Below are 44,259 nucleotides of genomic sequence, written 5' to 3' on the forward strand. Positions count from 1 at the left end.
CGCTCCTCTTCATCGGCCCGGAAGGCATCTCCGCGAAACTCCGGAGCACCGTATGCGCGGCGCCGGCCTGCCTTTCATCGACGCGGGCCATCACCAGTACGACACCTTCTGCGATCTTCGGCTTGCGCGGCTTCTGGGCGAAATTGGCGAAAGTTCCGAGAAGCACGCCGGCAAAGCCGCCCCACGCCGCACCGACCAGGGCCATGCCGGTCATCCCCGCGGGATCAACGTCTTGAGCTCCAAAAGCGCTGAAGCCGGCCAACAGACCAGCCGTGGCGCCAAGTGCGGCACCAGCAATCGCACCCCGCCAGAGAGCGCTCATCTCATCGTCGTAATATCCAGCAACGCTGATCGGTTCATCATTGTCGTTGTAAGATCCGACCACGCTGATTTGCCGGCGGCGAATCCCGGCAGCCTGAAGCCTGGCCACGGCACGTGCTGCCTGGGCATGGGAATTGAACAGTCTGCTGATTGTTTGCATTTACGCCCAGGCCCGACGCCCGTTCGGAGCGTCGGGCCTCTCCTCCCTGGCTTGAACTCTTCCGCCCGGACGCATCTTCGTCGCGCCAAAGCTCACCACAACGTGAGCCAGCCGGCTACGTTCCTCAGCCGGGGCTTCGGTCCAATCCTGGAGTATCTTGCTTGGGACCTAAGTCTGACCAGCTTGGGCGCGCTGAGGCCATGCCGAGCGGGGACGGTCGCCGGCTCGAAGAGAGGGTTCAGGATGCTATCGCAGACCCAAAAAGCTCAAAATGGCGATTACGATCACGATCGCGCCGACCAGCCAGATAATGTTGTTCATCATTGCACTCCTTCGCCTCCGGGCGGGGCGCACGCCGGGGCGAAGCCCGCCACGCAAGTAGAATATTAGATACGGCTAAAGGTTCCTCGCGGGGCCTCGCTGTCGAAAGAGCCCACCGCACCAGTCGGCACGGCGGGCGACGCAGCGTTTCACCCCGGTGGGGGCAGAAGACGGCGTTGCGTCCAAGGCTCAGCTGATGCTTCTGGACCAGTTATCAACCTGGCGCTCTGCCTCTTCCTTGGCGATGCCATATCGCTCCTGGATACGCCCCAAGAGCTGGTCCCGGTTGCCCTCGATCCGATCAAGATCATCGTCGGTGAGGTCACCCCACTGCTCTTTCGCCTTGCCTTTGAACTGCGTCCATTTTCCCTTGATTTGATCCCAGTTCATATGTTCCTCCTTGCTTGCGCGCCAGCTCGCGTTGTTGAAAGCCACCTTTCAGGAGAAACCGCTCAGGCGATAGGCTCGGTTGATGCCAACAAAAACTGGGTTGCCAATGCCCTTGCTACAAGCCCGGAAGCCTACGCAACGCATCGAGGAGATCGGGAGGACAGCCCGGGGGCTTTGGAACTCGCCTTAATCCGGCAACAGAATCTGAAGCTTTACGTCCGCCGGCCGGGCTTCGACTGCGCGGTCGAAGGCGTTGATGGAATCTTCGAAGGGGAAGGTCGCCGAAATGAGTGGCTTTAGGTCGACCCGGCCCGACCCCATCAGCGCGATTGCCCGCTCATATTGGTGGGCATATCGGAACACAGTCTCGATGCGGACTTCCTTGGTCGAGGCGGTGGCGACATCGAATGCGATCGGCGCCACCGGCAGGCCGACCACCACTACCGCGCCACCGGGCCGCGGCAGATCGAGCAGGGTCTCCCATGCCTTGGACGAGCCCGAGCATTCAAACACCACGTCGGCGCCCCAGCCATCGGTCAGGCGCTTTACCTCCGCCGCCAGGTTCTTGTCGCGGACGTTGACCGGGATAACGCCTTGATAGCCGCCGGCGATGTCGAGCTTGGGTTGGGCGAGATCTGCAACAAGGGCGCGGGCGCAGCCGCCGGCGAGCGCCGCGATCGCCACCATCGTGCCGATCGGCCCTGCGCCAATCACCACCGCCGTGTCGCCCGGCGCGATCTTTGCTTTGGCAGCCGCCTGCATGCCGACGGCGAAGGGCTCCACCATGGCGCCTTCGGCGAAGCTGACATTGTCGGGCAGTTTGAAAGTGTAGTTGGCGGGGTGGACGACATAGGGCGTCAGCACGCCGTGGATCGGCGGCGTTGCCCAGAACCTGACCGCTGGATCGATGTTGTAGAGGCCGAGCCGGCTCGCCCGCGAACTGGGATCGGGGATACCCGGCTCCATGCAGACGCGGTCGCCGACCTTCAGATGCTCGACGCGTTCCCCCGTTTCGACGACGGTGCCGGCGGCTTCATGGCCCAAGACCATCGGCGCTTCGACCACGAATGGGCCGATGCGGCCATGCGTATAGTAGTGCACGTCGGAGCCGCAGATGCCCACCGTATGGATCTTGATGCGAACTTCGCCCGGGCCGACGGTCTGTGGCAGATCGATGTCACGCAGCTTGAGTTCGTGCTGGCGTTCAAGGACAAGGGCGCGCACGTTCGTCATCGACGTAGTCTCCTCTAAAGCTTATTGTAGGGGCCTTCGTGACCTTACTTGCACTCGGCGCGTTCATCATAGCCGCTCATTCACAGCTTCAAAATCCAGCTCGGAAAACAGGGGGATTGCCTGATTCCGACTATTCGTACGAACTTCCCGGCCAAAGGACTTTGAAGGCCGGCCATGCCGCTGCCGAATGCCCTCGGCGGAATGAAATAGTCGTTCGCCCCGAGACTCCCCACTCCCCAGCCTCCAAGCCAGAAGACCGGCATCGGCCAGTCATCAACAGGGGTCCAGCAGGTGCGCGACACCCGACGTTACATGCCATGGAACGCTTGCCCAATCCGCTTCTGGTCGATGCGGCCCACCAGGTGAACGCAAGAAGTTCCCGGTTCGCTTCCCGCCCATAATGCTGCCGGCGGCTATGCGCTTCATTAACGTCATTCTTCATTCGAAGCGCTCAGGCCGGAAGCTGCCGTGCGTAAGACGCCAGGTCATTGCCCGCCGGGGATAAGTTTGCAGCTGGACAATATTGGCCAGCCGGGCGATCCCGGCATTTGGCGTTGCTTCGGCGAGTCAATACTGAGCCTGCGCTTACGCGCCATCCTTCTCGACGGCTGGACCCGATCGAGTGCAAACGGGTTCAGTTGGTGCTGGTTGTGGCGGTGAACCCGCACTGCTTCTGTTCCATATCGATCTGCTTCGTGATGCGGACGGCGTTCTGTGCGTAGGCCTCCGTCACGGAGCCACTATTCACAGTCTTGTCCTTCAGCGGGCTCACGCCTGCGCAGAGGTGGAAAACATGCGGCTCGGTGGACTTCGCGGCTCCGTTCTCGGGCGCGATCCAGTAGACGACATCCTGACCGGCGGGGTGGCTCGCGTCCCGCGTCGCCGCCGCCACGGCGGCGGTGTCCGTCGCGATCGCCTGCGCCTGAGCGGCGACATCGGGCGAACAGGCGGTGGTGGGCTGCCCCGACTTGATCTGGGCTGCGCATGCGTTCATATCCTGGGTGTACTGTTCGACCGACGGGGGTTTGAAACTGATCCCCATGACTGTCGCGAGCACGGCCAGCGCGGCGCCGACGCCGCCGGCAACCTTCTTGGTCCGCGGATCCATGTTTTTGTCGGTGAGGATCAGGAAAACCAGCGGGAGGAAGGCAATCAGTGTGATGATTGCGCCGAGCTGGTTTTGGAAGAAGAACCTGGCTGCGTCGGATGCACGAGCCGGATCGTGCCTGTTGGCCGCCTTCCATAGCAAGTTGCCGGCGATTGCGAAAATCGCGATGCCGACCAGAAGGCCGATGACCAGCGGCAGGTGTCCCTGGTCGAACTTGTTCTGGCGAAGCAGCATAATTCCGTAGATCTCGCCGCCAATGGCGACGATCCACGAGAGTGCGGCGAAAAGGCGAAGACGCGTGGCAGAGGACTTCTGGCCCTGCGTCGCTTGCCAATCCTTGGTAACGTCTGGCTTGTTGTCGGTCATTGACCAGATCCCCTGATATCGACACTTCTGCGGGCGGCGTTAGACCAGAAGGCCAATCCGCCCTGCGCAGCGTCATTGAACGAGCGTCACCTGCCTTAGCGACACGGCGAAAATGTGAGCGCCAGGGCAGGCCTCATCTCCATTCATGATTCATATTGCGCATGAGTGAATCCGTCCATACCCACGCAGGCAGACGCCTATGCGGCGATGGCTTGTTCTTGTTGATCTCTGGTTAATCGAACTTGACGCTGTCTTCCCTCGCTTCCCGGCGGCGGTCGCGCCATTCCCGACACCAGCCGAAGCGAATTGACGAGCCATTTTGAACGAGACAGCTCTAACGAGACAAACATTGAGGCAAGATCGACGCGGATAGCGGCCGCGGTGTTGGCTTGCATGCTGACCTCCAGGTGATGTTTGGCGACTTCACTCTGGCAGAGCGCTGGTCGCGATTCAGTCGCCGCATGGACGCCAAGCTTGGCCCCGACCATCTGCATTGGTAATAATGCAGATTTGCATTGTCTTATCGCGATGAACAGGAATGTTTAACATGACAACGTTGACAGTGACGACAAGGGGACAGGTGACGTTCCGCAAGGACGTGCTGCAACATCTGGGCATCAAACCGGGCGAGAAAATCGAGCTTGATCTGCTGCCCGACGGTCGGGCGGAATTGAGGGCTGCACGGGCGAAGGGGTCGTTCCGGGACCTCCAGGGCTTCCTCAGAGGCAAGACGAACGGCCGGGTGCTCAGCATCGAGGAGATCAACGAGGCGATGGCGGAAGCGGGTGCTGTGGCCGGGTCCGGCGAGGAATGAGGGTTACGGCCGACACGAATGTGCTGCTGCGCGCCTATGTCGCCGATGATGAGGGGCAGGCGGCCATTGCTGTCGACCTGCTGGCCAAAGCGGACATCGTGGCCGTGAGCGTGAAGGCCTTGTGCGAGTTCCCAGGGTTCTGGCCCGGCAGTACCAGACAGAGCGCGAAAATTTGCCGCGGCGATCCGGGCGTTGCTGAACACCGCGAATGGTTGTCGTCAACCGGCCGGCAGTTTCCGCGGGGCAAAAGTCGATCGGTGGGTTGCGAAACCGCCGCTGACCAGGTTTGGCAAGTACTGGACGTCAAGCCGCATTTGCGCAGGGCTCGGCGTCCCGGAAGCATCGCCGATGCCTGCGCAGTGACTGCGTCCTTGTTATAGCCAGCATCGCCAACAATCGCCCAGCCTGGCCCGTATGGCTTGCTGGCAACGCTGCGCCAGCGAGCGGCCTCTCGCGCCTTGCTGCGCCAAGACGGTCGGCGAAGGCAGGCCATCCCGGCTCCGATCAAGAGCCCCGCGCGCCAGCCAGCCCACCAAGGTTGCCGCGATCACCCTTGATGTCGTAGAGCCTACGGTCGGCGGTTAAAATTGGTGGAGAAGAATATATGCCAGAGCACCTGAAACTCGTCTCGACTGCCAAGTCGCATGGCGGCGCCCAGCATGTTTACTCGCATCTCTCCACGAACTGCTCGTGCGAAATGACGTTTGCCATTTTCGTGCCTCCGCAGGCACGGGAAAGCCGTTGTCCCGTGGTCTGGTACCTCTCCGGGCTCACCTGCACCCATGCAAATGTGATGGAAAAAGGTGAATACAGACGTATTGCCGCCGAACTTGGCGTGATCGTTGTCTGTCCCGACACCAGCCCGCGTGGTGCCGACATTCCGGATGAAAAGGACAATTGGCAGTTCGGCAGCGGCGCCGGTTTCTACCTTGACGCGACGCAAGAGCCGTATGCCAAGAACTATCGCATGTATTCCTATATCGTCGAGGAGCTGCCAGCCGTGATCGGGCGCGAATTTCCCGCCGATATGGCGCGCCAGTCGATCTTCGGCCATTCGATGGGCGGGCATGGCGCGCTGACGATCGCACTGAACAATCCCGGGCGTTTCAGAAGTTGCTCGGCCTTTGCGCCGATCGTGCAGCCAAGCACAGCCGGCTGGTCGAAGCCGGCTTTCGAAAAATATCTCGGCCTGGATGAGGCCTCGTGGCGGCGCTACGATGCAACTTCGCTCATCGAGGATGGGCACCGTTTCCCGGAATTCCTGGTCGATCAGGGAACGTCAGACGGTTTCCTCCAGGAGGGCCTCAGGCCTTGGCTGCTCGAAGACGCCTGCTCCAAGGCAGGCATTCCGTTGAAATTGCGGATGCAGGACGAATACGATCACTCCTATTTTTTCATTTCGACATTCATGCATGACCATATGACGTGGCATGCCGAACGGCTTTCACGAGGCTAGGCCGTAGGAATAGGTCGGCAGTCAGGCGGGCTCGGTGACGACGCCGATGCGCCGGTAGACGAATGGTTCGTCCTTCGAAGGAACCGTCGCAGCGCGCTGGGCCTCGTCGATCAGCATTGCCATGCGCGCATGGATCGGCGATTTCGCGCAAGCTGGGTCCGTCGCGGCGGCATCGCCGGCGATTGCCATCGCCTGGCAGCGACAGCCGCCCCAGTCGATCTCGCGCCGCTCACAGTTGCGGCAGGGCTCCTGCATCCAGTCCGTGCCTCGAAAGGCATTAAATGCCGGGGAATCGGTCCAGATCGCGGCCAGGCTGCGTGTTCCAAAACGCTCGAAACTGAGCGACGGGATGCTCTGGGCGGCATGGCATGGCAGTACGGTGCCGTCCGGCGTCACCATGAAGGCGTCGCGCGCCCAGCCGCCCATGCACGGTTTGGGATAGATGGCGAAATAATCCGGCGTGACGAAATCGATGTTCATGATGCCGGTGAGCCGTTCGCGTGCCGCCGCGACGATCTCCGCCTGGCGGTCGACGGCAGCACGCTCGGGCATGAGTTGATCGCGATTGGTCAGCGCCCAGCCGGCGTACTGCACGTTGGCGATCTCGAGACGCTCCGCACCCAGCGAAAGGGCCAGATCGATGAATTCCGGTACCTCCTCGATATTGTGGCGATGGATTGGCGCGTTGATGGTAAGCGGCAAGCCGGCCGCGCGAGTGCGGCGTGCCGTTTCCAGCTTCTTTTCGTGGCTGCCCCTGTGATTGCCGATGCGCTCGGTGGTCGCCGGCCGTGCGCCTTGAAAGCTCAGTTGCAGATGGTCGAGCCCGGCTTCGGCAAATGCCTCGATGCGGCCATCCGCAATGCCGACGCCGGCGGTGATCAGGTTGGTGTAGACGCCGCGCGCCGAAAGCCCGGCGATCAATTGCTCGAGATCGCGACGCAGCGTCGGTTCACCGCCGGACAGATGCACCTGGAGAACGCCAAGGTCGGCCGCCTGCGAGAACAAGTCGAGCCAGCTCTGCGTGTCGAGTTCGCGATTGGCCTTCAGCAATTCGAGCGGATTGGAGCAATAGGGGCATTGCAGCGGGCAGCGATGCGTCAGTTCCGCCAGCATGCCGATCGGGGGGAGAGGGGGCTCGCTCATAGCTTCACCAGCAGCTTGTCCGACCATTCCTGCAGGAAGGCGACGACATCGGCCGCCACAGCCTCCCGTTCGGCATCATAATCTGCGGCAAGGCCGGCAATGATGTGGCCGACCGTGGACCGTCCGTCGCAGCGGCGCAATATGTCGAGGCTGATGTCGTTTGGCCAGAACACCTTTTCGGGCGACAGCACGGCGAACGCCTGGCGCACGGGGTCATGCTGTATGCGCACGTGCTTCGGCAGCGATGGAACCGACTGCAGCGACACTACGGCTCTTTCGCGCAGTGCCATCATTGGGCTGCCTCCGGACGGAAGGCGCCGGGCGGGATATTGCCCGGCTCGCCATAGGCGTGTTGAAGCGCGTCGAGCATGGCCCAGAGTATATCGCATTTGAACACCAGTGCATCGATCGCCTGCTGCTGGCGCTCCGCCGTGTCGGCATGTTCGAGCACATAGGCGAGGGCGAAGTCGGCGTCGCGCGAGGCCTGTTCGGGCCGCCGGGTGAAATAGGCCAGCGTGTCCTCGGTGATATAATCGTATCTGGCCAGCATCGCGGGTACCCGCTCGCCGATGATGAGCGGCGAGAACATCTCGGTCAGCGACGACGCGACCGCCTCCAGCAGGGTCCGGTTCGTGCAAAAGGAGAGGTAAGCGCCAACCGCAAAACGCGTCGCCGGCAGGGCCAGCCTCTCGCTCTTCACCGCGTCGGCATCGAGACCGAGCGAGGTCGCCAGGTGCAACCAGCGCGCAATACCGCCGCTCCAGCCGTCCTCGCCGTCATGATCCTCGATGCGTTTGCGCCAGGCGGCGCGAAACGCCGGATCCTCGGCATGCGCGAGGATCATGGCGTCCTTGCGCGGAATGACCGCCTGATAGCAATAGCGGTTCAGCGCCCAGGCCTGCATCTCGGTCCTCGACAGCGCACCGCTGGTCATCCTGTGATGGAAAGGATGGCGGTTGTGATAGCGCTCGGCACCGACCTGCCGCAGCACGGCTTCGAGCTCTCTGGAGGACAGGCCGTTGCTGGCCGCGTCGTGGAAATCACTCAAAGCTCTATCTCCATCCCGTCGCAGGCCACTTCCCAGCCAGCCGCTTCGACGGCTGCATGCTCGGCAGAATTCTCGTCCAGAACAGGATTGGTGTTGTTGATGTGGACGAAGACACGGCGGCCGATCCTCACATCGGCCAAGCCGGCGATCGACCCCGCGTTTCCCGACATTGCCAGATGCCCCATGCGTGCACCGGTCTTTTGGCCGACGCCGGCAGCAATCATCTCGTCGTCAGTGAAGACCGTGCCGTCGAACAGAAGGCATGCGGCATCGGCCAGACGCGTGCGCAGGGTCGCATCGATGCGGGCGCAGCCGGGGATGTAGAAGCCGGAGCCGCGACTGCCGGCACCGGCGATACGGACGCCGATCGTGTCGCCGGCATCGGAGCTGAAATTGGCATCCGGCTGGCCTCTTTCTTCGAGATAGAGGGCTATCTTCCCGGGCACGGGAAAGCTCTCGACAGCCACCCCGGTGTCGTGGCCGCCTGCGTCGCAGATCGACAGCTCTTGCGCCGGCGGCAAGATGCGTCGCGGCACGAGCGCCGGATCGAGGACATTGAAAATCGAATTCGCCTTCAGCGTCGCCAGAACCTGTGTCGTTGCATAAATAGCGAAAGGCTGCCGCTCACGCAGGCTGAGCAGGCCGGCGACATGATCGACATCGGCATTGGTCAGCACCACCGCGCGAATAGGCGTCGAGCGCAGCGGCGCATCGTGCGCGGGCTGCAATTCAGGCGTTGCCGCGATCTGCTGGGGAATGTCGGGCGAAGCGTTGAACAGAACCCAGCCGAGTCCATCCGCCGACGCGGCGACACTCGATTGGGTTCGTGAATGCACACCAGCTACCCCGGTGCGAGCCGCACGGCTCAGACGATAATTGCAGTTCCATTGCGGAAAGCCGCCGCCGGCCGCCGATCCGATGATTCTCAAGCGCATGAAAACGCCCGCCCCGCGGCTTCTCTGACCAGCAGCCAATTTGCAGCCGCAAAAAACGGCCCGCCCGCTTTGCGCGCCTCAAACTCTTTCACGAAAATCCCATACGGCAAGGGGATGCGTGCCCCTGTTGCCAGGGACACGCACCTCTGCGGCCTACTTCTTGGGAGTAATTTCAGCAGGCAGATAGCGCGAAATTTCAAAGCCCGCAGCAACCTGGCACATGGTCGGTTTTGTCCAGCTCTTCTTCATAACATTTCTCCTCTTCTACCAGCCCGAAGGGGCCGATCCGGTGGTTAGCCAACCATTGCAGGGCACCGAAGCAATGGCTCGTCCATCACGTTCTCAAAATGGACAAATGAACACAAGGTTTTGAAAGCCCGAAAAACAAAAAAGTATCGAAAGTAGCTGTAGTCTTCTCTTCAACTGTTCATCGCGTAGGTTTTTCCTCCTCCTGACCCATCCCAACTATTGCGTAATCGGATTGTCGTGCTCGTCGATCAGCGGCACATTGTAACCCAGCAGGAGCTTGGTGATCTCCGCCTGGTTTTCCCTGATCACCCGGTTTAGCGTCCGTTTCCATTCCTGGTCGGACGGACGTACACCCATGGTAATGCGGTAGGACATGCGCGAGCCGGTTTTTTCCTTCAACAGCGGAACAATGGTGACATCGGCTCCGAGTTCCCTGGCATAGTAGCCAGCCATCGGCCCCCACAGGACCGCCGCGTCGATCTTGCCGGCGAGCATGTCCTTGATCATGACCTCCCCCATGGAAGGCGTGACGCGCGTATCCACCGCCAGCGGGTAGATCTTGGCGGTCCGCAGAAGCTTGTTGGCGGCCATGTTGGCGGTTGGCGGCGTGCTTTCGACGACGCCGATTCTCTTGCCGGAAAGTTTCGGGTCTTCGATCGTCTCGATGCCTTCCATGCCGTTGCCTTTGGGGTATACGAGCACATAGGCGGAGCGGTAGTAGGCGTTGGTGTTCTGCACCAGTTCATCGCCTTGGGCGTAGCCCATGATGATGTCGCATCGATTGGCCCCCAGCGTATTGCGCACAAAGCCGGTGACAGTGGGAAACCACGTGTAAGCGACTGATTTCCGCCCCGTCTTCTTGGCAACCAGTTCAGCCAGCTTGTTTTCGAAGCCTTGGCCGTTCTTGTCGGTAAAGGGCATGTTCGAGGGATCTGCGCAGACGCGCAGAATGTCGGGATCGACCAGTTCGCCCGCAGCGCCAAGCCCGGCATTTTGCGCCAGAACATTCGACGGCAGCAAGGCGAGCGCGCCGAGGATCGGCAGAACGACACGCAGCTTCGATGCAGTGCAGCCGGTCATATCATCCACCCATGCAGGATGCTTCGGCATCCTTGGCTGCCTGAGCCTTGTTTTCGTGCTTCGGCGGCCTGCCGCGGGGTGCCGCGCCATCGGCGCGCGCGCGCAGATAGACGTAGAGATCGTCCAGGTAACAATAGACGTTCTTGTTGTCGCCAAAGGCGGGCATGACGTTTTCCTTGCCGCCGCCGACATTCTTGCGGCCCTCGGCGACGATCGACAGGAACGTGGCGTAATCCATGGTCTTCAGGCTATTAGCCAGGGCAGGCGCATAGCTCGAACCTGTGGCGTCCTGTCCGTGACAGACATGGCAATCTGAGTGATACCGGCGGTACCCGCTGAAGGTGTACCAATCGACGGTTCCGTTTTCGATCTTGTAGGTCGGATTTCCGTCCGCATCTAAATATTTGCCTCCTTCTTGCTTCACCGCCTTGGCTTTCTCCATGCTGTCTTCGGCCCGTACCAGACTTGAGCTGGCCAGAGGCAGCAGGACCAGGGCGAGAGCGGAAACTGCAATGCGAACGATCATTCAGGCTCTTCCTTCGTTTGCCAGAAATCCTGGCTGCCGTCGTGCAGCGGCATTGATCGGAGTTGGGTGCGCGGCGCAATCGAGAGCCCGGTTCCCGGCTTCGGGGTGACCCGGGCTCTCGTTTTCGAACCTAGCCGTGAGGCTCTTCCCGGTTATCAGTCCGGGAGGCCGAAGACGGTGAGCTGGCCGCCCAGCGTCGTATAGTCGGCAAGTGCCGCATAACCGCCGACGGCACCCAGACCGGCGGTTCCAACGACCGCGGCCTGATCGCCCTGCGCACGGCCCTGATCAACGGCGCCATGCCAGGCGGCGGCGTTATCGGGCGAAAGCAGCCCACCTGCCAGACCGATACCGGCCCATCCACCGACGCCGGACAGAACGGCGACGTACTGCTTGCCGTCATGCTCGTAGGTCGTGATGTTGCCGATGATGCCGGACGGGGTCTTGAACTTGTAGAGTTCCTTGCCGTCCTTATCGACCGCCTTGATGTAGCCTTCGAGGGTACCGTAGAAGACGACGTCGCCATCTGTCGCCAATGCGCCCGACCACACCGAGAACTGCTCGGGCTTCGACCAGACGATCTCACCCTTGGCTGCATCCCAGGCAATGAAGTTGCCCATGTTACCGTCACCGCCGGGCGCCGCATACATCGACACGGTGGCGCCCACATAGGGCTGACCGGCGGTGTAGCTCACTTTGTAAGGCTCATAGTCCATGCAGACATGGTTGGTCGGCACGTAGAACAACCCGGTCTTCGGCGAGTAGGCGGCCGGCTGCTGGTCCTTGGTTCCAAGCGCGGCCGGGCAGATACCGGTCGAGTTGTTGTCTTCGCCGTTCTGCTGGGTCGAATACTTGGCCACGACCTGCGGGCGGCCATACTGGTCGCTCTTGGGATCCATGTTGACTTCCGTCGCCCAGTTCACTGCCGGATCGTATTTTTTGGCGACGAGAAGTTCGCCGGTGGCGCGATCCATTGTGTAGGCAAAGCCGTTGCGGTCGAAATGCACCAGCACGTCGTGCTTGGCGCCGTTGACCTCCATGCCATCGACGAGAATCATCTCGTTGATGCCGTCATAGTCCCACTCATCATGCGGGGTCATTTGGTAGAGCCATTTGGCAACACCGGTATCCGCATCGCGAGCCATGATTGTCATGGACCAGCGATTGTCGCCGGGGCGCTGGACCGGGTTCCAGGTCGAGGGATTGCCGGTGCCGTAATAGACCAGGTTCAGCTTGGGATCATAGGAATACCATCCCCATGTCGTGCCGCCGCCAGTCTTCCACTGTTCGCCTTCCCAGGTGTTCGTGCCGGAATCCTTTCCGACAGGCTTGCCGAGATGGGTCGTCTTCTCGGGATCGAGAAGGGTGTCTGCGTCAGGACCTTCCGAATAGGCTTTCCAGGCGAGCTTGCCGTCTTTCAGATTGTAGGCGGCCAGCCAGCCGCGAACACCGAATTCAGCACCGGAGACGCCCACGAGCACCTTGTCCTTGATGACTACGGGTGCCGACGTGCCGGATTCGCCCTTTCCGCCGTCGGTCTGGTCTCCGTTCTTGACAGACCAGACGACCTTGCCGGTCTTGGCATCGAGCGCGACGACGGTGGTGTCGGCCTGGTTGAGAATGATCTTGCCGTCGCCATAGGCAACACCGCGATTGACCGTGTCGCAGCACATGATCGGAATGACGTTCGTGTCCTGCTTGGGCTCGTATTTCCACAGGATCTTGCCGTCATTCTTGAGGTCCAGAGCATAGACGTTGTTTGGGAAAGGCGTGTGGACATACATCACGTCGCCGATGACCAGCGGCCCGCCTTCGTGACCGCGCAGCACGCCGGTGGAAAAGCTCCATTTGACCTGCAGGTTCTTCACATTGTCGGCAGTGATCTGGTTGAGTTTGGAATAGCGGGTGTTGGCGTAGTCACCCGTCTGCATCGCCCAGTTCTTCGCATCCGATGCGAGCTTTGCAAGGTCTTCATTGGCCGAAGCCGTATAGGCAGCGCCGAGCGATAAAAACGCCGCGGTCGTCAGAATGTAAGTAGTTTTCGCAAGTACACGCATCCAAAATCCTCCCGGGTTCGCAGTGAAGAATCGACCGTCAAGCCCCACAAGGGCTTGCCCAAGCAATTCATGTTGGGAAGTTATTTTCCGGCAGCTGTCACGACCTACCCCGAAGCAGAGGGCACCGTTACCGCCCGCCCCCCTTGGTCTTCGAAAGACTGCCGCCGCTCCCTGATGACGGTGGCGCTCTTGAAGCCGGAAACAGGAAAAAGCTATGTCATCGTAAAAGTCCAGGCAAGCAAAAACCTACAATGGGTCGCTGCGCTGCAATATCGATATGGTGCGATGCAATATTTAGAAACAATTAAAATAAGGACCGTATGAAAAACTAATAAGAGAATGACCGCCAGCCGTGATATATATAGCCAACATATTGTTCGGGTATTCTCGAGGTGATATACATTTGACTTTATTTCGGTATATTCTGCGGGGCACTTACGAGTAAGTATGCGGGCGTCTCGCTCGTTGCCGATAGTGAGCGAAGCATGAAATGAACGCATGAAGGAGGGTGCGCAGCGGGTCATGAAGCGGGCTCTTGTCGGTCGATAGGGCATTCCTCCTTTGGTCCTATACGCAGGCCATGGGAGCTTGACTGGCTTTGCGGCACGTCGCCAATTGGAGCGATGACCCCGTCTGGATGCATGGTGTCCAGGCCAACTGGAGGTTCCTCATGATAAGGTCTGTTGGATCTCTCACCTTGCCGATGGCCTTTGCGGCGACGCTGGCTTTTGCCAACTTGGCCAACGCCGCGGGAGACTACCCGACGGCAACGATTGCCGACTACGTGCTCGGCTGCATGCAAACGAATGGCCAGACACGTCAGGCGCTTGAAAGCTGTTCCTGCTCGATCGATGTTATCGCCTCGATCCTTCCTTACGATCACTATGAGAGGGCGGAGACCTTTAAAAGCATGTCGCTGACGACAGGGGAGGCGGCAGGGTTGTTTCGCGAAAGCGCGCCAGCGAAGGCGGCGCGCACGGAACTGAAACGCGCGCAGGCTGAAGCCGACGTACGTTGCTTTTAGTCAGGCGGAACAGGCACGCGTGGCCGTGCGCCTCACAGTCCCGCCGTTTCTATTGGCCATTGGCTGCGAAATACCTTGCAATCCGCGTTCGAGCCGTAAGGCGATCAGGCCACACCCGGAAATTTTTGCTGGAATGACCGCAAAAGGTCGCTCATCACCTGTGGATTGCGATGTTGTCGCGGCAGTCTTACGTCGAACGTGCCGAGCACGTGGGCTGGGCGCTGCGCAAGCACGATGATGCGGTCCGACAGCATCAGTGCCTCGCGCAGATTGTGCGTGACCATCAAGGCGGTCGTAGGCCGCGCTGACCAGACGGTCAAAAGCAATTGCCGAAGCCGCTCGGCGGTCTGTTCGTCGAGGGAGGCAAAGGGTTCGTCCAGGAAAAGCACCGCCGGTTCGGTGGCGAAAGCCCTGGCAAGCGCTGCCCTGCGCGCAAGGCCGAGCGAAAGCTCCGCCGGATAGAGCGAGCGCATGCTGGCGAGGCCGAGAGTGTCAAACAGCTCGTCGAGACTCTTTGCTCTTAGGCTTTTCGGCAGCGCCAGCCTGACATTCTGCTCCACCGTCCGCCATGGCAGCAAAGTAGGCTCCTGGAACACGGCGGCGATGCGGTTCGAGCCGCCTTGCGGCAGTTGGAAAGAGCCGGAAAAGTCTTTGTCCAGTCCAAGCAGGATGCGCAACGTCGTGGTCTTGCCGCAGCCCGACGGCCCAAGCAGGCAAGCGAATTCGCCCTGCCGGACCTCGAAGGACAGACCCTGAAGCGCCGTGATCGAGACGCCTTGCGCGGACCTGAAGGTCTTTTCGGCGATATCGACCCTAAGCGGGACGGCGGCGCCAACGGGTTGCATGTCGTTCAATGGGCTGCACCAGGAGAAGTTCGATGACAAGCATCACCGCCACGAAAGCCAGCGTGTAGGCGAGAATGGCGGCGACGTCGAAGAGCTGGAAATAGAGATAGATCTGGAAACCGACGCCATTGGAGCGGCCGAGCAGTTCGACCACCAGGACGATCTTCCAGATGAGGGCGATGCCGGACCGCGAGGCCGCGGCAAAATAGGGCTGCAGTTGCGGCAGCAGGACATGGCGGATGCGCTCGAGTGGGGCGAAGCGGTAGACGGCGGCCATTTCGGCATAACGCGGATCAAACGCCCTGGCGCCTTCGCGCATCGTCACCACGACATTCGGGATCTTGTTCACGGCAACTGCGCCAATCGCCGCCGCCTCGTTGAGGCCGAACCAGATATAGGCGAGCACGATGACCACCAGCGCGGGAATGTTGAGAAACAGGACCACCCATGGACTGAAGAACCGGTCCGCACCGCGGTAGCTGCCGAGGATGACGCCGATGACCGAGCCGATAATCATTGCGACCACGTACGCCGCAGCAACCCGTCCGAGCGTCGCGCCAAGGTGATAAAAAAGGTCACCGCTCGCCGCTTCCCTGAGCAGCACCTGCCAGACCTGCCCTGGTGAGGGGAAAGCTCGGCTTTGCCACAGATTTGCCGCGAGGCTCCACAGCAGGCAAAGTCCCAGCAGGGAAACCGCTACCGTCAGCACCGGTGTCAGCGCCGTCGCAAAGCCGGATCGACGCGACTTGTCTTCCGTTGCGGTCATTTCGCGAGTTCCGGCCAGAACGTGCCGGGCGCCATCTCGGGCGCCCTGCCAACCAGCTTCTCGCCGCCTATCGCGGCCAGCACGTGATAGAGTTTGCCCGCATCGACCGCTTCTTCGGCGACCGGCCGTCTGGGGATGCCCTGGCGATAGCGGTCGCGCAGTTTTTCCAGCTCCTTGCCTGCTGCGCGAATGAGCGGCGCCAGGCGCAGCCATTCATCATCGGATCTGGCCAGCAAGTCCTTGGCCTGCTTGGATGCCTTCAAGAAGCCCCGGGCGGCATCCGGATTGTCGCTCGCCCATTGGTCGTGGAAGACGTAGCCGAGTGCCGACACGGGGCCCGAGGCACCAAGCGCTTTCGTCGCGTCATCCGCACCGATCAACCGACGAAAGCCATTGGCCTCGAGCCGGGCGCAGAAATGCCAGAAATTGAGCACGGCATCGAGTTCGCCTTGCATCGCCTTTTCAGAAATCAGCGGCGGCGCGCCAAAGACGACGTCACAGGCTGTCGGCAGCTCGAGGCCGTGCTCGCGTCTGGCCAGCGCCTGGACCAGCAGCCAGCTCTTGTCGAGCGGGCCGCCGGCGACACCGATTTTCTTTCCCTTGAGGTCGGCGAGCGTCCGGATCGGCGATTCCTGCTTCACCATGATTGCCCCCGCGGCGGTCGAATAAGGGGCCAATGTAAGGTCGCCGCCCTCGGAGCGCTGGCGCGAGACCCACAGCCAGTCGGTCACGATCATGTCGATCGCGCCGGCCAGCAGCGCGACGTTGGTCGCATCCTCCCCGGCGAAGTAGACAATCTCCAGATCGATCCTGTTGGCCTCGTCGAGCTTGTGGCGTTTCAGCGTATCGAGTTCCCAGCTCACGGTGCCGAACTTCAGGACACCAATTCGGACCTTGGCGGCCGCAAAGACGGCAACCGGCCTTGAGGCGAGGATGGCCGCCAGAGCCGCCAAGCGCAGCGTCGTACGCCGCGAAATCATCATGGCGTCTCCTCTTTCAGGGCCGTCGACGAACCAGGAATGTCGATCAAATCGCTCGTTCCTTGCTCGGAACGGCACATTTCCAGCGCACGACCTTGAGACTCGGATGTTCCTGAGACCATTTTGCGATCTCGGCGGGCGCCAGGAACATGCATTGGAACAGAGAGCCGCGGCTCTCGAAATAGAGATGTTCATCTCGGCAATTGCCCGGATTGGCGCTAAGGCACACCGTTAATACGAGATCGACCATGTCCATTTGGCACTTATCATCGCCTGCGCGGCGAACTCTCCAGAGTTCGTGCTTTGGAGTTGCGCGGATTCCTGAAGGTGCCCAAACAGCAAACCGGTTGGAGTGAGGCTACGCGTTCGGCCAACATGCGTCAATGATGTGGACCGCATGTCGCTACACACTTCCCGTCGCGCAGTCGGGAAACGAAACAGGACCTTTGTACGATTGACTTCCCTCATCGGCAGTCTAGCTTTTCGAGGTGTGCAGGTGCTGCCAGTCCGGGGAGGAAGGACGAATGGTTCGCTCTCCCGCTTTAAAACGAATGCCGGCGATCAAGGCATCGACACGCGTAAAGTGTCCCGGGCACTCACACCATCAATGAGGAAATGCCATGCGCGCAGTCGCTTTTTTCGCCGCCGTGTCCGTCGCCACCTTTGTCACTACCCAGTCTCAGGCACAGGATGCCGCGGCGGGTGAGAAGGTCTTCGCCAAATGCAAGGTCTGCCACGTCGCAGACAAGGACCAGAACAAGGTCGGCCCGTCCTTGAACGGCGTCATCGGCCGAACGGCCGGGACGCATCCGGGGTTCAGCTATTCCAAGGCCATGACCGAGGCCGGCAAGTCCGGCGTCAAATGGGACGAAGCCACGCTGACGACCTACCTTCGCGATCCCAGGGCGATGGTCAAAGGAACCAAGATGGCGTTTGTCGGTCTCAAGAAAGACGAGGACATCGCCAACGTCATTGCTTATCTGAAACAATTCTCAAAATAACGCGGTACTGCCGGCCGTTGGACTGCGCTCGGCCGGCGTTGGCTAGGCTTTGCGCATGGGGTCACGCAGCGTCTTGCAGCCTCTGCATCGCGGACGGCAGATCGAACAGGCTGTCGCAAACGAGGTCGGCGCCAAGCTCTTCAACGGGAATTTGGCTGTATCCGCCACGCAGCAGAATGACTGCCATGCCGGCGGCGCGGGCGGCGGCCACGTCGGCGCTGCTGTCTCCGACCATCAGCGTGTCACGAGGTTCGACCTGAAGCAGGTCGAGCGCCAGCAACAGCGCGTCTGGCGCCGGTTTCAAGTATGTCACCGCGTCTCCGCCGACGATCGCGCCGAGATATTCCGTCAGCCGAAAATGCAGCAGGATTTCGCGCGCCGCCAGCTGCGGCTTGTTGGTCACCACGGCCATGGCTATTCCGCTCAAATGCAAGTGCGTGAGAACCTCCCTGACGCCAGGCATCAGCCTCGTGCGGCCGGTCAGATGCCTGCGATAGATCGGCGCCATGACGCGGTTGGCCTCATCGAGCGCGCTGCCGAGGAGCGGCGTGCCGGAAGCCGCGAAGGCGCGTTCGACCAGTTTCCTGATGCCGCCGCCGATCATGGCCTTGACCTGATCCAGCCGCAGCGGCGGCAGATCGTGGCCGGCCAGCAATTCGTTGACGGCGGCCGCTATATCAGGTGCCGAATCGACCAGTGTGCCGTCGAGGTCGAACAGGATCGCCTTGGACGAGCGAAACGGCCTGCCTGCGCCGACGTTCATGCAGCATCCTTCCACTTGATCGAACAGCCGATCGAAGCGATCTGGTCAAGCGGTCCGTCGCCGGTTCGGGCAACCTGCTTCATCGCCTCGAACAGGTCGCGCCTCAGCCTGGGCGATTCGGCGTCGCGTCGCGACGCGTCCAGCCGGCCGCGGTATTGCAGCGTCAACTCGCTGTTGAGCCCGAAGAAATCCGGGGTGCAAACGGCTCCGTAGGCACGCGCCACCGTCTGGTGCTCGTCGTGGAGATAGGGGAAAGTGAAGCCGTTCGTCCTGGCAAAGAGCTTCATGTTGTCGAAGGAATCATCTGGATAGGCGTCGCTGTCGTTGGAGTTGATCGCGACAAAGCCGATGCCTTCGGCCTTGAGGTCATTGGCGTCGCGCACCATGCGTGAAATCACCGCCTTCACATAGGGGCAGTGGTTGCAGATGAAGGCCACCACCAGCCCGTTCGGGCCGGCGTGGCTTAAGATCGAATGCGACGTGCCGTCGACGCCTGGCAAAACGGCGTCGATGGCTCGCCAGCCGAAATCGCAGACAGGTGGGATTGCCGCCAAGTTTTCCTCCGATGAAATGTTTGCCCTCCGATGAAACGGTTTACGCCGCTTTCCGGATCGCCCCGTCGGCCGCCTGCCTGATGGCGCCGATATTGGCGCGATAGGCCGCCTCGGTGCCGCCCTTAAAGATGGCCGAGCCGGCGACCAGCACATTGGCGCCGGCCGCGGTGACCAGCGGAGCGGTTTCGGGCGTGACGCCGCCGTCGATCTCTATGTCGATCGGACGATGGCCGACCAGCGCCTTGACCCGCCTGACCTTGTCGACGACCGCCGCAATGAAGGCCTGGCCGCCGAAGCCCGGATTGACCGTCATCAGAAGCACCAGATCGAGCCGGTCAAGTACATATTCGATGACGCTTTCCGGCGTTGACGGGTTCAGCGACACGCCGGCCTTCTTGCCGAGATTTCTGATTGCCTGCAGCGAACGGTCGAGATGCGGTCCGGCCTCGGCATGCACCGTAATGATGTCGCAGCCGGCATCGGCGAAGGCGCCGAGATAGGCGTCGGCCGGCGCGATCATCAGGTGGCAGTCGAAGACCTTGTCCGTTCGATTACGGATCGCCTTGACCACCGGCGGACCGAAGGTGATGTTGGGCACGAAATGGCCATCCATCACGTCGAGATGGATCCAGTCGGCACCCGCCCGGACGACCGCTTCGACCTCGTCGCCGAGCCGCGAGAAGTCCGCGGAAAGCACCGAGGGCGCGATGATTGTCTTGCTATCCATGGTCGTCGGCTCCCATTCTGTCGTCCGTTTCCGGTCGCTGCACACCAACCGCCGTCATCTTGTCAGCGCGCCTTCGTCTCCGGTTCGCCTTCGAGCTTACCTTCCGCGAACACGCGGCTGCCGCGAATATCGGATTCCTCGATGGTGATAAGATCGATTTTCGTCAACGCCCGGTCGCGCGATGCGAAAAGCCGGCCGGCCTGGCGAAGCCGCGCCCGGTCGAGGCTATTGCGAACGGAGCGGGCGTTGGAGAAATGCGGCAGCCGCATGCGGATCGGGAGATACTCTTCGAGCGCCTTGGCCGCCGCTTCGCTGAGGCGGTAATTCTGTTCCGCCAGCATGATCTCGGCGATTGATTTGAGTTCGCTGACGCCGTAGTCCGGAAAATCGAGGTGATGGGCGATGCGCGAGCGCATGCCGGGATTGCTGTCGAAGAAGCGGTCCATCTTGTCCTTGTAGCCGGCAAGAATCACAACCAGATCGTCACGGTTGTTTTCCATGCATTGCAGCAGGATTTCGATCGATTCCTGGCCGTAGTCGCGTTCGTTCTCGGGCTTGTAGAGATAGTAGGCCTCGTCGATGAAAAGCACCCCGCCCATGGCGCGCTTGATCACTTCGCGGGTTTTGGGCGCGGTGTGGCCCACATACTGGCCGACGAGATCGTCGCGCGTCACCGCGACCATGTGGCCTTCGCGGACATAGCCGAGACGATGCAGGATTTCGGCCATTCTGAGCGCCACGGTGGTCTTTCCGGTACCGGGATTTCCCGTAAAGTTCATGTGCAGCGTCGGCGCGCCAGAGATCAGCCCGAACTTGCGGCGAAGCCGGTCGACCAGAAGCAGCGCCGCGATCTCGCGGATGCGGGTCTTGACGGGCTTCAGGCCGACGAGTTCGCGGTCGAGCTTGTCCATCACCTCGTCGATGTTGGACGCCTCGAACTCGGCCTGTAGATCAACCGATTCGCCCTGCGCGGCAGCGCTCTTAGCTATCGCGTCCAGCATGGTTCGCCTAGCTCCGTTCGCCTTCGGGCCTGTCGGTCGCATAAGGCACGATCGAATAGCCCTGACTGCGGCCGTCACGCTCTTGGCGCAGCAGCCGGAACCCGGGTTCATTGGGTGGCCGGTTGACGATGAATGACATGCGCGGTGCTTCCCAGCCCTTGGTCGAATCGAAGGCGGTGACCCGGACATACATGTTGGGCATAGCTTTCCGGCAATTGTCGACTTCAAGCAGGATGCCCGCCGGGTCCCTCAGGTCGAACATCGGGTTGCCGTACATTTCCCAATAGGTGTTTCGCGGATGTGGATCGTCCGTGTACTCGACGCTGACCGCCCAGTGGTTTTTCAGGGCGTATTTGATCTGCCCCGAAATCTGCTCATCGGTTAGCTCGGGCAGGAACGAAAACTGTCCCTGCGTGACCTTGTTTCCGGGATTGGTCATCATGGCGACGGTTCCTTTCGTCTAGAAGCTCGGCGTTGCGGTTGGCACGAAGTCGGCCGTGTCGGTCGATTCGTAGTTGAAGGTGACGTCCTTCCACGTCTCCAGGGCGGCCTTGAGCGGCGTGCACCATCTGGCCGCCTGTTCGAGGATTTTGGTCCCTTCGCGCAGATAGTCGCGGCCCTCGTTGCGGGCGAGGATCATCGCCTCCAACGCGACGCGATTGGCCGTCGCGCCGGCCTGGATGCCGTCCGGATGGCCGATCGTGCCGCCGCCGAACTGCAGGATGACGTCCTCGCCGAGATAATGGATCAACTGGTGCATCTGGCCGGCATGGATGCCGCCGGAGGCGACGGGCATCACCTTGTTGAGCGAGGCCCAGTCCTGATCGAAGAACAGCCCGGTTTCGAGGTTCTGCGGCGTGCGCTCCTCGCGCAGCGTGTCATAAAACCCCTTGATCATAAGCGGGTCGCCTTCCAGCTTGCCGACCACCGTGCCGGCATGGATGTGATCGACGCCGGCCATCCGCATCCATTTGCAGATGACGCGAAAATTCATGCCGTGGTTCTTCTGGCGCGAATAGGTCGAGTTGCCGGCCCGGTGGAGGTGCAGGATCATGTCGTTGCGGCGTGCCCACTTGGCCATCGACTGGATCGCCGTGTAGCCAATGACGAGGTCGATCATGACGATGCAGGAGCCAAGCTGTTTTGCAAATTCGGCGCGCTCGTACATGTCCTCCATCGTGCCGGCGGTGACGTTGAGATAATGGCCCTTGACTTCGCCGGTGGCGGCCGACGCCTTGTTCACAGCCTCCATGCAGTAGAGAAAGCGGTCGCGCCAATGCATGAAGGGCTGTGAGTTGATGTTCTCGTCATCCTTGACGAAGTCGAGGCCACCTTTCAGCGCCTCGTAGACGACGCGGCCGTAGTTGCGGCCGGACAGGCCAAGCTTCGGCTTCGTTGTCGCGCCGAGCAGCGGCCGGCCGAACTTGTCGAGCCGCTCGCGTTCCACCACGATGCCGGTCGCCGGGCCCTGGAAGGTCTTGAGGTAAGCCACCGGGATGCGCATGTCCTCGAGCCGCAGGGCCTTGACGGCCTTGAAGCCGAACACGTTGCCGATGATCGATGCAGTCAGGTTGGCGATGGAGCCGGGCTCGAACAGGTCGAGGTCGTAGGCGATATAGGCGAAGTACTGTTGCTCGATCCTGGTGCCTGGACCTGTGTTCGGCACCGGCTCGGATTTGAATGCCTTGGCGCGGTAGAGCTCGCAGGCGGTCAGCCTGTCGGTCCACACCACGGTCCATGTCGCGGTAGAGGATTCACCGGCGATGGCGGCGGCCGCCTCCTCGTGGTCGACGCCGGGCTGCGGCGTGATCCGAAACATGGCGATCAGGTCGGTCTCCTTGGGCCGGTAGTCCGGCTCCCAGTAGCCCATCTTCTTGTAGGGGATGACGCCCGACCTGTAGCGTTCCTTGCCTTCCTTGAGCGTGCCTGCTGAGGGCATGTCGATCTTGTTCATGGCAGGTCTCCTGTTTGCCGCTCAGGCGGCTTTCGCGGTTGCGATTTGGGGGTCGAGCTTTCCTGCGGCGTAACGTTTCGCCATCTCATCCATGGCGATCACCCTGATCTTCGACGCGTGGCCTGCGGTGCCGAAGCGTTCGAAGCGATCGCGGCAAAGGTCGCGCAGCGCGTCCATGGCGGGTTTCAGGAACTTACGCGGATCGAATTCGCGCGGGTCCTCCGTCGCAACGCGGCGGAACTGCCCGGCCATGGCCATTCGGCAATCGGTGTCGATGTTGACCTTGCGCACGCCGTAGCGGATGCCGCGCTCGATTTCCTCGACCGGGACGCCAAAGGTCTGGGGCATCTCGCCGCCATAGTTGTTGATGATATCCTGCAGTTCCTGCGGCACGGAGGAAGACCCGTGCATGACCAGATGCGTGTTGGGCAGCTTTTCGTGAATCGCCTCGATCACCTGCATGGCCAGGATGCCGCCGTCAGGCTTGCGGCTGAATTTATAGGCGCCGTGCGAGGTACCGCAGGCGATCGCCAGCGCGTCGACCCGGGTGGCGGTCACGAAGTCGACCGCCTGATCGGGATCGGTCAAAAGCTGGTCATGGGAAAGCGCACCTTCGGCGCCGTGCCCGTCCTCGGCCTCGCCCTGGCCGGTCTCCAGCGAGCCGAGCACGCCGAGCTCGCCTTCGACCGAAGCGCCGACCCAATGCGCCATGCGTGCGACACGTTCGGTGATGGCGACGTTGTAATCGTAGCTCGCCGGTGTCTTGGCATCCGCCATCAGCGATCCGTCCATCATCACCGAGGTGAAGCCGTGGCGGATCGCCGACAGGCAGGTGGCTTCGTTGTTGCCGTGATCCTGATGGATGCAGAGCGGAATGGCCGGATGGATTTCGGTCAACGCCTCCATCATTTTGGCCAGCATGATGTCATTGGCATAGAAACGGGCGCCGCGTGAGGCCTGGATGATAACCGGCGCATCGCAGGCCCTGGCGGCCTCCATGATGGCGAGGCCCTGTTCCATGTTGTTGATGTTGAATGCCGGCACCCCGTACCCGTGCTCGGCGGCATGGTCGAGAAGCTGGCGAAGGGTGATGCGGGCCATTGTCGGTTTCTCCTAGATGATGAGCTTCAGCGCCGCTGCCGCGACGGCTTCGGGCGTGATGTCGAAATGCCGGTAGAGATCCGGGGCAGGGGCGCTGGCGCCGAAACCGGCCATGCCGACGAAAGTGCCGGTGTCGCCGATCCAGCGGTCCCAGCCGAGCCGTGCTGCGGCTTCGATGGCAATGCGGGGCGCCGAGCCGAGGACTGCCTTGCGGGTGCCGGCGTCCTGCTCCTCGAAAAGCTCCCAGCACGGCATCGAGACAACCGCGGCGGCGACGCCGTGCTCGGTCTCCAGCCGTTCGGCGGCGGCAACCGCGATCTCGACCTCCGAGCCGGTGGCGATCAGCGTCAACGCGCGCTGCCCGACTGGCTCGCGCAGGATGTAGGCGCCCCGGCTCGACCGGTTCTCGTCGCTGTGTGGCTCGTCGCAAGGTGCTTGGCGCAGCATCGGCAGGTTCTGGCGCGAGAGCACCAGCACGCTCGGCCGCTTCTCGCTTCTCAGCGCCAGTTCCCAGCACTCCGCCGTTTCGACGATGTCGGCCGGGCGGAAGACGTTGAGGTTTGGCGTCGCCCGCAGCATCGCCAGGTGCTCGACCGGCTGGTGGGTCGGGCCGTCCTCGCCGAGACCAATGGAATCATGCGTCATCACATAGATGACGCGCTGGCCCATGAGCGCCGAGAGCCGCATCGCGCCGCGCGCGTAGTCGGCGAAGCACAGGAACGTGCCGCCATAAGGCACGAAGCCGCCATGCAGTGCGATGCCGTTCATGGCTGCGGCCATGCCGTGCTCGCGGATTCCATAGTGGATGTAGCGGCCGGCGTAGTCGCCCGGCGCGATGCGGTTCATACCCTTGGTGATCGTCAGGTTCGAATGCGTCAGATCGGCGGAGCCGCCGACGGTCAGTTCGGTTGCGCCATTGATCGCAGCGAGTGCCATTTCCGAGGCTTTTCGCGTTGCAACCTTGGTCGCCTTCCCGACATGCTCCTTGCGGAAAGCGTCGAGTGCTTCGAAGACCGCGTCGGGCAGGACGCCGGCGACCGCGCTCTCGAAGGCCTGCCGCCGTGGTGAGGCGGCAAGCCGATTCTCCCAGGCGCGGCGTGCCGCTTGACCGCGGCCGGCAATCTCGCGCCAGGCGAAAAGGATATCGTCCGGCACCTCGAACGGCGCGAAGGCCCAGCCGATGTTTTCGCGCGTCGCGGCGATCTCCGCATCGCCCAGCGGCGCGCCATGCGTCTTTTCCGAACCACCCAGATTTGGGGCGCCCTTGCCGATCACCGTGCGGCAGGCGATCAGAGACGGCTGGTCCGATTGCTGCGCCGCTTCGATTGCCGCCGCAACGGCTTCCGTGTCGTGGCCGTTCACCGACTGGACATGCCATCCAGCGGCTTTGAACCGCGCCGGCTGGTCCATCGATGTCGACAGGGAAGTGGGCCCGTCGATCGAGATCGCATTGTCGTCCCAAAAGACGATCAGCCGGGAGAGCTTCAGGTGACCGGCAAGATCGATCGCCTCGTGGCTGATGCCTTCCTGCAGGCAGCCGTCGCCGGCGATTGCGTAGGTGAAATGGTCGACGAGATCGGCGCCGTGGCGGGCCGCAAGCATGCGCTCCGCCAGCGCCATGCCGACAGCGGTCGAAATGCCTTGTCCAAGCGGGCCGGTCGTCGTCTCGATGCCAAGCGCATGGCCATATTCCGGATGCCCGGCGGTGCGGCTGCCCAGCTGGCGAAACCGCTGCAACTCCTCGATCGGCATGTCTTCAAAGCCTAGCAGGTAATGCAGCGCATACTGCAGCATCGAGCCGTGCCCGGCCGACAGCACGAAGCGGTCACGATCGGGCCAGTTGGGGGCCGACGGATCGATGTTGATGAAGCGGCTGAACAGCACCGTCGCGACATCGGCCATGCCCATCGGCATGCCCGGATGACCGGAATTGGCCTTTTGGACGCTGTCCATCGCCAGTGCGCGAATGGCGTTGGCCATGTCGCGCTCCGAGACGGCGGCGACGGGCTTCAGTGCTGCTGCCTGGCTGTTCATGGCGTCCTCCTCACGACACACGGTTCTTGCGTTCGATCAATTGCAGGATGAGCGGCGTCAGGATCAGCTGCATGGCAAGGTCGAGCTTGTTGCCGGGCACCACTATGGAATTCGGCCGCGACATGAACGAGTCGTGGATCATCGAAAGCAGGTAGGGGAAATCGATGCCGCGGGGATTGGCGAAGCGGATAACCAGCATCGATTCGTCGGGCGTCGGAATCCAGCGCGCAATGAATGGATTGGACGTGTCGACGATCGGCACGCGCTGGAAGTTGATGGCCGTCTGCGAAAACTGCGGGACGATGTAGCGGACATAGTCCGGCATACGACGCAGGATCACGTCCATCACTGCCTCGGTGGAATAGCCGCGCGTTGCGCGGTCGCGATGGATCTTCTGGATCCATTCGAGATTTATGACCGGCACCACGCCGATCTTGAGATCCGCGTGCCTGGCCAGGTTGATCTTGTCGGTGACGACGCAGCCATGCAGGCCCTCGTAGAAGAGCAGGTCGCTCGGCGGAAATTCGCGCCATTCGGTGAAATGTCCCGGCGGCGTGCCGTACTGCTTCTCCTCATCCTCATCATGGATGTATGTGCGGGTCTTTCCGGTTCCCCGTCGGCCATATTCCTCGAATACCTCTTCGAGGATTGCCAGTTCATTGGCCTCGGCGTGGAAGTGGGTGAAGTTCGGATTGCCCGCCTTTTCCTCCTCGGCCACCTTCGCCTTCATCGTGGCCCGGTCATAGCGATGGAAAGCATCGCCTTCGATGAAGGCGGCCCCGATGTTCTCGCGCCGGAAGATCAGTTCGAAGATGCGCTTGACAGAGGTGGTGCCTGCGCCCGACGACCCGGTGATGGTAATGATGGGGTGCTTTGCCGACATGGTCTTCAGGCCCTGAAAAGGCCGCGGCGGCTGAACAGCGGCGCGCGCTCGCCGATGGCGCTCGGCTCGGTGTGGTAGCGGGTGATGCGCGCGACTTCCCGCGCCGATCCGAAAACCATGGGCACGCGCTGGTGCAGGCTCTCGGGTTCGATTTCGAGGATGCGGGTCATCGTATCGGTGGCCGCACCGCCCGCCTGTTCGACGAGATAGGCGATCGGGTTTGCCTCATAGACGAGGCGAAGTCGCCCCTGCATGTAGCCCTTGCGCTTGTCGCCTGGATACAGGAATACGCCGCCGCGCATCAATATGCGGTAGCAGTCCGCAACCAGAGAGGCGATCCAGCGCATGTTGAAGTCCTTCTCGCGTGGGCCTTCGGTGCCTTCAAGGCAGTCGTCGATGTAGAGCCGCACCGCCTCGTCCCAATGCCGGTAGTTGGCGGCGTTGATGGCGAACTCCTGGGTTCGCTGCGGGATGATCCGGCTCTCATAGGCCTGGACGAAGGTGCCGAGCCTGGTCGAGAGAACGAAGACATGGGTGCCGCTGCCGAGCGACAGAACCAGCGCCAGCTGCGGGCCGTAGATGAAGAAACCGGCGCCCAGCTGGTTCACGCCCGCTTGCAAAAACGAGGCGGCCGGATTCCTATCCGGCGCGCCAGTTGCAGGGAGGAGCGAGAAGACCGTTCCGATCGACACGTTGGTGTCGATGTTGGATGAGCCATCGAGCGGGTCGATGGCGATGGCAAGAGGCGCTTGCCTGTCGAGCAGCACCGGCTGCTCCAGTTCCTCGGAAGCGTAGAGCGCGACCGGAGCGTGGCGCATGGCGTCGAGGAAGATGTCATCGGCGAAGACATCGAGATCCTTCTGGATGTCTCCGTCAGCATTGGCGCCGCGGGTTCCCGCAAAGGCGGTGCCGAGCACCCCTTGATTGATGGTGTTGCGGATCGTGGTGGCCGCCTGCGTCAGCTGACGGATGGTCGCTACGACGGCGGAGCGCAGTTCGTCCGGCTCGCCAAGATAGGAGTTCAGAAAAGCGTCGAGCGTTGCCGCTGGCATCGTAACCTCCCGATCCAGCCGCCTCTCCTCGGGGCCGGCCGGATTGGGAAAGGAGAACAAACGACGCTGGATAAGTAAAATTCAATAACTTTACTCAGGCAGTAAAAAAATTTTAGTATGCCGTATGAGAAACCTCACGCTCAAGCAGTTCAAGACCGTTCAGGCAATCATCAGCCACGGAAAAATCGTCAGCGCGGCCAAGGTGTTAGGGCTGTCTCCTCCAGCGGTGACGATCCAGTTGCGGCAAGTGGAGGAGGAGTTCCAACTGGCCTTGTTCGACCGGACGTCGGACGGCATGCGTCCCACTGCCGCAGGTCTGGCCTTCGTCGAGACGGCACAGGCCATCGAGGAGCGGCTTCGTCTGCTCGAAGACAAGATGGATGCAATCAAGGGCGTGCGCGCCGGCAGCTTGCGGCTCGGCGTCGTTTCCACGGCCAAATATTTCGCGCCGCGGCTGATGGCCGCCTTCATGAAGGAACATCCAGATATCGACATGCGCCTTGCCATCGGCAACCGCGCCGAGACGATCGACAATCTGAAGAACCACGATATCGATATCGCGCTGATGGGACGCCCGGCCAAGGAAGTCCCGGTGCGTGCTTCGGTCTTCGGCGATCATCCGCTGGTCATCATCGCACCGCCCGACCACCCGCTGGCGTCGGCACGCGACATTTCCAAGGAGCGGATCGCCGAGGAGCATTTCCTCATTCGCGAGCCCGGCTCCGGAACGCGCATCTCACTGGAAATATTCCTGAGCGACGTGCCCGGCCGCATCGACGATCTCGGCGTCGAGATGGACTCGAACGAGACCATCAAGCAGGCGGTGATGGCCGGGCTCGGCATCGCCTTCATCTCTGCCCACACCATCGCTGCCGAAACCGAAGCCGGCCGGCTGGTTATCCTCGACGTTGTCGGCATGCCGATCCGCCGGCAATGGTTTTCGGTGATGCGCAGCGACCACGCGATCTCGCCGGCGATGGCGACCTTCCACGATTTTCTGATGCGCAAGGGCGCGATGTACCTGCCCCTGTTCGGCAAGCTCTATCCGCACGAGGAACTGAACAGTAGAGGTCGCGCGAGTTAGCCTAGTTCAACAAGTTTCGGTCGTAGTAGGGACGTGGCGTGCAAATACAGGAGAACGGCGGTGGCGCTGAGCGGCAGCTTCGACTCGACTAACCCCTAAGGCTCGAATCATTTAGGATGGAAGTCCGAATGGAGCGACGCAACCGCTTGTCCGTATGGCTTAGCTGCGCGTGAGCGGTCGCTAAAGCGATCAAGGCCGAGCGGCCGGAGTCGACCCCTAAGCCGACCGTCGGAAGGCGGGCTGCAAGGTCCGCATCCGGCTGGTCAGCGGGCATCGCCCGAAATGGCTGCCTTTGGAGAGCTGTCTCGGACGAGGGACGGCTTTGCACCTCTTCCGGCACATGGTTCGGCAACCGTTGCTGTTCGTGTGTCAAGTTCCTCCGTCGAGTCCTCGTGGATGTCATCAGCGGCGGCTTGATCCTGCATACGGCAGGCTGGTCAATCCGACTTGCCGAGAGCTTTCAGGATGAATCGGATCTGCTCGCGCAGGCCCGCTTCGGTGTCTTCGCCGTATTGGACGCAGTGCTCGATCAGGATCGGATGGAGGAACTGCGTGAACGCGGTGTGGACGGCACGCGCCGCCGTAGCGGAATCGTCGACATTGAATTCGCCCGATTCGATGCCCTCGCGGATAATGACCCCTAAGGTAGTTACCACGTGCTCGATATGCGCCTTGATGGTCGCCCAGTTCTCCTGCATGGCGGCGACAATCAGGTCGTGCATGCGCCTTTCCTTGACCAGCGTCATCTTCTTGTGATGGTGAACGGCGGTCAGTAGCTGACCCAATTTCTCCCCGGCCGACGCGTTCGTGCGCGCGATTGCGAGGGCGATGTCAGCTACCTCGTTCAAAGCTTTCCCGCAGATGGATTCTTTGATTGCGTCCCTTGAGGGGAAGAAGCGGTAGATGTTTGCCGTGCTCATGCTGAGTTCGGAGGCGATGTCGGCCACCGACGTTTTGTTGTAGCCGATGCGGCGAAAGTGCCCCTCCGCCACCTCCAGGATGCGCGCGCGCACCTCGTCGGGATCAGTTCGCATTCGGAGCGGACGATTCATGGATGTCTCCAGGACTGATGAAACGGATCTGGCGGGCTCGCCCTGGGCGATCATCTGTAAGCGGCAAGATCGTCCGGCTGGCCCTGCATATGTTCAGGCAAAACCGGCGGGCGAGAACTTGAACCGTCTTTTCCGACAACAGTGCCCTATTCGGCAGCCATCGCTGTTTGCAATTCCGGTTCCTCGGTCGAAGCCTCATGGGCCACATCTGCGGTCGGCTTGATCCGGAACCACGCGGCATAGAGAGCGGGAAGGAAGAGCAGGATCAGCACCGTGCCGGCCGCCGTGCCGCCGATCAGCGTATAGGCCATCGATCCCCAGAACACGGAGTGCGTAAGGGGGATGAAAGCCAGCACGGCGGCAAGCGCCGTCAGGATCACCGGCCTCGTGCGTTGCACGGTGGCCTCAATGACGGCGTGATAGTCGTCAAGGCCGGCAGCACGGTTCTCCTTGATTTGTTCGGTCAGGATCAGGGTGTTGCGCATCAGGATGCCGGCCAGCCCTATCAGGCCCAGAATGGCGTTGAACCGAAGGGCTGGTTGAAGGTGAGCAACATCGGCACGACGCCGACGAGCCCAAGCGGTGCGGTCAGCACGACCATGGCCATCGTCGAGAAGGATCGTACCTGCAGCATGATGACGATCAGCATGGCGGCGATCATGGCCGGGAAGATCTTGCCCAAAGCAGTGTTGGCCTTCTCAGCCTCCTCGATCGATCCCCCCATTTCAATGTTATAGCCGGCCGGAAGGGACGCGATCAGCGGCTGAAGGGCTTTCATGATCTGCTTTGAGACCTCCGGAGGCTGAGTCGCTTCGTTGATATCCGACCGGATCGTGACGACGGGCGTCCGGTCGCGGCGCTTCAGGATCGGCTCTTCAAGACGGATCTCCGAATGACCGATCTGGTCGAGCGGAATCTGGCGGCCGTCCCGGCTCATCAGCGAGAAATCCGCCAGACGCGCCGGATCCAGCCGCTCAGCCCCAGCGCTGCGCGCCACGATGGGGACATTGCGAATGTCCTCGCGGACCTGCGTGACAGGGATGCCGGTGAGGAGGAACTGGAGCTGCTGGCCTACTTCCGCCGGCGAGAGGCCGATGAGGTTCAGTCGATCCTGGTCAGGGATGAAGCGCAGTACGGGCGTGCGGTTGCCCCAGTCGCGGTTGGCCTGCCGCACGTCCGGGACGCCCCGCATGATATCGAGGGCCTTCTCGGAAATGCTATAGAGTTGCGCGGGATCAGGCCCCGTGACCCGGAACTCGACAGGGAACGGCGTATAGGGTCCGAACACAAGCTGCGTGACGCGGACATCGGCTTCCGGCGCGAGCCCCTGCGATACCGCCTCCCGGAGCCGGTGCTTCAGCGCCTCGCGCGCCTCCGCGTCCGGTGTCAGCACGACGATCTTGGCAAAGGCAGGATCAGGCAGTTCCGGTGCCATCGCGAAGAAGAAGCGCGGAGCGCCCTGACCGACGTAGCTCGTCACGATCTTGGCTTCGGGCTGGCCGTCCAGCCAGTGCTCCAGCTTCTCCACTGTGGCGGTCGTCGTCTCGATGCTGGTGCCTTCCGGCAGACGAACCTCGACCAGCACTTCGGGGCGATCGGATGTCGGGAAGAACTGCTGTTTCAGGCTGCCCATGCCGACAACCGAAAGTGCGAAGACGATGCCGACGACACCGCAGGTTACGAACTTGTGGCGCACGGCAAAGATGATGAGCCGGCGAAGGCGCCGATAGTTCGGTGTGTCGTATATGGCGTGAACGCCGCCTTCGACCGGTTTGATCGCGGGCAGCATCTTGACGCCAAGGTAGGGCGTGAAAACCACGGCGACGATCCAGGAGACGACGAGAGCGAACCCTACGACCCAGAAGATATTGCCGGCGTACTCGCCGGCCGTCGAGCGTGCGAAGCCCACGGGCAGGAATCCAGCGATCGTCACGAGCGTTCCCGACAGCATCGGCGCCGCGGTATGGCTCCAGGCATAGGCCGCCGCCTTGATGCGATCCATGCCCTCTTCCATCTTCACCACCATCACCTCGATGGCGATGATGGCGTCGTCCACGAGAAGACCGAGCGCCAGGATGAGGGCGCCGAGCGTGATGCGATCGAAGAACCGGCCGGTCTCCAGCATGATGAGGAACACGGCGGCAAGCGTCAGCGGGACGGCGGCCGCCACGACGATGCCGACGCGCCAGCCCATGCTGAGCAGGCTGATCAGCAGCACGACACCGAGCGCCATCGCGAACTTCAACATGAACTCGTCGACCGCCGAGGTGATGTTGACGGCCTGGTCGGACACCTTGTCGAGCGTTATCCCAAGCGGCAATGTTCGTGCGATGGCCGCCGTCCGGTCCTCCAGCGCCTTGCCGAGCGCGCGACCGTCCCAACCCTCCTGCATAACGGCCGCGAGCATGATGGTGGGCTCGCCCTGGCGTCGGATGAGATAGGTGGGAGGGTCCTCGTAGCCGCGGCGGACCTCGGCAAGGTCGGAAAGCTTCAGCGTCCGCCCCCCGGCAACGATCGGCGTGTCGGCGATAGCCTGGACACTGTCATAAGCGCCGTTGAGCCTGATGAAGACCTGCGGCCCCTGAGTATCGATCGAGCCCGCCGGTGTGACGGTGTTCTGCCGCTGCAATGCCACGATGATATCCTGTGCCGACACGCCCAGCGTTGCCAGCTTGGCATAGGAGAACTCGACGAATATCTGTTCGGGGCGCTCACCGAGGATGTTGATCTTCTTGACGCCGGGCACGTGCAGGAGGTCCTGTCGAATTGCCTCGGCCTGCCTGGCCAGCTCACGCATCGGCATGCCTCTGGCCTTCAGCGCATAAAGGGCGAAGCTCACATCCGAATATTCGTCGTTGACGAAGGGGCCGTAGACGCCGGGCGGCAGGTTGCGGGCTTCATCCCCCAGCTTCTTGCGGGCCTGGTAAAACTCTTCCTGCACGACGGATGGCGGCGTGCTGTCCTTCAGCGTGACCGTCATATAGGCGTAGCCCGGCCGCGTGGTGGTCTCGACCCGATCGTACCAGGTGAGCTCCTGAAGCCGCTTCTCCAACGGCTCGGCGACAAGGTCCTGCATCTCGCGGGCCGTCGCGCCCGGCCATGCCGTCGTGACCGTCAGGGTCTTAATGGTGAAGTTGGGATCCTCCGCCCGCCCGAGCATAAGGAACGCGTAGGCGCCAGCCGCCACGAGCAGGAGGATGAAGAAGAGGGTGACGGCCCGTTCGCGAACGGCGATCGCTGAAAAATTGAGGTTCATCGTCAGTTGCTCCCGCTTTCGGAAGCAGACCTGACGCGAGCGCCCTCCTGCAGAAGATGAGCGCCGAGCGAAACGACCGGATCTCCCATGTTCAGCCCGGAGACCACGGCGCTTTCGCTTGTCACACGAACAAGGCCGACAGGTCGGAAGTGTACGGTCGAGGTGGCGCGATCCAGGGCCCAAACGCCTGTTTTGCCGCCATCATCGAGCACGGCTCCGAGCGGCACCTGGACTTCCGGCTGGCTCGCCTGGCTTGTGATCCGGATAGTCACGGTCGCGCCAAGCGGTGCTGCCGCGGCCTCCCCGTCGAGCACATAGCGGGCCTCATAGGTACGGGTCTGGGGATCGGCGGCATCCGACAACTGCCGCAGATGCGCCGTATGGCGCCCATCGGCTGCATAAACGGCGGCCTCGGCCACAGAGCCGATCGCCGGCCGGATCGTTTCGGGAAGCGCGACCACCGCTTCACGAGGGCCGGCCTGGGCGATCCGAACCACTGTCTGACCGGCGGAGACGACCTGTCCCGGCTCGCCGATGGTTTCGACCACAGTTCCATCCGCGTCCGCCACCAGGACGGAATAGGCCGCTTCGTTTTCCGCGACTTTCGCTTCCGCTTCGGCGGCGGCGAGTTGTGCGGTCGCGGTGTCCAACGCGGCCTTCGCCTGCTCGTAGCGCTGCGGAGTTGCTGCCAATTCCTTCTTGACCAGAACGGCATAGCGCTTTTCGTCCGCGCTCGCCTGAACCAGCACAGCGCGTGCCGCGGCGACCGCATTGCGCTTGGCGGTGAGCGCGAGAGCCAGATCGGTGTCGTCGATCCGTAGAAGCGGTTGGCCCGCCTTGACCCGTTCACCGACGTTCACCAGGCGCTCGATGATCTTGCCGGGTACGCGAAAACCAAGATTGCTCTGCACCCGCGCGGCAATCGTGCCCGTGAAACCGCGTTCGGATCCAGCCACTGGCGCCGCCGTCACCAATCTGACGATCGGCGCTTCCTGCCTCGGATCCGCCACTGCGGTTGCCTGCGTGCGAATGGGCAGCGTGACGAATGCGGCCATCCCTAACCCCGCGGCCAGGACGCTGCCCAGCCCAATGACAAGTCGCTTTTTCATGCCCATCGCCTCATGCCGAAATAGATTGCGTTCATTCTCTATGCTGTGTCCTGCGTCGACGGGCAGCGGCCGGCTGCGACCTGCGCGGCGAGTCAGTCCGGTAGCGCGTCGGCGCGCGGATGCTTGTCGGTCCCAGTCGCGACTGTCACCTCCTCGCCGGACCTCGAGAACGCGTAGAGAGAGCCCCGGTAGCCCGGCATGGAGAAGGCAACGGAGTCGCGGTCGGCGAGGCCCATGACGACGCGCAGCGGATCGCCTCCGCCCTTGGGCGCGAAGGTGGCGGTGACCTCCAGGAGGTCGCCGTCGATTGGGACGTAATAGACCACCATGTCGAGGCGTCCGTTGTGCAGGCTGCCGGCTTCGATTGGGCGTCCGACGGTAGCTTCCTCGGCAAACGCTGGGGTCGCCAGAAACAGCGCGGTCAGGAGCGAAGCGCTCAGGATCTTGCGGATCATTTCGTGTCTCCTTTTTTAGATTGCATTCGCCATCTATATAGCAGATAGATTACGAATGCAATCTAAAAAAGAGATCGCCGATGCGTGTGAGTCGCGTACAGGCCGCGGAAAACCGCGAAACCGCAATCAACGTGGCAAGCCGCCTTTTGCGGAAGCGTGGCTTTGACGGCATCGGCCTCAAGGATCTGATGAAGGGTGCCGGGCTGACCCAAGGCGCCTTTTACAAGCATCGCATCAAAGGAGGACTTGGTGGCACAGGCGTCCAAGCGGGCGATGGAGAGTGCCAACCACCGATGGTCGGCCGCGACCGCGGCAAAATCCGAGGATCCGCTTGGCGCGGTGATCGCGTTCTACCGGGTAGATTCTGACATCTCGATCCGGTGAAACCTTAGTGGTTTTCTGTCCGCTGGTCGGATCCGTGGCGCTGTCGGGAAGACCACCGAGCAGGACGCCCGCCAGCACAACGCGGGTCTCGTTTTCATGCCCATCTCAGTGCGGCCAAGAGCGGAGCGGTCGGGGTTCTGCGGATCATCTCTCATCTTCTCTTGATAGATTGCGTTCGCTCTCTATATAAGATATAGATTACGAACACACGCTAAAGGGGAGATTACCGATGCGCGTAAGTCGCATTCAGGCTGCGGAAAACCGTGAAACCGTTATCAATGTGGCAAGCCGCCTTTTTCGGGAGCGCGGTTTTGACGGCATTGGCCTTAAGGATCTGATGAAGGGTGCCGGGCTGACCCAAGGCGCTTTTTACAAGCAGTTCGCGTCAAAGGAGGACCTGGCGGCGCAGGCGTCTAGACGGGCGATGGAGAGCGCCACCCACCGATGGTCGGCCGCGACTACGGCAAAACCCGAGGATCCGCTTGGCGCGGTGATCGCGTTCTACCTCAGCATGGACCATCGCGAAGAAAGGATGGACGGCTGCCCGATCGTGGCGCTCGGTTCGGATGCCGCCAGACAGGGCGTGGACGTGAGAGCGTCGTTCGAAGCCGGGATCAGGGAATATCTTGAGATGTTTGGTAGTTGGATTGACGAGGCCGACGGCGAGCGGCCCGGCGACAAGGCCATGGCCATTCTCTCGACAATGGTCGGTGCGGTGCTCCTTTCGCGCGTCGTCAACGACCCCGACCTCGCGGAGGCATTTCTGGATGCGGCGACAGAACAGGTTCGCAAAGCAGCCGGCGCTTGAACGGCGTGCGCAGCGCTGGCGGCGCACCCAAATTGATAGGAAAATAGATGCGACGGATTGTTGTCACAGGCATGGGAGCGGTCACGCCCCTTGCTGCCGATGTCGAAGCGTCCTGGTCGCGTCTCCTGGCCGGCCGCTCGGGCATCCGGAGGCTTGCGGATGATGTGGTATGCGACCTGCCGGCGAAGGTCGGCGGGGTGGTGCCCTCCACAGAAGAAGATCCGGACGCTGGTTTCGATCCGGAAGCCATCCTTCCGCCGAAGGATCAGCGCAAGGTAGACCGGTTCATTCTCTTTGCGCTGGCGGCGGCACGAGAAGCGCTCGCCCAAGCAAGATGGGCCCCCGTCTCGGAAGCGGATCGCTTGCGCACCGCCACGATCATCGCCTCGGGCGTCGGCGGGTTCCCGGCCATAACCGAGGCGGTGCGCACGGTCGACCGGCGCGGCGTCCGCCGTCTATCACCTTTTACGGTGCCGTCCTTCCTGGTGAACCTCGCGGCAGGCCACGTCTCGATCCGCTATGGCTTCAAAGGTCCGCTCGGTGCACCCGTGACGGCGTGCGCGGCCGGCATTCAGGCGATCGGCGATGCGGCTCGCCTGATCCGCGCCGACGAGGCCGATATTGCCGTGTGCGGCGGGACGGAAGCATGCATGAATCTTGTCAGCCTCGGTGGGTTTGCCGCGGCACGCTCTCTTTCGACGTCCTTCAATCACCGTCCTGATGAGGCCTCCCGACCGTTCGACAAGTCGCGGGACGGCTTCGTCATGGGCGAAGGAGCCGGCATGCTGGTCATCGAGGAATTGAGCCACGCGCTGGCGCGCGGCGCAAGACCGCTGGCCGAGCTTGTCGGCTACGGCACGACGGCGGATGCTCATCACGTCACCTCCGGTCCCGAGGACGGCGACGGTGCGCGCCGGGCCATGGAGGTCGCAATCGCCCAAGCAGGGATTTCGCCCCGCGAGGTTCGTCATCTCAATGCCCATGCGACCTCCACGCCGGTGGGCGACCTGGGTGAGATCGAAGCGATCAAGAGCGTGTTCGGGCGCGATTTCGCGATAGCTGTCAGTGCAACGAAATCGGCGACCGGACACCTGCTCGGAGCCGCCGGCGGGCTCGGAGCAATCTTCGCAATCCTGGCGCTCAGGGATCAGATGGCACCGCCGACCCTCAATCTGAGCGCTCCCGATCCGGCCGGCGACGGGATCGACTTCGTCGCAAACCGGGCCCGGCCGATGGCGACGGGCTACGCAATCGCCAATGGCTTCGGCTTCGGAGGCGTTAATGCCAGCGCGCTGTTCCGGCGCTGGACGGATGATCTGGCCGGCGCGAGTACCGGAGGCGCTCATGATTGACGCCTTTCGCTCCGACCTGTCGTGCTTCTCCCACGCCAATCCAAAACGAAGAAAGAAGTGACCTCCATGAACAAGACCAATCTAGGCGTCGCCCTGGTGACGGGGGCATCCAGCGGTATCGGGCACACAACGGCCAAAGCCCTGCAGAACGCGGGCTTTCGCGTGTTCGGAACCAGCCGTCGCGCGGTCGTCGACCGATCCGATGGCGTTACCATGCTGGCCTGTGACGTGACCGATGAGGCGTCCGTGGCGAAACTTGTCCAGGACGTGCTGGCCGAGACCGGGCGCATCGACCTGCTTGTCAACAATGCCGGCGTTGGCCTGCTTGGTGGCGCGGAGGAATCCTCGATGGCCCAGGCCAAGTCGTTGTTTGACGTGAACGTCTTTGGCGTTATGCGAGTAACCAAAGCGGTGTTGCCGACAATGCGCCGCCAAGGCAAGGGCAGAATCGTCAATTTGAGCTCGGTGCAGGGCTTCATTCCAGCTCCCTATTTCGCGCTTTATTCGTCGACCAAGCATGCCGTTGAGGGCTACTCCGAATCGCTCGACCACGAACTGCGTCCTTTCGGAATTCGCGTCGTGTTGGTGGAGCCCGCCTATACCCGCACCTCATTTGAAGAAAATCTCGCCAGGCCGGATCAGTTGCTCGATATCTATGACACTGCGCGCGCCGGCATGAATGCAGCTGTGCGGAAAGCGATGGAAAAAGGCGATGCGCCGGAAGTGGTGGCCAGGACCGTTTTGGCGGCTGCGACCGATCCCGCTCCGAAGGGGCGCTATGCGGCTGGAAAAATGGCGCGCCAGGTCAGTTTCCTGCGCCGTTTCGTCCCCGCATCCGCATTCGACAAAAGCCTGCGAAAGCAACTCGGGCTCCCGGTTTGATGACATCGACGAACACCCGTGAAGATCGGAATCATCGACGCTGGAAACGTCGGCACCACATTGGCGCGGCGCAACCTGACGCGATTGCTCTGCAGAACGCCCTGCGGTCGTTGGCGTTAGATTAGCGCCATGTTATGTTGCGGCGCGAAAGAGCGGGGGCCACGTCCTTTCACACCCGTAAGCGATCTGTATGTGCGACCCCTGCAGACTGGTCGGTATCACAGAAACCTCCCGGGCATGGGATTCGGGAATCGAGGGGGACAAGGGGTAATGCTCTACACGCTCGTTATGATGGTCTGCCTGACGGCTGTGCCGCAGACCTGTGAACAACGCGAACAGATGGTGGACGGCCTGGCGATGAATCCCGGGACCGCCTTCATGCAGGCGCAATCGCTGGTAGCCCAGTGGATCGAGACGCATCCCGGTTATTTCGTTCAGCGCTGGCGCGTGCTGCCCGGCCGTGGATCGTGATATCCGCCGCGAAGATCGAATGAGGTTCTATTTCTTCGCGGCGAGCGTTTCCGAGACGGCCTTGGACAATTGATAAAGCCGCTGCTCGATTATCGTCGGCACTTCACAGACGTAGGTCAGTGATTGAACGCGTTCACCGAAAATTCGCGTTGCGAATTTCAGCTGTTCGGTTCGCCGATCGATCTCTTCGGGATCTGCATCCGGCTTTGTCCGCAATGCATCGACCTCGGACGCTTCCTTGCGCAACGCGGCGGCCATTTCGAGCTGCTTGTGGGCGTAGCGGGAAATACCGGAGATCACCTGCGAGCGCTCGGCGTCCAGGTGGTCGAACATGCCTTGCACCATCATCGCCATTTTGGGTGCACGTTGCTCGGCCGGCAAGGAGGCGGCGAAATCCCTGATCTTCTTTTGAGCTTCCGCAATCGGCATCCGGCGAGCTGCCACTTCCTCGATCAGGGCGGAGATGGTGGGGTCCTTCGACCAGTCCTTCGCGGCTGAAGGAAGATCCGGTCCGCTCCAGATCTGGCCGAGCGAGAGCTGCGGCACCTTGCGCTGCATGCAGGGCCAGTCCGGTTCAGTGTTTGCCGCCATGGCGTTGACGCCCGGCGCGAGCATGGCAATCACAGCCAGGCTCCGAACATGGATCATTCGCGCCATCAGGCATTTCCTCCCGTGTCCTGTTTGCGGGTCATCAGGCCGCGCGAAGGGTCGTAGGCGATGATGGCGGCGGCAAGGAACAGCAGCGTGCAGCCGGCAACGACGCCCAGCGACAGCCAGTCAACCTGGCCGTAGAAGGCGAAGCGGATCAGTTCGACGGCGTAAGTAAATGGATTGGCGAGGCAGATTTTGTAGAGCAGGGGGCTAGCCTCCTGGATACGCCACAAGGGATAGAGTGCCGGAGAAGCGAAATAGCCGGGAAAGATGACGAAGTTCATGATGCCAGCGAAGTTTTCGAGCTGCTTGATCATTGAGGACAGAAGCATGCCGAGCGCGCACAGCATCATGCCTGACAGGAACAGCGCCGGCAGCACGGTGAGATAGCCAAGCGGCGGCGCCTTGACGCCCCAGAACCAGGCAACGATCAGGAACGCGTAAACCTGCGCGATCGACACGGCGACACCGGCGAGCATCTTCGAGATCAGTAAAAACCATCGCGGGAAGGGGCTGACCAGCAGGGTGCGCATGTTGCCCATTTCGCGGTCATAGACCATCGACAGCGAAGACTGCATGCCCGAAAACAGCAGAATCATGCCACACAGGCCGGGCGTGATGTAGACCTCGTAGAGCACGTAGGTCTTGTAGGGCGGGATGATCGATACGCCGAGCACCTGCCGGAATCCGGCGGCAAAAATGAACAGCCAGACGAGCGGCCGAACCAGCGAGGACATAAAGCGCTCGCGCTGATGCAGGAAGCGCAGGCACTCCCGCACGACGATCCCTTTGAGGCAAATGAGGTAGTGGTGGAGCCCAAACTGTTCGAACTTCACCGGCGTGAGGGCTGCGACTTTTGCGGGCATTGCGGGAGCGCTCATGGCGACATCTCCGCGATGCCGCTTGTTTCGATGCGGTTGAGCCTGGAAAAGGCGTCGCGGATCGAACTGGCACCGCTCGTCGCAACGACATCGGCCACCTTACCCTTGGCAACCAGGTCGCCCTGCCGCAGCACGACGACATGGTCGCCGTCTTCGACCTCATCGATCAGATGCGTCGCCCACAGCACACCGATGCCCTCGGTTTCGACGAGTTTGCGGATGGTGGCCAGAATGCCCGCACGCGACTGGATGTCGAGACCGACCGTCGCCTCGTCGAGCAGCAGCAGGGAAGGGCGGTGGAGCAGCGCCCGCGCGATCTCGATGCGCCGCATTTGGCCGCCGGAAAGACTGCGTGCCTTGTCATGCTGACGGCCCTGCATGTTGACTGTCTCGAGCAGCGCGGCAATGCGCTGCCGGACTTGGTGGCCGCCAATGCCATGCAGCGAGGCGTGGTAGGAGAGGTTCTGGTGGACGCTGAGGTCGAGGTCGAGCGTGCGTGCCTGGAATACGATGCCGACACGCCTGAGCGCTTCGCCCGAAGCGCGGCTGACATCATAGCCGAAGATGCGAATCGATCCGCGGCGGGTGCCGTAAAGATGGCTGATCAGTGAGAACAAAGTTGTCTTGCCGGCCCCATTGAGGCCGAGCAGAACGGTGAAAGTTCCCGGCGCGATCGAGAATGAGACGTCCTGGAGCGCTCGCTTCGGACCATAGGAATGGCTGACGCCGGCAACATCGAGCGCTGCCACCTCCTCTCCAGCTCCGCTTGTCCTCACATGCTGCATGCCGCTGGCTCCTTCGGGGCGCGCTGGTCATCTAGTGCACTTGCAACATCCCCGCGGCAAATATTCATCACGTCGGTCTCCCTGATCATTGCTGCGGTCTAGTGGGGCGATATGGCCACGCCCCAAGGCTGCTGGCCCACCGTAACCGATTGAACCGGCTCGTCCGTCGCCGTGTCGATGAAGGTGATGTCGTTGGAATTGCCGTTGGTGGTGATCAGCGTCTTCTGATCGGGGGTGAAGTCGAGATGCCAGACGCGCTGGCCGACCAGGATGTATTTTTCCACCTCGTAGGTTTCGGTGTTGATGACGGCGACGTGGTTCGCTGGGCCGAGCGCGACATAGGCTTTCTTGCCGTCCGCGCTGATTGCGATGCCGACCGGCTGGATGGTTTCGGGCCGCAGTCCCGCAATCGCGAACTGGATCTTCTTCACCACCTCGCGTTTGAGACTGTCGATGACGCTCACGGTGCCGCCGATTTCGGCACTGACCCAAATCTGGGATCCGTCGGGCTTGAATTGCGCAAAGCGCGGACGCGTATCGACCAGGACGTTGTCGGTCACCTCATGGCTGTCGGTGTCGATGAAATGCGCCATGCTGGTGGTTTCGGAGGTGTTGACCATGGTTTTGCCATCGGGACTGACGGCCATGCCTTCAGGCTCCACCCCAACGGGAATCTCGGTCATGACCTGCTTGCTCTCGACGTTGATCGCGGTGACGAGATTGTCGTCCTCGTTGGCGACGTAGAGCGTCTTGCCGTCGGGCGAAAGCACGAACAGTTCGGGATCGGGGCCTGATGGCAGCGTGCCAACGATCTGCAGCGTCGCGGTATCGATGATTTCGATCGTATCGTCATCGCTGGCGCACAAATAGATGAACTTGCCGTCATGCGAGATGGTGATACCGCGCGGCCTCTGGCCGACTTCGACGGTCTTCACCACTTGCATCGTCGCCGTGTCGACGACCGTTATCGTATTGTCTTTCTCGTTGGAGACATACACGGTGTAAGCCCACGCCGGATTGGCCATGAAGCCGAGAATGGCGAGTGCGCAAGCTCGTCTCTGCACGAAAATTCCTCCCGATTGGTTCTACTTAAGGACGCATTTCGTTTCCGGCTGATCGACGCCGAGCGTATCGAGCTCGGAGATCTGGTGGAGATAACCCTCCTGTGGCGATGTCGAGACCACGGATTTGGTGTCGCCGAGCAGGATTGGCTGGCGAAGCTGATGGTTCCACTGGCGGAAGGTCAGCTTCTGTCCCTTGAAGGCGGCGACCGAGAAATCGTCCGAGCGGATGTAGTCGCTGATCTTCTTCGGATCGTCGCCATTGGTCCGCGTGCTGGCTTCGCCCACCGCCCGCACCGCCGTCCAGGCCGACATATCCTTGGACAGCATTCGCCGGCCGGTCGTCCTCAGGAAACGGCTTTGCATTTGAATGCCACCCCATTGCTCGCTCGCGGGATGCCAGGACGATGCGACAAGACCGGCCGTGCCAGCGACCAGCCGCGGTGTCCAGGTGCGGTAGGGCACATATGTTCCGAACACCTCGCTCTCATCGGCGACAAGCACCACGTCATGCTCCGGCAGATCCTGCGTGAACACGGCAATCTGCTGCTGTATCTGCGTGGCGCCGGTGTCGGTTCGGCGCGCTGTGCCAGTGTCTTTGAACTCCTTCTCGGCGACGATCTGACCGCCGAAGCGAGCCGCCGCGCGGCGCAACGCGGCCGCATAGAGATGATCCCGCTCATGCGAACCATAGAGCAGCACCCAATTCGGCCATTTCTTTATCACGAGATACTGCGCCAGCGCGTCAGCCAGCATGCTTCGTGTCGGCGCCACATGGAAAATGTTTATGCGGCAGTCTTCCTCGCGCAGGCTGTCGTCTGTGGCACCGACATTGAAGACCAGAACGCCCTTGTCGCGGGCGATGTCGGCGATCGACAGCAATTGCCTGGCCGAGAGGTCAGCGACAACATAGCGGTCACCTTTGGCAATCAGATCGTTGAACGCCTGAACCGCGTCGGCGTCCGACTTGACCTCGGCTATGTCGAGGCTGAATTTCTGGCTGAGGAACTTTCCTGTCGTGTTGTTGTCGCCGATCGCCACATTGGCGCCGGCGACACCTTCGTCGCGTGGCGGCAGGTCCAGCAGGGAAAGCGCCAGTTGCGGCGCGTAGGCCCGCAAATAACCTATTCTGATTTCGGTTATCTTTCTTTCCGGCCTGTCGGCCGCGACCGGTTGCTTGCCCGTCACTTCCTGGGCCATCACGCCTGTAACGTTGGCGGTCTGGAAAAAAAAGCACAAAAAGGCCGCGAGAGTGCCTGGCACCGCGCTCGTCATCGATAAAACTGCCCATTCTTGCACTAAAGTCCGATTGTTCCCGGACCAGCGCGAATTCAAGGTGCCCACAATGAGCTTAGCGGACGCCACAAGATTTATCAAAGCCCCGCAAGTGGACTTACGTGTCTGCTTTAGTCCTATTCCTTTTCGCGGGGATACGGCGATGAATGAGCGTATTGCGGTCTCATCCGCAGCAATGGCGGAATGAGAAACTCTATGGGTCGTCATGGGAGGATTGCCTGATGAAAACGCGCGCCGCTGTCGCCGTTGCCGCCGGAAAGCCGCTGCAGATCATGGAGGTCGACCTCGAAGGTCCCCGCGATGGCGAGGTGCTGGTCGAGATCAAGGCAACCGGCATCTGCCACACTGACGAGTTCACGCTGTCGGGCGCCGACCCGGAAGGCCTGTTTCCGGCGATCCTCGGCCATGAAGGCGCCGGCATCGTCGTCGACGTCGGCAAGGGCGTCTCCTCGGTCAGGAAGGGCGACCATGTCATCCCGCTCTATACGCCGGAATGCCGGCAGTGCCCGTCCTGCCTGTCGCGCAAGACCAATCTGTGCACCGCCATCCGCGCCACGCAGGGACAGGGTTTGATGCCGGACGGCACCTCGCGCTTCTCGATTGGCAAGGACAAGCTGTTCCACTACATGGGCTGCTCGACCTTCTCCAACTTCACCGTGCTGCCCGAGATCGCGGTGGCCAAGGTCAATGCCGACGCCCCGTTCGACAAGATCTGCTACATCGGCTGCGGCGTCACCACCGGCATCGGCGCTGTCATCAACACGGCCAAGGTCGAGCAAGGCGCGACGGCGGTCGTCTTCGGCCTCGGCGGCATCGGCCTCAACGTCATCCAGGGCCTGC

At 61.7% G+C, this 44,259-nt stretch carries 47 protein-coding genes and 2 pseudogenes; 13 read left to right on the forward strand and 36 right to left on the reverse strand.

Annotated elements, in window-relative coordinates; all coding sequences use genetic code 11:
- The 5 genes from NKH99_RS29645 to NKH99_RS29665 form a co-directional block, all read right to left on the reverse strand.
- Positions 1–214, reverse strand: a 214-nt coding sequence (locus NKH99_RS29645; RefSeq protein WP_353017353.1) for a hypothetical protein, incomplete at its 3' end; no start/stop codon positions are given.
- Between the two features lie 777 nt (positions 215–991).
- A complete protein-coding gene (locus NKH99_RS29650; protein WP_023719429.1) occupies positions 992–1,192 on the reverse strand; it encodes a CsbD family protein in 201 nt (66 codons plus the stop codon).
- A 186-nt stretch (positions 1,193–1,378) separates the two neighbouring features.
- Positions 1,379–2,425, reverse strand: coding sequence for an NAD(P)-dependent alcohol dehydrogenase (locus NKH99_RS29655; protein WP_353017355.1), 1,047 nt, complete (start codon positions 2,423–2,425; stop codon positions 1,379–1,381).
- Positions 2,426–3,059: 634 nt separating this feature from the next.
- Positions 3,060–3,899 (reverse strand): succinate dehydrogenase/fumarate reductase transmembrane subunit, encoded by an 840-nt coding sequence (locus NKH99_RS29660; protein WP_023678783.1) that lies wholly within the window; start codon positions 3,897–3,899, stop codon positions 3,060–3,062.
- A 197-nt stretch (positions 3,900–4,096) separates the two neighbouring features.
- Positions 4,097–4,393 carry a hypothetical protein gene (locus tag NKH99_RS29665; RefSeq protein ID WP_353017408.1) on the reverse strand — a complete coding sequence of 99 codons (297 nt, stop codon included), beginning with the start codon at positions 4,391–4,393 and terminating at the stop codon, positions 4,097–4,099.
- A 53-nt stretch (positions 4,394–4,446) separates the two neighbouring features.
- Here NKH99_RS29665 and NKH99_RS29670 point away from each other — a divergent pair, with 53 nt between their 5' ends.
- The 3 genes from NKH99_RS29670 to fghA all read left to right on the forward strand — a co-directional run bounded on the left by NKH99_RS29670 (position 4,447) and on the right by fghA (position 6,169).
- Positions 4,447–4,713: an AbrB/MazE/SpoVT family DNA-binding domain-containing protein gene (locus NKH99_RS29670; protein ID WP_353017357.1), complete on the forward strand. Its 267-nt coding sequence runs from the start codon at positions 4,447–4,449 to the stop codon at positions 4,711–4,713.
- On the forward strand, positions 4,710–5,093 hold the full coding sequence (locus NKH99_RS29675; RefSeq protein WP_352503270.1) for a PIN domain-containing protein: 384 nt from the start codon (positions 4,710–4,712) through the stop codon (positions 5,091–5,093). The genes NKH99_RS29670 and NKH99_RS29675 overlap by 4 nt, the downstream gene beginning before the upstream one ends.
- A gap of 224 nt (positions 5,094–5,317) precedes the next feature.
- Entirely contained in the window at positions 5,318–6,169 is an 852-nt protein-coding gene (fghA, locus tag NKH99_RS29680) for an S-formylglutathione hydrolase (protein WP_352775548.1), read from the forward strand.
- A gap of 21 nt (positions 6,170–6,190) precedes the next feature.
- On the opposite strand, the gene pqqE is transcribed toward fghA, so the two are convergent.
- The 8 genes from pqqE to NKH99_RS29720 all read right to left on the reverse strand — a co-directional run bounded on the left by pqqE (position 6,191) and on the right by NKH99_RS29720 (position 13,207).
- Complete coding sequence (pqqE, locus tag NKH99_RS29685; protein ID WP_353017358.1) at positions 6,191–7,312, reverse strand: pyrroloquinoline quinone biosynthesis protein PqqE; 1,122 nt, start codon at positions 7,310–7,312, stop codon at positions 6,191–6,193.
- Positions 7,309–7,605, reverse strand: a complete 297-nt coding sequence (gene pqqD / locus NKH99_RS29690) for a pyrroloquinoline quinone biosynthesis peptide chaperone PqqD (protein WP_353017360.1) — start codon at positions 7,603–7,605, stop codon at positions 7,309–7,311. Before pqqD ends, pqqE begins: the two co-directional genes overlap by 4 nt.
- A complete protein-coding gene (gene pqqC, locus NKH99_RS29695) occupies positions 7,602–8,360 on the reverse strand; it encodes a pyrroloquinoline-quinone synthase PqqC (protein ID WP_353017363.1) in 759 nt (252 codons plus the stop codon). The genes pqqD and pqqC overlap by 4 nt, the downstream gene beginning before the upstream one ends.
- Positions 8,357–9,295 carry a pyrroloquinoline quinone biosynthesis protein PqqB gene (pqqB, locus tag NKH99_RS29700; protein ID WP_353017366.1) on the reverse strand — a complete coding sequence of 313 codons (939 nt, stop codon included), beginning with the start codon at positions 9,293–9,295 and terminating at the stop codon, positions 8,357–8,359. Before pqqB ends, pqqC begins: the two co-directional genes overlap by 4 nt.
- 153 nt (positions 9,296–9,448) lie before the next feature.
- A complete protein-coding gene (locus NKH99_RS29705) occupies positions 9,449–9,544 on the reverse strand; it encodes a pyrroloquinoline quinone precursor peptide PqqA (protein WP_101918690.1) in 96 nt (31 codons plus the stop codon).
- Between the two features lie 216 nt (positions 9,545–9,760).
- Positions 9,761–10,624, reverse strand: coding sequence for a substrate-binding domain-containing protein (locus tag NKH99_RS29710; RefSeq protein WP_352450664.1), 864 nt, complete (start codon positions 10,622–10,624; stop codon positions 9,761–9,763).
- A gap of 1 nt (position 10,625) precedes the next feature.
- Positions 10,626–11,150: a c-type cytochrome, methanol metabolism-related gene (locus NKH99_RS29715; protein ID WP_352474919.1), complete on the reverse strand. Its 525-nt coding sequence runs from the start codon at positions 11,148–11,150 to the stop codon at positions 10,626–10,628.
- A 155-nt stretch (positions 11,151–11,305) separates the two neighbouring features.
- On the reverse strand, positions 11,306–13,207 hold the full coding sequence (locus NKH99_RS29720) for a methanol/ethanol family PQQ-dependent dehydrogenase (protein ID WP_352617352.1): 1,902 nt from the start codon (positions 13,205–13,207) through the stop codon (positions 11,306–11,308).
- A gap of 69 nt (positions 13,208–13,276) precedes the next feature.
- Between NKH99_RS29720 and NKH99_RS29725 the strand changes: the two genes are divergently transcribed.
- On the forward strand, positions 13,277–13,531 hold the full coding sequence (locus tag NKH99_RS29725; RefSeq protein WP_352771221.1) for a hypothetical protein: 255 nt from the start codon (positions 13,277–13,279) through the stop codon (positions 13,529–13,531).
- Positions 13,532–13,910: 379 nt separating this feature from the next.
- On the forward strand, positions 13,911–14,231 hold the full coding sequence (locus NKH99_RS29730; RefSeq protein ID WP_353017369.1) for a hypothetical protein: 321 nt from the start codon (positions 13,911–13,913) through the stop codon (positions 14,229–14,231).
- Positions 14,232–14,335: 104 nt separating this feature from the next.
- On the opposite strand, the gene NKH99_RS29735 is transcribed toward NKH99_RS29730, so the two are convergent.
- The 4 genes from NKH99_RS29735 to NKH99_RS29750 are packed head-to-tail and all read right to left on the reverse strand — an operon-like array spanning position 14,336 to position 17,078.
- Positions 14,336–15,076 carry an ABC transporter ATP-binding protein gene (locus NKH99_RS29735; RefSeq protein ID WP_353017403.1) on the reverse strand — a complete coding sequence of 247 codons (741 nt, stop codon included), beginning with the start codon at positions 15,074–15,076 and terminating at the stop codon, positions 14,336–14,338.
- Positions 15,045–15,842, reverse strand: a complete 798-nt coding sequence (locus tag NKH99_RS29740; protein ID WP_353017372.1) for an ABC transporter permease — start codon at positions 15,840–15,842, stop codon at positions 15,045–15,047. The genes NKH99_RS29735 and NKH99_RS29740 overlap by 32 nt, the downstream gene beginning before the upstream one ends.
- Positions 15,839–16,825 (reverse strand): ABC transporter substrate-binding protein, encoded by a 987-nt coding sequence (locus tag NKH99_RS29745; RefSeq protein ID WP_353017375.1) that lies wholly within the window; start codon positions 16,823–16,825, stop codon positions 15,839–15,841. Before NKH99_RS29745 ends, NKH99_RS29740 begins: the two co-directional genes overlap by 4 nt.
- 43 nt (positions 16,826–16,868) lie before the next feature.
- Positions 16,869–17,078, reverse strand: coding sequence for a hypothetical protein (locus NKH99_RS29750; RefSeq protein ID WP_352474627.1), 210 nt, complete (start codon positions 17,076–17,078; stop codon positions 16,869–16,871).
- Between the two features lie 364 nt (positions 17,079–17,442).
- On the opposite strand from NKH99_RS29750, the gene NKH99_RS29755 reads away from it, so the two are divergent.
- A complete protein-coding gene (locus NKH99_RS29755) occupies positions 17,443–17,823 on the forward strand; it encodes a c-type cytochrome (protein ID WP_352503280.1) in 381 nt (126 codons plus the stop codon).
- A 61-nt stretch (positions 17,824–17,884) separates the two neighbouring features.
- Here NKH99_RS29755 and gph read toward each other — a convergent pair whose 3' ends face one another.
- From gph to NKH99_RS29805, 10 genes are all read right to left on the reverse strand, one after another.
- A complete protein-coding gene (gph, locus tag NKH99_RS29760) occupies positions 17,885–18,586 on the reverse strand; it encodes a phosphoglycolate phosphatase (protein ID WP_353017377.1) in 702 nt (233 codons plus the stop codon).
- Positions 18,583–19,140 carry a thioredoxin family protein gene (locus tag NKH99_RS29765; protein ID WP_352474623.1) on the reverse strand — a complete coding sequence of 186 codons (558 nt, stop codon included), beginning with the start codon at positions 19,138–19,140 and terminating at the stop codon, positions 18,583–18,585. Before NKH99_RS29765 ends, gph begins: the two co-directional genes overlap by 4 nt.
- Before the next feature lie 40 nt (positions 19,141–19,180).
- Complete coding sequence (gene rpe / locus NKH99_RS29770; protein WP_352541879.1) at positions 19,181–19,867, reverse strand: ribulose-phosphate 3-epimerase; 687 nt, start codon at positions 19,865–19,867, stop codon at positions 19,181–19,183.
- 62 nt (positions 19,868–19,929) lie between these two features.
- Entirely contained in the window at positions 19,930–20,868 is a 939-nt protein-coding gene (cbbX, locus tag NKH99_RS29775) for a CbbX protein (protein ID WP_353017381.1), read from the reverse strand.
- 7 nt (positions 20,869–20,875) lie between these two features.
- Positions 20,876–21,310, reverse strand: coding sequence for a ribulose bisphosphate carboxylase small subunit (locus NKH99_RS29780; protein ID WP_352503285.1), 435 nt, complete (start codon positions 21,308–21,310; stop codon positions 20,876–20,878).
- 18 nt (positions 21,311–21,328) lie between these two features.
- Positions 21,329–22,822, reverse strand: a complete 1,494-nt coding sequence (locus tag NKH99_RS29785; RefSeq protein WP_084641467.1) for a ribulose-bisphosphate carboxylase large subunit — start codon at positions 22,820–22,822, stop codon at positions 21,329–21,331.
- Positions 22,823–22,843: 21 nt separating this feature from the next.
- A complete protein-coding gene (gene fba / locus NKH99_RS29790; RefSeq protein WP_353017384.1) occupies positions 22,844–23,923 on the reverse strand; it encodes a class II fructose-bisphosphate aldolase in 1,080 nt (359 codons plus the stop codon).
- 12 nt (positions 23,924–23,935) lie between these two features.
- Positions 23,936–25,957, reverse strand: a complete 2,022-nt coding sequence (gene tkt / locus NKH99_RS29795; RefSeq protein ID WP_353017387.1) for a transketolase — start codon at positions 25,955–25,957, stop codon at positions 23,936–23,938.
- Positions 25,958–25,967: 10 nt separating this feature from the next.
- Positions 25,968–26,840, reverse strand: coding sequence for a phosphoribulokinase (locus NKH99_RS29800; protein WP_023678839.1), 873 nt, complete (start codon positions 26,838–26,840; stop codon positions 25,968–25,970).
- A 5-nt stretch (positions 26,841–26,845) separates the two neighbouring features.
- Positions 26,846–27,892 carry a class 1 fructose-bisphosphatase gene (locus tag NKH99_RS29805; protein WP_352981071.1) on the reverse strand — a complete coding sequence of 349 codons (1,047 nt, stop codon included), beginning with the start codon at positions 27,890–27,892 and terminating at the stop codon, positions 26,846–26,848.
- A 124-nt stretch (positions 27,893–28,016) separates the two neighbouring features.
- Between NKH99_RS29805 and NKH99_RS29810 the strand changes: the two genes are divergently transcribed.
- Complete coding sequence (locus NKH99_RS29810) at positions 28,017–28,976, forward strand: LysR family transcriptional regulator (protein ID WP_352795826.1); 960 nt, start codon at positions 28,017–28,019, stop codon at positions 28,974–28,976.
- Between the two features lie 437 nt (positions 28,977–29,413).
- Here NKH99_RS29810 and NKH99_RS29815 read toward each other — a convergent pair whose 3' ends face one another.
- The 4 genes and pseudogenes from NKH99_RS29815 to NKH99_RS29830 form a co-directional block, all read right to left on the reverse strand.
- Positions 29,414–30,028: a TetR/AcrR family transcriptional regulator gene (locus NKH99_RS29815; protein ID WP_352981072.1), complete on the reverse strand. Its 615-nt coding sequence runs from the start codon at positions 30,026–30,028 to the stop codon at positions 29,414–29,416.
- 146 nt (positions 30,029–30,174) lie between these two features.
- Positions 30,175–33,284, reverse strand: a pseudogene (locus NKH99_RS29820) (efflux RND transporter permease subunit).
- Positions 33,285–33,286: 2 nt separating this feature from the next.
- Entirely contained in the window at positions 33,287–34,393 is a 1,107-nt protein-coding gene (locus NKH99_RS29825; protein WP_352541887.1) for an efflux RND transporter periplasmic adaptor subunit, read from the reverse strand.
- Positions 34,394–34,485: 92 nt separating this feature from the next.
- Positions 34,486–34,848: a hypothetical protein gene (locus NKH99_RS29830; RefSeq protein WP_352503292.1), complete on the reverse strand. Its 363-nt coding sequence runs from the start codon at positions 34,846–34,848 to the stop codon at positions 34,486–34,488.
- 80 nt (positions 34,849–34,928) lie between these two features.
- On the opposite strand from NKH99_RS29830, the pseudogene NKH99_RS29835 reads away from it, so the two are divergent.
- The 5 genes and pseudogenes from NKH99_RS29835 to NKH99_RS29855 form a co-directional block, all read left to right on the forward strand.
- Positions 34,929–35,202, forward strand: a pseudogene (locus NKH99_RS29835) (TetR/AcrR family transcriptional regulator); the annotation flags it as partial.
- 259 nt (positions 35,203–35,461) lie between these two features.
- Entirely contained in the window at positions 35,462–36,040 is a 579-nt protein-coding gene (locus NKH99_RS29840) for a TetR/AcrR family transcriptional regulator (protein ID WP_353017392.1), read from the forward strand.
- A gap of 47 nt (positions 36,041–36,087) precedes the next feature.
- Complete coding sequence (fabF, locus tag NKH99_RS29845) at positions 36,088–37,392, forward strand: beta-ketoacyl-ACP synthase II (RefSeq protein ID WP_352779698.1); 1,305 nt, start codon at positions 36,088–36,090, stop codon at positions 37,390–37,392.
- A gap of 66 nt (positions 37,393–37,458) precedes the next feature.
- Positions 37,459–38,274, forward strand: coding sequence for an oxidoreductase (locus NKH99_RS29850; protein ID WP_352929001.1), 816 nt, complete (start codon positions 37,459–37,461; stop codon positions 38,272–38,274).
- 270 nt (positions 38,275–38,544) lie between these two features.
- Positions 38,545–38,745 carry a hypothetical protein gene (locus NKH99_RS29855; RefSeq protein WP_352474601.1) on the forward strand — a complete coding sequence of 67 codons (201 nt, stop codon included), beginning with the start codon at positions 38,545–38,547 and terminating at the stop codon, positions 38,743–38,745.
- A 27-nt stretch (positions 38,746–38,772) separates the two neighbouring features.
- On the opposite strand, the gene NKH99_RS29860 is transcribed toward NKH99_RS29855, so the two are convergent.
- From NKH99_RS29860 to NKH99_RS29880, 5 genes are all read right to left on the reverse strand, one after another.
- A complete protein-coding gene (locus tag NKH99_RS29860) occupies positions 38,773–39,303 on the reverse strand; it encodes a hypothetical protein (RefSeq protein ID WP_353017395.1) in 531 nt (176 codons plus the stop codon).
- A 98-nt stretch (positions 39,304–39,401) separates the two neighbouring features.
- Positions 39,402–40,262 carry a lanthanide ABC transporter permease protein PedC gene (locus tag NKH99_RS29865; RefSeq protein WP_353017406.1) on the reverse strand — a complete coding sequence of 287 codons (861 nt, stop codon included), beginning with the start codon at positions 40,260–40,262 and terminating at the stop codon, positions 39,402–39,404.
- 11 nt (positions 40,263–40,273) lie between these two features.
- Positions 40,274–41,062 carry a lanthanide ABC transporter ATP-binding protein PedB/LutE gene (locus tag NKH99_RS29870; RefSeq protein ID WP_352779705.1) on the reverse strand — a complete coding sequence of 263 codons (789 nt, stop codon included), beginning with the start codon at positions 41,060–41,062 and terminating at the stop codon, positions 40,274–40,276.
- A 98-nt stretch (positions 41,063–41,160) separates the two neighbouring features.
- On the reverse strand, positions 41,161–42,126 hold the full coding sequence (locus tag NKH99_RS29875) for a YVTN family beta-propeller repeat protein (protein ID WP_352541893.1): 966 nt from the start codon (positions 42,124–42,126) through the stop codon (positions 41,161–41,163).
- A 21-nt stretch (positions 42,127–42,147) separates the two neighbouring features.
- The gene (locus tag NKH99_RS29880) at positions 42,148–43,323 is read right to left on the reverse strand and encodes a lanthanide ABC transporter ABC transporter substrate-binding protein PedA1 (protein WP_353017398.1); all 1,176 of its coding nucleotides are present in this window, start codon (positions 43,321–43,323) and stop codon (positions 42,148–42,150) included.
- A 317-nt stretch (positions 43,324–43,640) separates the two neighbouring features.
- Between NKH99_RS29880 and NKH99_RS29885 the strand changes: the two genes are divergently transcribed.
- Positions 43,641–44,259: alcohol dehydrogenase catalytic domain-containing protein (locus NKH99_RS29885; RefSeq protein WP_353017400.1), on the forward strand; the 619-nt coding region annotated here is incomplete at its 3' end.

Source organism: Mesorhizobium sp. M0854, from assembly GCF_040319815.1.
Classification (GTDB): domain Bacteria; phylum Pseudomonadota; class Alphaproteobacteria; order Rhizobiales; family Rhizobiaceae; genus Mesorhizobium.

What these genes read in the sequence shown, in the direction of transcription:
- NKH99_RS29865 (WP_353017406.1), bottom strand. Translation starts at nt 40,262, where the DNA reads ATGCCCGCAAAAGTCGCAGCCCTCACGCCGGTGAAGTTCGAACAGTTT.
- NKH99_RS29725 (WP_352771221.1), top strand. Translation starts at nt 13,277, where the DNA reads ATGTTGGGAAGTTATTTTCCGGCAGCTGTCACGACCTACCCCGAAGCA.
- NKH99_RS29815 (WP_352981072.1), bottom strand. Translation starts at nt 30,028, where the DNA reads ATGAATCGTCCGCTCCGAATGCGAACTGATCCCGACGAGGTGCGCGCG.
- NKH99_RS29750 (WP_352474627.1), bottom strand. Translation starts at nt 17,078, where the DNA reads ATGGACATGGTCGATCTCGTATTAACGGTGTGCCTTAGCGCCAATCCG.
- NKH99_RS29825 (WP_352541887.1), bottom strand. Translation starts at nt 34,393, where the DNA reads ATGAAAAAGCGACTTGTCATTGGGCTGGGCAGCGTCCTGGCCGCGGGG.
- gph (WP_353017377.1), bottom strand. Translation starts at nt 18,586, where the DNA reads ATGAACGTCGGCGCAGGCAGGCCGTTTCGCTCGTCCAAGGCGATCCTG.
- NKH99_RS29660 (WP_023678783.1), bottom strand. Translation starts at nt 3,899, where the DNA reads ATGACCGACAACAAGCCAGACGTTACCAAGGATTGGCAAGCGACGCAG.
- fba (WP_353017384.1), bottom strand. Translation starts at nt 23,923, where the DNA reads ATGGCCCGCATCACCCTTCGCCAGCTTCTCGACCATGCCGCCGAGCAC.
- NKH99_RS29805 (WP_352981071.1), bottom strand. Translation starts at nt 27,892, where the DNA reads ATGCCAGCGGCAACGCTCGACGCTTTTCTGAACTCCTATCTTGGCGAG.
- NKH99_RS29740 (WP_353017372.1), bottom strand. Translation starts at nt 15,842, where the DNA reads ATGACCGCAACGGAAGACAAGTCGCGTCGATCCGGCTTTGCGACGGCG.
- NKH99_RS29655 (WP_353017355.1), bottom strand. Translation starts at nt 2,425, where the DNA reads ATGACGAACGTGCGCGCCCTTGTCCTTGAACGCCAGCACGAACTCAAG.
- NKH99_RS29735 (WP_353017403.1), bottom strand. Translation starts at nt 15,076, where the DNA reads ATGCAACCCGTTGGCGCCGCCGTCCCGCTTAGGGTCGATATCGCCGAA.
- NKH99_RS29800 (WP_023678839.1), bottom strand. Translation starts at nt 26,840, where the DNA reads ATGTCGGCAAAGCACCCCATCATTACCATCACCGGGTCGTCGGGCGCA.
- NKH99_RS29880 (WP_353017398.1), bottom strand. Translation starts at nt 43,323, where the DNA reads ATGGCCCAGGAAGTGACGGGCAAGCAACCGGTCGCGGCCGACAGGCCG.
- NKH99_RS29720 (WP_352617352.1), bottom strand. Translation starts at nt 13,207, where the DNA reads ATGCGTGTACTTGCGAAAACTACTTACATTCTGACGACCGCGGCGTTT.
- NKH99_RS29730 (WP_353017369.1), top strand. Translation starts at nt 13,911, where the DNA reads ATGGCCTTTGCGGCGACGCTGGCTTTTGCCAACTTGGCCAACGCCGCG.
- NKH99_RS29785 (WP_084641467.1), bottom strand. Translation starts at nt 22,822, where the DNA reads ATGAACAAGATCGACATGCCCTCAGCAGGCACGCTCAAGGAAGGCAAG.
- NKH99_RS29675 (WP_352503270.1), top strand. Translation starts at nt 4,710, where the DNA reads ATGAGGGTTACGGCCGACACGAATGTGCTGCTGCGCGCCTATGTCGCC.
- pqqE (WP_353017358.1), bottom strand. Translation starts at nt 7,312, where the DNA reads ATGAGCGAGCCCCCTCTCCCCCCGATCGGCATGCTGGCGGAACTGACG.
- NKH99_RS29705 (WP_101918690.1), bottom strand. Translation starts at nt 9,544, where the DNA reads ATGAAGAAGAGCTGGACAAAACCGACCATGTGCCAGGTTGCTGCGGGC.
- NKH99_RS29755 (WP_352503280.1), top strand. Translation starts at nt 17,443, where the DNA reads ATGCGCGCAGTCGCTTTTTTCGCCGCCGTGTCCGTCGCCACCTTTGTC.
- NKH99_RS29665 (WP_353017408.1), bottom strand. Translation starts at nt 4,393, where the DNA reads ATGCAGATGGTCGGGGCCAAGCTTGGCGTCCATGCGGCGACTGAATCG.
- NKH99_RS29860 (WP_353017395.1), bottom strand. Translation starts at nt 39,303, where the DNA reads ATGCAGCGCAAGGTGCCGCAGCTCTCGCTCGGCCAGATCTGGAGCGGA.
- NKH99_RS29830 (WP_352503292.1), bottom strand. Translation starts at nt 34,848, where the DNA reads ATGATCCGCAAGATCCTGAGCGCTTCGCTCCTGACCGCGCTGTTTCTG.
- NKH99_RS29810 (WP_352795826.1), top strand. Translation starts at nt 28,017, where the DNA reads ATGAGAAACCTCACGCTCAAGCAGTTCAAGACCGTTCAGGCAATCATC.
- NKH99_RS29780 (WP_352503285.1), bottom strand. Translation starts at nt 21,310, where the DNA reads ATGATGACCAATCCCGGAAACAAGGTCACGCAGGGACAGTTTTCGTTC.
- NKH99_RS29870 (WP_352779705.1), bottom strand. Translation starts at nt 41,062, where the DNA reads ATGCAGCATGTGAGGACAAGCGGAGCTGGAGAGGAGGTGGCAGCGCTC.
- tkt (WP_353017387.1), bottom strand. Translation starts at nt 25,957, where the DNA reads ATGAACAGCCAGGCAGCAGCACTGAAGCCCGTCGCCGCCGTCTCGGAG.
- NKH99_RS29715 (WP_352474919.1), bottom strand. Translation starts at nt 11,150, where the DNA reads ATGATCGTTCGCATTGCAGTTTCCGCTCTCGCCCTGGTCCTGCTGCCT.
- pqqB (WP_353017366.1), bottom strand. Translation starts at nt 9,295, where the DNA reads ATGCGCTTGAGAATCATCGGATCGGCGGCCGGCGGCGGCTTTCCGCAA.
- NKH99_RS29745 (WP_353017375.1), bottom strand. Translation starts at nt 16,825, where the DNA reads ATGATGATTTCGCGGCGTACGACGCTGCGCTTGGCGGCTCTGGCGGCC.
- NKH99_RS29840 (WP_353017392.1), top strand. Translation starts at nt 35,462, where the DNA reads ATGCGCGTAAGTCGCATTCAGGCTGCGGAAAACCGTGAAACCGTTATC.
- fghA (WP_352775548.1), top strand. Translation starts at nt 5,318, where the DNA reads ATGCCAGAGCACCTGAAACTCGTCTCGACTGCCAAGTCGCATGGCGGC.
- NKH99_RS29850 (WP_352929001.1), top strand. Translation starts at nt 37,459, where the DNA reads ATGAACAAGACCAATCTAGGCGTCGCCCTGGTGACGGGGGCATCCAGC.
- NKH99_RS29670 (WP_353017357.1), top strand. Translation starts at nt 4,447, where the DNA reads ATGACAACGTTGACAGTGACGACAAGGGGACAGGTGACGTTCCGCAAG.
- NKH99_RS29710 (WP_352450664.1), bottom strand. Translation starts at nt 10,624, where the DNA reads ATGACCGGCTGCACTGCATCGAAGCTGCGTGTCGTTCTGCCGATCCTC.
- cbbX (WP_353017381.1), bottom strand. Translation starts at nt 20,868, where the DNA reads ATGCTGGACGCGATAGCTAAGAGCGCTGCCGCGCAGGGCGAATCGGTT.
- pqqD (WP_353017360.1), bottom strand. Translation starts at nt 7,605, where the DNA reads ATGATGGCACTGCGCGAAAGAGCCGTAGTGTCGCTGCAGTCGGTTCCA.
- NKH99_RS29855 (WP_352474601.1), top strand. Translation starts at nt 38,545, where the DNA reads ATGCTCTACACGCTCGTTATGATGGTCTGCCTGACGGCTGTGCCGCAG.
- NKH99_RS29650 (WP_023719429.1), bottom strand. Translation starts at nt 1,192, where the DNA reads ATGAACTGGGATCAAATCAAGGGAAAATGGACGCAGTTCAAAGGCAAG.
- rpe (WP_352541879.1), bottom strand. Translation starts at nt 19,867, where the DNA reads ATGGATAGCAAGACAATCATCGCGCCCTCGGTGCTTTCCGCGGACTTC.
- fabF (WP_352779698.1), top strand. Translation starts at nt 36,088, where the DNA reads ATGCGACGGATTGTTGTCACAGGCATGGGAGCGGTCACGCCCCTTGCT.